The following is a 57,671-nucleotide window of genomic DNA, read 5'->3' as shown; positions in this document are numbered from 1 at the left end:
TCGTTATTCCCTGTTAGTGTCCATTCAGTTTGCGTTTCTGTTTCATATTCATAGCTATTGACGGCGGTTACCTGAAATTGTTGTTGTCGCAAAGATTCAGGAAGTGCAAAACTATCAGTTATTACAATAATATCATCGGTATTAAGATCACGTGCAGACGCTAATTTTCTTTGTTTTTCTTCTTTACCAAACATCTTTTTTAAAAAGCTCATTAGCGGTATATCCTTACATAAAATTAGTGTTGTGGTAAAACAAATAAACTTCAGCCTAAGGATAGGCTGAAGTTTGCAATTGCATTAGTTGGGAAAACTTTATGCGTTATTTTGTTTTGCTTTTAAACGATCGAGTACTGAGTTTGCACTAGTGCTTTGTGCGCCAATACCTGCGGCTTTAAGTTGTGCTTCAAGTGCACCGTCACCGCTTTCTGATTCTAATACTTCAGCTGCTTTCATTTTGTCATCAAATTTTTGCTGTTTCGCTTTAATACGCTCTAGTGAATCTTTTGCACTTAATAACTTAGAGTTACTTGATGAAAAATTGTCAGTAATAGCAGATGTTGCTTTTTGTACACTTTCTGTAGTTTTTACCATAGAAAGTTGACGCTTGTGCTCAGCTACTTGGCGTTCACTCTTTTTCACTAGTTCTTTTAAACGGTTAGCGCTTGCCTGGAAGCTTTCAAAAGCTTGTTGTTGTGCAGCTAATTCACTTTCTAAAGTAGCAATTTTTTCAGCAACCGCTAGCGCCAAAGTTTCATCACCTTTTTCAAGTGCTTGTGCTACATAACCTTCATGCTCTGTAATTTCACGTTGAATACGGTCAACTTCGCGACTTGCTGCCATTTGCTCAGCCATTACACCAGTTAGATCGCGTTTTGCTTTCGTTAAGTGGTTTTCAACATCGCGAATTTCTTGTTCGAAAATACGGGTAGCATTAGCGTCTACTATTGATTCGCCAACTTCTGAAGCGCCGCCACGAATTGCTGTCATTATTTTTTTAAATATACTCATTATATTACTCCTAATGGGGTAGATAAAATTCTACTGTTAACTCAGCACTTTGTGTAAAGCCTGTAGTTAAGGTGTTCGTTAAATTAAGTATTCACTCATATCATCAATAACTTCTAAGGCATTGTTATTAAGTACGGTAAGTTCGTGTTCAATGTCATCAAAAGTAGAGCTTATTGATAACGCACCAAACACTACATATTTGTCGCCAATCTTTGAAAAAGAAGAGAGTGGCATCGGGATATTCATTTCTAGCATACTGACATGCATATCATTAATGCATTCACTTTTAACTTCTTGCTCGTCCCATAAATAAGTAATGCACAATATTTGATCGTCTGTTACTGAAACGAAAATAGGCAGTTCTTCACGTCCTTCAATGGTTATTTGCAAAACATCAACTTCACCTGAAATTGGTTGGCAATCGAAAGTCATCCCTGTTTCTGAATCATCAGCCAAAGCGTTTAAGTGGTTGGCTATTTTATGAATATTCATATTAATCCTCATGTTTAATAAGTCGCTAGAATAAATTTGGTTATTTACCTTGGAACTATTTATTCTTTACTTTTGACATAATATGTCAACGGTTATAAATTTAGCACTTTGACATAATATGTCAAGTGGGTTTTTGTATTAATTTCAATTTAATTGCAAATTCATTTAAATGCCATAACTACTTAATTGTTTATTGGACCTTGTTGATCAAGCCAAGCCTGCTGATGCAGTTGGTAAAGTGTATGGCTACCTAAATAGTTTATGCCTATTTTATCTTCGTCTTGATAAAAATTATTAGAAAATATAAATGCGCTTTTAATCATCTCAAGGTTAAGCCATGAATGCGGAATAGGTAATTCATTTAGTTTATTTAAGCGCACTAATGGGCTTGCTCCTATTTTAGTGGCAATTGTCCACCCCCATTCGCCAAAACTAGGTACATTGTCATGATATTGTTGCACATGATTAAATTTGGCTGCTTTTACGGTTTTACCAATAGAAATAAACGAAGCTTTTGCGTGATAAGGGCTGGTTGATTGAATGCCTATTTGTCCATCTCCGGATAATAGCTGATTAAGCCGAGCGTAGAAGTTAACGGAATACAGTTTATTTAAGTCAGGATGACTAGGATCTGGAAGATCAACGATGATAGCATCGAATATCTGTGCTTCGCTAAGTAACTCATCAATGGCAATAAAGGCATCGCCTCGAATAATATTGACCCTTGAGTCTTGTAAACTCAGCTCATTAAGGTGGGCAATTTTATTGGCAAGATTATCTGGTAAATGTTGTTCAGGCTTTTGAAATATATCCAGTAACTGCGAGTCTAAGTCTACTAAAGTCACATTTTTAGGTGACCATTTTAGTACATCTCTTAAAGCAAGCCCGTCTCCGCCGCCAATAATTAAAATATTATCGTGTCGTGCCGAGCCGGCTAACACAGGTGAAACTAAGTAGCTGTGATAAATGTGCTCATCCATCGACGAAAATTGTAATCGGCCATTAAGGTAAAAGTTGATAATACTTTCTTTACCAGAGCCTAATTGTCGTTCGGTAAACGTGACTTGCTGATAACGAGTTTTTTCACTATAAAGCACTTTATCTAAATAGAGCAGGTTACTCATTTGGTTAAGCCAATGGTTGCCGTGATTAAAAATAACGAGAATTAATACCGCTAATACAAGATGTAGGCTAACAAAAGTTTTTCGCCATTTTAATTTTGACCAGTAACGCCAAATAAACACGCTACCGGCTAATAGGTTTAGTGCAGCAGTTAATGCTCCTGCTTTGCTGATATCGATAGACAGTAAAAATATCACCCATATAGCAGCACCAATACCGGCGCCAATATAATCAGCACCGTAAATAGTGCCTAAATTATTGGCCAAATGCTGTTGATGGATTTCTTCTCGGATACGGGCAATTAACGGTATTTCTATACCGATAAAAAAGCCTAATAGCAAACCGAAAAAATAGGGGCTATTAAAGGCAAGAAAGCTTAGTTGCTTAAAAATTCCTCCTTGAGGAAGTGAGTCCGGCGGCAGAGAAAAAGTGTCGCTAATTAAATGAGGTAATATTTGCGTAACGGCAATTAAACCACCGATGATTAAAATGGCACTACTGCCTAACAATGCAATAATAAGCTCTAAATAGACAAACCCATTGAATGCGCATTTTACTTTTCTAGCCGCAAATGCGCCTAATCCCATTGCAACAATCATTAAACCAATCATTGCATAAATTGTACTTTCCATAACGCCCAGTACACGACCAGCATAATGAGAAAGTAAGTATTCGTAAATTAAACCACACCCAGCAAGTACAGACATTGCGAGAATGAGCAATACATCGTCAAGTAGGTGTTTTTGTTTTTGTATCATAAATAGGAACTAATGCGGTGGAGGAGGGAAACGGCCAATGCCTAGATAAAAGGGATTGGCCGTTAAATATACTAACTAGTTTATGCCATAAGAGCTGTAAGAATTAGGGCAATTGAAATACTGATTGCCATTTCGATACTTGCTACACCAACGTTGTGTTGTTGATCTACTTCTTCAACTAAATTAATACCCATTAACACAATTCGCTTAGCGATAGAGGTTAAAATAGAAACTAATAGGGTCATGATAATGCCAAAGACTAACCAGCCCAATAAATTCATCACTAAAGTTTCAGGGCTATACGTTAAAAAGTGGCTTGCAGCAGTTACTGCTAATGCTGTACTAATAACTTGTCCTGAGTAACGGATAGCTAATGCTAATTGACCGTTTTTTAATGCTTCTTGTAAACTGTCTTCTTGGTTGTTACTTGCATATTGTTTCTCTTTAAGGCGAGTGACTAAAACTAACATAGTTTGAGCAACAATAAAGCCACTAGTGATGGCAATAAATGTGTTTAAGTCTAAACCGTCAACCCAAAGCAAAACTGCGCGGATAATAATAGCTGTAGCAATAGCTCCGGCCGCATCTACTAAACCTATGGTTAAGTTTTGTTCTTTAATTAGAGCGGTTTTATCTATTTTTTGTAAAGCTATTTTATCATGAATAATACGGCCGACTTTAATTAAAATTAGGCCGTATAAGCCATAAGCAAACATCCCTATAATTTCCATAAGGTAACTACTAGCAGTTTCTCCGGTAATTGCACCGGTTAAAACAATACCTAGCGCAGCGATACTTCCCGCTAAACTTATGCCAAAAGCAAAGTTATCTTTTTGTGCTAACTCTTCCTTGGTGTTTACTCCTGCTGATAAACCTGAGACAAATCGCATAGCACCAAGCAGTAAAATAGCGATAGTTAAATCAATTGCTAAATAAATAAGCAAATCTTGAGTTAACCCTGTAATTTCAATTAAATTTTGCATGTTGTTTCCTAATAAAATTCTTTTTTTGAACGTTAATTAACTAAACGCTTATCCATGTTTTTATTGTTAAGTTTGAAATTAGCAAACTTATTTGCCTCGCCTAACACCCCGAGAAGTGTTACTGCTGCTATTTCTAAAACTAGCATTCTTAGACTTAGAAGAACTAGATTTACTACTATAAGAACTTCTGGACGACTTCGCTTTAAAGCGATTAGCACTGGTTTGCGCTGTTTTACTTTGAGAAGATAAGCTTGAAGAACCTGTTCTATTTTTACTGTAAGCACTGGTATACTTTTTACCCTTGTTGTCGAAAGATTTACTTGCACGAGTATCCAGTTTATTTTGTGCTTTCAGTTGAGAAGGAGAGCTATAACGGGTACGTCCATAATCATTATAGTAACTGTAATTACGTGAACGTCCCCAGTCGTTATAATAAGTGCGACGACCAAAGACATCGCCCATCATTGAGTACATGCCATACCATGCCCAAAAAGACATACCATTGCTGCCTGTTTGCCAATGACCATAACTAGGATTACCAATTAATTGCTCACCCGTGCCAAAATCTTGCGCATTATTTGCCTTTTGGCTTTGCGATTTAGAAAGAGAGTTAACGCGAGGTAATTCTCCTTCAGACATATCCGCCAACACATTTAAAGGATCGCTTAGTGCATCTGAAAAAAGTAAAGGATCGGCTGCTTGATATATATTCAGTAGTTCATCGTAAATCGCTTGATTATTAGCAAACATGTTAGGTTGTGTTTTAACTGTATTTAATCTGTCTTCCAATGCTTTAAACATAGGGCCATTAGAGGTTGCATCTTTTTTAAATTCATCTATTAATGCTGTTAATGACGGTTTTTTAATGGCGACTTTTTCAGCATATTGCTTAATTAAGTTAGCATTACGAACTTGATTATTATCAAGCGCATTAGCGAGTTGTTGAACACGTTGTTCACTAATTGGCAGTTGTTGATTGATTTGCTCTTTGAGAGGGTCGCTACAAGCGCTAAGCAACAGTAAACTTATTGCTGCTAACGAATATTTTAGCGTTTTTTTAAATATAAAGTTCAAACTAAAACTCGATCTAAAGTAAGGTTGATGTATTTCTTCCATGTATACTAGTGCAAACTTAGCAGTATTGGTATAAATGGCAAGACGCTAGGGTTATTATTTATTAATAACATTGTCGACATAATATGTCTAACGAAAGTTTATCGCTTCACTTATTAATTCGTAAAAAACTTATGACAAAACACAATAGTACAATACTACACGAACAGCTTAATTCATATTGGCAAAAGTTTACTGAGCAGCATCCAACTTATGCCGAAAAACTAGATGATAAGTTGTTGGTTGATTTTCAACAGTCACTCGCGTTAAGCGATTTTATTTTCAATAGTGCAATGCAAGCGCCAGAGTTAGTTGTTGAGTTGTTCTTAAATGGTGATGTCTATCAAAAGGATTGTCCAAATTATACTCAAATTTTAGCTGATAGGTTGTTGCTGTGTGATGACGAGGCACAATTACACCGAGAACTGCGTCGTTGTCGATTACAAGAGATGGTAAAAATTGCAGTCGCTGATCTAGTGCTTGATATGCCATTAACATTGTCACTAAAACGATTATCGTTATTAGCCGATGCTTTGATAATCGCGGCTTTAAATTGGTTAACTCACTTTTGTCAACAGCAGTGGGGTGTTCCTCAAGAGAGTGGCTATGACTTAGATAAGGCGAGTGAAAATGATACAGGTTTACCATTGCTTATTTATGGCATGGGAAAGCTTGGGGGGGAAGAACTCAATTTTTCTTCTGACATTGACTTGATTTTTAGCTACCCACGACGAGGTGAAACAGTGGGCGCGCGTCGCAGTTTGGATAATCAACAATTTTTTACTCGTTTAGGACAAAAGCTAATTACAGCGTTGAATCAAAAAACAGTTGATGGATTTGTCTACCGAGTCGATATGCGCCTGAGACCATTTGGAGAAAGCGGTCCTATTGTTATGAGTTTTAATGCAATGGAAGATTATTACCAAGAGCAAGGACGTGATTGGGAGCGCTACGCGATGCTAAAAGCAAGGTTAATAGGTGACAGTCCTTATCATCAAGAGTTAACTGCAACCCTTAAACCTTTTGTTTATCGAAGGTATATAGACTTTAGTGTGATTGATTCGTTACGTCGCATGAAAATGATGATAGCCCAAGAAGTTCGTCGTAAAAACCTAGTGAATAATATTAAACTTGGCGCAGGCGGCATTAGGGAAATAGAATTTATTATTCAAGTATTTCAACTTATTCGAGGTGGGCGTTCAGAAGCGTTACAGCAGCGTCATGTATTATCAGTTTTACCCATCTTAGTCGATGAAGGTGAATTAACAGAAAATAGTGCAAAGGTATTAAAAAGTGCTTACTGTTTTCTTCGTCGTGTTGAAAATATTATCCAAGCTTTGGCTGATCAACAAACTCAAACTTTGCCCGATAGTTTATTAGATCAAGTTAGAATATTAACCGTGTTAAAAATTGATTCATGGCAAGAGTTTCTTGAAAGTTTAGATAAACACATGGCTGGCGTGCATAAATCGTTTATCTCACTTATTGGAGAAGAAAGCCCTAATCATCAAGCTGAAGATGAATATTGGCAAACTCTTTGGCACAGCCAATGGCAAGAAGAAGAATGCATTGAGTGGATAGAAAAAGGCGCTGATTTTTGGCAAGGTAGCGTTATTTGGTTTGAATTAAATGATTTTCGAGAAATCATTATTAAACGCAGTATTGGTAATAGAGGTAGGCAGGTTTTAGATAAGCTGATGCCATTATTGCTTTGGCATTTAGAGCAAACTCGCGCTAAAGAAGTAACTTTAAAGCGGATATTGATTGTTTTCAATAAAATTACAACGCGAACCGCGTATTTAGAGCTGCTATTTGAAAATGAAGGAGCACTAAAACATTTAATTAGATTGTGTCAGGCGAGTCAATGGGTTGCAGAGCATATCGCCAGTTTCCCAATATTGCTTGATGAACTTATTGATCCTAAATTACTCAATAACCCTCCAGCGTTGTCAGATTATAGTCTGGAATTAAGAGAATTAATGCTTCGCGTACCAGAAGAGGATATCGAAGCTCAAATGGACACATTACGACAATTTAAACAGGCTCAACATCTACGTATTGCGGCCGCAGATATTGTTGGGGTGTTACCATTAACTCAGGTGAGTAATCACCTTACTGCGCTAGCAGAAGCAATTATTACCGAGGTGATTAATTTAGCATGGTTACAAGTATCTCAGCGTTTTGGTGTCCCTAAATCTGCAGCTTTGCATGATGATAAAGGTTTTGCAGTCATTGGTTATGGAAAATTGGGCGGCAGGGAGCTTAGTTACAGCTCAGATTTAGATTTAGTTTTTGTTCATTGTTCTGATTCTGATGATGTAACCAATGGTAATAAGCAAGTATTAGCGAGTGTCTTTTACATGAAACTTGCACAACGCATTATGCATATATTTAACACGCGTATGGCAAACGGTGTGTTATATGAATTGGATATGCGTTTAAGGCCTTCAGGAAATTCAGGCTTATTGGTTGTTCATATTAATACTTTTGCTAAATATCAAAAAGAAGAAGCGTGGACGTGGGAACACCAGGCGTTAGTGCGAACACGCGCTGTATATGGACATGATGATATTGAACGTAAATTTAATTTATTACGCCAAGGTATTTTAGCTCAACCAAGAGATGCACAAGTATTAGCTGAAGATGTGAAAGCAATGCGAACAAAAATGCGCAATCACCTAGACAAGTCTAGTAAGCAGCACATTGATATAAAGCAAGGTATTGGTGGACTGGTTGATATTGAGTTTTTAGCACAATATTTAGTGCTTAAAAACAGTCATCAATTTTTAGCGGTGGCCAAATATTCAGATAATATCAGAATTTTTGCTGAATTAACTCGCGCAGGTGTTTTAAATGAAGAGCAAAAGGCAGCATTAACACAAGCCTATTGTCAGCTTAGAGATCAAGGTCATAGAGCTGCGCTACAAAATGAACGTTTATTACTAGACGAAACTATTTTTGAACAATGCACCAAAGATGTAGTGATTATTTGGCAGCAGTTTTTAGCGTGAGAGTTGATATAACCTAATAGCCATTTTTTGATTGTAGCATTTGGCACTCTTCTGTTAAGTAGTCTATTGGTTCATCAATAAACACTAAAGTTCTGTGTCTATAGCAAAAAAACACGTTGAGACCGTTTTCGAAATGTCCTGCAACTGTTCGGCCGAGTTGGAAAGAGGTTTCTAAAATGTTTTTTTCAACTCTAAAAGGGTCTTTAATTACAAAGTCTCGATTCAACCACCAGATAATATCGAGACCTTCTTTATCAGCATATTCGGTTAACTTTTGCAGTAATGTTTGACCTTTTCTAAATGGTCTAGATTCAATATTACCTTTCCAACTTCGTCGGTACGGGCGGGTGACCATTTTTTTGGCTTCTAATATTTTAACTAAATCACCGCTTGGCTCAGGAAGAAATACAATATTATTTCTAATTTTAGGGCCTTTGGTATTCATATCAGGATTAATACTAGCGTAAAAACGTGATAAACCATCAGCGGCGGCGTTATTCGATTTAGGTTGTGTAGTAATCCCCTTAGTGGCAGGCTCATCGCTGCTCAACAAGGCTGTGCCTTCTTCTGCACTTTGCTCTGCCAAAGAAAAAAGCACATCTCGATTATCAAATAACAAATAGCCTAAAACTATCAATATAGCGGCGAGTATTATATTGCGTAACCAAAAATTCATAAGCTAATTCTTAGGTATTGTAATCAGGGTAATTATTACTGTACTTAAAGATCTTTATTTATACAATGACGGGTCTTCTTTATTTGGTCGGGTTTTAAACCTGCGATGTAACCACATATATTGTTCAGGCTTGTATAATATTGCTTTTTCTAACTCTTGATTTACTCGGATCAGATCATTTTCATCGTTATCAGTGGGGAAATTTTCTAAAGGAGGTTTTATCTCAATAGTATAGCCGCTTCCGTCATCGTTTCGTGTTGGAATAAGCATCATAGTTTTGGTGTTTTTTTGTCGGGCAAAGATGAGTGTGCCAGTGGTTGTTGCTGCATCTTTTACACCAAAAAATGGCACGAATAAGCTTTTATTTCTGCCATAGTCTTGGTCAGGCAGATAAATACACGCTTCACGATCCCGAAGTGCCTTCATCAAACCTCTGACATCACGCTTACCGAGCATATACTTGTTGGCTCGTCCTCGTCCCCTAAATTGAAAAAATTCCATTAATGGGTTGTTGTGTGGGCGATAAAAAACAACCATAGGATTGCCGTGCCCAACACCGCGACAGTTTATTTCAACACTCAGATAATGCATGGCGAGTAATAAAACGCCATTTCCTTCAGATTGAGCTTTTTGAATGTGTTCCAGGCCAACTACTTTTACTTTTCGGTCGACACGCCAATTAGGCCACCACCAACCCATGCCAGTTTCTAGTAAAGCAATACCGGTGTTTTCAAAGTTAGTCTTTAAAATTCGTTGATGCTCGCTCGCTGGCATATCAGGAAAACATAATTGTAAATTGGTTAAAGCAACTTTCTTTCGACTCGAGCCAATTCTAAATAATAATCGTCCAATACTTCTCCCGAGCGATAATTGCATTTTATACGGTAGCCAAGAAATAGAATATAAAATACATACAGCGAGCCAAGTTAGCCAATATTTGGGTAGTAAAAAGGAAAGTTTAAAGTCGGGCTGTAAAATTGAATTTCTACTCACTATTAATATTCGCTTATGGCTGTTTATCTTTGACGTTATCGCTTATTATATCTAGATTACAACGAATGATGAAAGTAGAAGCGACTATATTCAGGATAATTTTTTATCTAGCTAGTTTTTCTCGCCCACAATTGAAAAAACAGAGACGTATTTAATGGATAAACCTGTTAGCTCGGAGCTACACGAAAGCGAGATTGAATTAATTATTGGAAATTCAAATTCGAATTTTTCAGGCGTCACTTCAACCATGCTGCAAGTCTTACCTTACCAAGAAAAATTAATGCAGTTAAAAGTGATGGGAAATAAGCATCATTTATCAGATCCTTCCCAGTATATTAGCTTTTGGCAAGCAATCTTCATTGCTCGCAAACCTTTATCAAACGGAAAAATACGCATCTTTCATGCTCGAAGAGTAGATGAAATGATTCAAGCTTTGCTTTTAAAGTATCTTTTTGGTGGTAAGTTTAAAATCGTTTTTAGCTCGGCTGCTCAGCGTAAACGTTCAAAGTTTACTTTGTGGTTAACACGAAGAATGGATGCGGTTGTGGCTATGTGTAAAGCGTCAGCAAGTTATTTAGAAAAGCCACCCACCACGATTATTTATCATGGCATAAATATTGATGTTTTTACGCCTGCAAAAGACAAAGCTACAACTTGGCAAAACATTGAATTTTCGGGCAAGCCGAAAAACGTTGAGAAATACGGAATTGCAATTTTAGGCCGAGTTAGAAAACAAAAGGGCGTACACTTATTTGTTGATGCTTGTATTGAAGCACTACAGGCGAATCCTCACTACACGGCGATTATTGTTGGTTTAATCGCCCCTAGTCATAAAAAATTTGCTGCACAGTTAACTAAAAAAATTGAACAAGCAGGTTTATCTGAACGTATTGTCTTTACCGGAGAGCAAGATTTTAAAGATATTCCTAATATTTTTAGTTCTTTGTCATTGGTTGCTGCATTAAGTGACAATGAAGGCTTTGGTTTAACTGCATTAGAAGCAATGAGTAGTGGTGCTGCGGTATTAACCTCTGAAGCGGGCGCATGGCCTGAAGTGATACGAAATGGTATTGATGGCTACGTAGTTCCCATTAACGATGGGCAAGCGATAACCGATAAATTAAATAACTTGTTAGCTGAGCCGCAAAGGCTTATGCAAATGGGTGTGGATGGCCGAAAACATGTAATGGAACACTTTAGTGTTGAAAGAGAAGCGAACGAGCTTTGTGCTTTTTTTAAAGACTTACAATAATAAAGCCACTACAACAGTCTCTAAATTCAGCTTTTAGAAAAATATAAAAAGCCACTTAATAGATAAAGTGGCTTTTTAATTTTTAAGATGTAGCTGTAGAGCAAGCGAACTATTTAGCGACCATTAAGCCTTTATTGATATCAATTAGGTCTTGCTCAGTGATTGTGCCAGCAGCACGTTTTAGCGTTAATACATTTTGAATGTAAGTGTAACGTGTTTTAGACAAGTTACGTTTAGCGTTATACAAGTTTCTTGTACTATCAAGTACATCAACTATGGTACGTGTTCCTACTTCAAAACCGGCTTCTGTTGCCTCTAATGCTTTTGTGGCACTGACAACCGATTGCTCAAATGCTCGGGTTGCAGCAACGGCAGCAATAACTGTGTTGTAAGCATTACGTGTATCTCGAACTACGCTTCTATGAGTTAACGATAAGTCTTGACTAGCTAATACATAGCTTTGCTGAGCTTTATTAACAGAACTTGTCACGGCACCACCAGAATAAATTGGTACATTGACGGTAACGCCAACAGAGTAGCTGTCTAAATAAAGGTCATTATTAACAGGAATTAACGGATTTTCATTATCCGTGTTAGTACTACCATAGTTACCTTTTAAATCTAATGTTGGGTAGTGACCAGCACGAGAAATATTGATGTTTTCTTTAGCTATATCAACCGCCACTTTTTGAGAAATTAAATCTAAATTTTTCGCTTCTGCAATACCTTGCCATTCGTTAGCACTGTCTGGAGAAGGGCGAGAAGTACTGAACAAGCTAGTATCTAATACATTTAGGTTACGTGGATAAACATTGGTAATAACTCTAACTGCTTCTTCGGCAGTGTAAATGCTATTCTCAGCGATAATTTCAGAAGATACAGCACTATCGTATTGTGCCTGTGCTTCATGAACATCAGTAATTGCCGTTAATCCTACAGAATAGCGTTGTTTGGTTTGTTCTAATTGACGCTCGATGGCGACTTTTTCTGCTGTAGCAAACTCTAAATCATCTTGAGCACTTAATAAATTAAAGTAGGCTTGAGAAACACGGGTAATCAAATCTTGTTTTGCTGATTGTAACGAAATATCGCTACGGTGAGCTGCTTTTTCAGAGGTACCTAAACGTAACCAAGCGTCGTGGTGATATAGCTGCATATCTAGTTGCACGCCATAATTAGTGGTATCGGCACTGTAACCAACAGGAACACCCGTAATCGCTTGTTCTGCTTCACCAGTAGTGTAGCCACCGTAAGCATTAATTTGTGGTAATAAAACAGAACGAACCGTTTTTATATCTTCTTGAGCAATATTAAATTGTGCGATAGCTTTTAATACCACCGGATCATTTGTAATTGCTTGTTGATAAACCGTCATTAGGTCTTCAGCATGTAGATTCGTGCTGTTAGTAGCACTTGCTAATCCAATGATGAGGGCTATTATTGTTTTTTTCATGTGCGGGTAATCCCTTTCGTTTACATTTTATTTTATTACCCAGCCACTTTTTAACATGCTTTGGGTACGTTTGAGTTCTATCCTACAGTGCTTTTTAGTTTAACCAAATAAAATAAGTGTTTTGCAGTGTATACTAGTGTAACAAAATATTTTTTTTAAATCTTTCCCCAAATTAAAATACAATGATCAATAAAAGTAAATTATTAACTGGCGCAGAAAGCCTGAGCGGATTCTCGCAAGACAATATCAAAGTTCATGATATTAAGCTTGAGTTTCAAGGTTTTTTTAAATTGGAATCGTATCAAGTAAGTCACCAACTATTTAAAGGTGGCATGAGTGAGGTATTGTGCCGTGAAATTTTTGAACGCGGTGATGCCGTGGTGTTGATGCCTTATGATCCTGTGTTGGATCAAGTGATTTTATTAGAGCAATTTAGACCGGGTGTCATTCGTTCTGGGGAATCACCTTGGCTGTTGGAATTTGTAGCGGGGATGTTTAACCTCAATGAACTTCCTGAAGAAGTCGCTATTAGAGAAGCTGAAGAGGAAGCAAATTTGGTGATTAAACCAGAGAGTTTAATTAAAGTTATGAGCTATTTTTCAAGTCCTGGCGGCATGAGCGAACAAATTCATCTTTACGCGGCCTGTATTGATAGCGCTAACCTTGATGACCAACAATCGGTTTATGGTTTACCAGAGGAAGGGGAAGATATTTTAGTGCATGTCATGTCTAGAGAGGCCGCTTTGAAGTTATTGGCAGAAGAGAAAATTAACAACGCAGCAACCATTATTGGGTTACAATGGTTAGCATTAAACTACCAAACGTTACAAAGTAATCGCTAAAAGGAGCACATAAATGAGCAGTATTGCTCGAAAATATCAACCAAGTTTGTCAATGCTGATGAATTTGTGTGATACCAATTATATGTTAATGCTAAAAATTTTAGCGAACAGAGAGTGTATAGGTGAGCAACGTTGTTTTTTTATTTCTGATTTTCTATCGTATACGGTAACCGTGAAAGAAGTGACACGCTACACTTCTCTGGTCAGTATTTCCCAAGATGCCAATTTATTATTCAATATTAATCAAACATCAACTTTGACAAAGCATGCTTCAGTAATCGCAAAGCTATTTAGACCTTCAATGGTTATTCGTTTATATCATGATGCCCGAATGGCAGAAGTAGTAAGTAGCCAAGATATCAGGCAAATTAAACCGCGGTATGATTACCCGAATACAGATATGCACCACCCAGACGAGAAACAGCAAATTAATCTGTTTTTAAATGAATGGCTCCATTTATGTTTGAGGTTAGGGCAAGTAGATATTACTTTGCCATTAACAAAGTTAACTTAATCATTTTTATTGTAGTCGTGTTAAGCCGTTTAATTTTGCGTTTGCAGATTATTGTAAACTTTAATACTTAGAGGTTTTTTTGGAACATTCACTTGTTATTGCGCAAATTAGTGACAGCCATTTATTTGACCAACCGTCTGCTCTGCATTGCGGAGCTAATGTTTACCAACATTTACTGACCGTGTTGCAGGAATTAAAGCATAATTTGGACATTGATTATATTATCTTTACTGGGGATCTAAGCCAAGACCATAGTGAAGCATCATATCAACTATTTAGCCAAGCGGTTGAGCAATGTCGAATCGAAACGCCAATAATGTTTCTTAGCGGCAATCATGATGAACCGAAATTGTTAACTCAATATTTAAAGGAAGATCCTTTTACAAGCTCTAAAAATATCGAAAATCAACACTGGCAAGTTATTCTTGTGGAAAGTAAAAGTCAGGTAATACAAGGACCCGCTGGGCAAGTAGATGACACAGAATTGACTTTGTTGAAACAAAGAATTAACCCGAGTAAAAATCAGCTGATATTTATGCATCACCACCCCGTTAATGTTGGCTATTTTATCGATAGGCATGGTTTAAATAATAGTGAAAAATTTTGGTCTGTTATTGATGACTATCCCTCAATTGCCGGGGTAGCTTGTGGGCATGTTCATCGAGGTTCGACTTTAAGTAAAGCTGAAACTAAGCGAAGTGTAGATGTGTATACTTGTCCTGCTACTTCTATTCAATTTGATCCTCTTGCAGATACCGTTAAGGCACTAGAACAGGGCCCTGGCTATCGTTTATTTAATTTACAATCCAATGGACAATTGAAAACCAGCTTACATTATAGCCAAAGCAACTTCCCTCTTTTAAAAAACTCACACAAAAAAGTGATCAAATAATGTCAAAACACATTCTTTATTTACACGGATTTAATTCATCACCTTCGTCTGTTAAAGCTCAATTTACGCAACAATATTTTGCCAAAAATTATCCAGAAGTAAATTTTCATTGTCCACAAATTGCCAATAGCCCAGAAGCGGCAGTTAGTCAGCTAAATGAAATTATTAACGATATCTTGTGTACAGATGAAAATGCTCAATGGTATTTTATTGGTTCATCGTTAGGTGGTTTCTTTTCAACTTACTTAGCAGAAAAATATCAACGACCTGCAATATTGATTAACCCAGCGGTAAAACCTTATCAGTTATTGACCGAGTATCTTGGTGATCAGGTTAACCCTTATACTAATGAAGCATACAAAGTCACCGTTAACTTTATAGAGACATTAAAAAGGCTTGAACAAGACGAAATAATGAAAAATAATTACTTGCTGATGGTACAAACGGGCGATGAAGTGTTAGATTATCGTCAAGCGATAAATTTTTATCAAGATGCGAAAATTATAACGCAACAAGGTGGCGATCATAGCTTTGTTGGTTATGAACAAATGCTACCAGAGATGGCGAGCTTTTTTCATTTTACTGAACCTAACCAAGTTGAGCTTATACATAGTGTTTAATAATAAGCACGATATAAACTAACTTTACAATTAATAATAACAATTATCAGAAGTTTCTCATGACCGAAGAATATAATGCTGGATCAATAGAAGTTTTAAGTGGTTTAGACCCTGTACGCCATCGCCCTGGCATGTATACCGATACCGCTAGACCGAATCATTTAGGCCAAGAAGTTATCGATAACTCAGTCGATGAAGCACTAGCCGGTCATGCGCAAAATATCACCGTTATTCTAGATAAAGACCAGTCTTTAGAGATTATTGATGATGGCCGTGGTATGCCAATTGACATTCATCCTGAGGAGGGTGTTTCGGGTGTTGAACTTATTTTTTGTAAGCTACATGCAGGTGGTAAATTTTCAAACAAAAACTACCAGTTTTCTGGTGGTTTGCATGGTGTAGGTATTTCAGTTGTTAACGCTTTATCAACGCGGGTCGATGTTACGATTCGACGCGACAGTAAAGTTTATGAAATAGCGTTCGAAAATGGCGAAAAAGTTGAAGAACTTCGTGAAACAGGAACGGTTGGTAGAAGAAATAGTGGTACGCGAGTAAAATTTTGGCCAGACGCTTCTTATTTTGATTCCCCGAAGTTTTCTACTTTAAAATTAACTCATTTATTAAAAGCAAAAGCGGTACTTTGCCCAGGGTTAACCATTAAATTTCATGATAAAAATGAAGATAAAAAATATCACTGGTGCTACGAAGCCGGATTAACTGATTATTTAAAAGAATCGGTTAAAGATTACATGAACTTGCCACAAGAGCCATTTGTTGGCAGTTTTACTTCGCAGCACGAAGCTGCAGAATGGGCTGTAACATGGTTACCTGAAGGGGGGGAAGGAATAGGTGAAAGTTACGTAAACCTTATACCAACTATTCAAGGTGGCACACATGTCAATGGTTTTAGACAAGGCTTACTAGAATCAATGCGCGAGTTTTGTGAGTTTAGAAATCTGATCCCCAGAGGCGTAAAATTAACACCTGATGATATTTGGGATAAATGTAGTTATATTTTATCGGTAAAAATGCAAGATCCTCAGTTTGCTGGGCAAACCAAAGAAAGGTTGTCATCAAGACAATGTGCAGCATTTGTAACCGGTGTGGTGAAAGATGCTTTTAGCTTATGGTTAAATGAACATACAGAGATAGCGGAGTCTTTAGCCGATTTTTGTATTTCTAATGCACAAAGACGATTACGAGCTAGCAAAAAGATTATTCGTAAAAAAATTACTCAAGGGCCTGCATTACCGGGAAAATTAACCGATTGTGGTAGCCAAGACATCCTGCGAACTGAATTATTTTTAGTTGAGGGTGACTCGGCTGGTGGTAGCGCGAAACAAGCAAGAGATCGTGAGTTTCAAGCAATTATGCCGCTTAGAGGGAAAATTTTAAATACTTGGGAAGTTGATTCTGGGCAAATATTAGCGTCTCAAGAAGTACACGATATCTCTGTTGCTTTAGGTATTGATCCTGACAGTGAAGACTTATCTGAGCTGCGTTACGGTAAAATCTGTATTCTAGCTGATGCTGACTCCGATGGTTTGCACATTGCTACTTTGTTGTGTGCTTTATTTACCCAACATTTTTTGCCTTTAGTTCAACAAGGACATGTTTATGTTGCCATGCCGCCTTTGTATCGAATTGATGTTGCTAAAGAAGTCTATTACGCCCTTGATGAAGCAGAGAAAGAAGCGATTTTAGATCGTATTGAAGCAGAGAAAAAACGCGGAAAAGTCAATGTACAACGCTTTAAAGGTTTGGGTGAAATGAATCCTCTTCAATTGCGAGAAACAACCATGGACCCCAATACCAGGCGCTTAGTTCAACTGACGGTTGAAGATCATTCTGAAATGATGGAACTCATGGATATGTTGCTCTCTAAAAAAAGAGCGGGAGATAGGAAAACTTGGCTGCAAAGTAATGGTGATCTGGCAATTGTTGACTAATTGGACAATAAAGAGTCAACTTTTAGATACAGTTGTGCCATTACAGTTATTCATCGTTTGTTTTTTAGCCTTTAATTTGCCAATAAAACGTTTATACTCGATTAATAAATTATAATAAAAATTGTTCAGAAGGTTAGGTAGTTGCTAGAACGCGTTAAATATTTAGCTATATTTTCAAGAACATTTTTAATCTGCTTAATGATGTTAATTCCTTGTAAGGCATTTGCTTTTCAAGGATTAACCCTGTCTTTTGAACAAGTAGTCTTAACTGTCGAAGCGACTAAAAATGAAAACCCCTCAGCTGCGCTTGAATTATTAATTGGTTATCAACTCGATTTAACTCAGCTAAAAATAGAACAACGTATTCAGTATTATAAATTGCTGTCTGAAATTCATGCCGAAGAAAATCTCTATTTAAAAACTAAAATTTTTGCAGATAAAGGCTTAGCTTTAGCCAAAGATTTATCGAGTCCGAGTATAGTGATTGCACAATTACTTTATGCTAAAGGATATGCATTAGAAAATTTAGGTGAAATCGCAGAGGCAGAGTCTAATTATGAAAATGGTTTAGAGCTTGCAAAATCACTTAATCAACCTAAATATATTGGTGAAGGCTTAATTAATTTGGGAGCTGTTTATTATTTAAGCGAACGCTTTGAAGCTTCAATAAAAGTTTTGAACGAAGCTTATACATTAGCTAGCCAAACAGATGATGATGAGCTAAAAGGATCGGTTAACAGTGAACTGAGCATTTTGTATTGGTATTTAGGGCAAAGAGAAAAATCATTAGCTTATCAACGTCAAGCTTACCAACACTTTTTAAATGCAGGTCAAACCTTTTATGCTTTCAATACACTCAGCGGTATTGCACAAAACTTGTCTCAACAAGAAGAATATGAAGAGGCGATTAATTTATTTAAAGAAGTGATTGATGGTGCCAAAGACATTAACAGTAAATCGTTAATGTATAGTGTTTATTCAGGAATGTCGTGGGCGCTGTTAAAGCAAAAAGAAAGCGATCCTGAGGCCTCGTATCAATATATTTTACTGGCAGGTCAGTATATTGAAGATACTGAACATCATGATGCGATGCTTTATTATTTGTTTAATAAAACGGAAATATTAAAAGAGCTTGAACGTTACGATGAAGCCCTTGATGTGTTTTTTCAAGCTAATGAACTACTAAAACATCCGACGCTACCACAATATAAATGGTTTTCCATTTACACGTTGATATTAAAATCAGAAATTTTGCACGCGTTAAGTCGCCACGAAGAAGCGTATCGTTTGATTTCTGATGTTATTGAAAAAGTAAAAGTAATTCGCAGAGAAGAAAACTTACTTGCCATTGATGACTTGCGATTACGTTATGAAAGTGAACAAGCTGATTTGCTAAATGAAATTCTTGTACAAGAGAAAACATTACGCACACTCGAATTAGCTGAGGCTGACAGAGCCATGAGTGAGCAACGAGGTTATTTACTTATTATCGCTTTACTTGCATTAATATTAGCTTGGGTCGTCATTAAGCTCGTTTATGGACAAGAGTTTTTATTAAAAGCGAGTCGAACTGATAGCCTAACAGGCGTGTTCAATCGTCGCCATACAATGCAACTTGCAAGTCAAATGTTTAAACGGGTCAAGCAAAGTAGCTCTTCTATGTGTGTGTTTATGATTGATGTTGATCACTTTAAAGTGATCAATGATAAGTGCGGTCATAGTGTAGGCGATAAAGTGCTAAAAGAAATAGCGGATCAAATTAATAGTAGCATGCGAACATCAGACATTTTTGGTCGATTTGGTGGTGAAGAGTTTGTTGCTTTTCTTCCTAATACCTCGTTAGAGAAAGGACTTAAAATTGCTGAAAGGTTACGGTTGTATATTTATCAGCACCAGTGGCCATTTGAAGAAGTAGGTACCGTATCAGTCAGTATTGGCGTGAGTGTTTTTGATGAAAGTGTTTCGTTAAATAAAGGCGATAGTTTGGATGGCCTACTTAGAACTGCAGATGTCAAATTATATTTAGCCAAGCAAGAAGGAAGAAATAAGGTGTGCAGTTAATGAACGCTAAATCTCTTTTATTTATTATGCTTTTTTTCGTGGGCAGTATTGTTGTATTTGCTCAAGAAGCTCCTCAGTCTATTGAGTTGTCTCAGGCTTATGCAATAGATAAGCGATTGACGGTGTTGCTTGCGTTAAAAGAAAGTAATCCTGAAAGAATTGCCAAGCAATTACCACCAATATCGCAAGAAAGTGGCAATTTTAATGCAGCTGAAAAATACTTACTTTTGTTGTTAGAAGCTATTGTCAGTGCGCATAACAATAATTTTGAACAAGCGATTAATTTGATTAATCGTGCACACGAATTTGACAAAGATATTTCAAAAAAACAATTAAACACCCCTTTATTTTCGCAATCTTATTTAGAACTTGCCAAGAATTATGTTGCGCTAAAGAATTATAAACAAGCTTATATTGCTAAGAAAACGTATTTTTCTAGTATGCAAAACTTTACTTGGGATGAGCATGATAAAAAAGTTGAGTTGTTAAATAAAAAATATAAAACTGAAAATAAAATTCAACAAAATGAAGTACTCGTTAATCAAAGTAAATTGAAAAAACTCGAGCTTAAAGAGTCTGTACAAAATCAAAACTTACAGCAAATTAATACCTTTTTAATTATTGTGACTATCGGTATTTTTTTGTTTATTTGTTTTCGACAACTAAAACTTAGAAAAAAGTTAATTAAACAAGCTAAAACAGATGGTTTAACACAGTTACCCAATCGTCGGTTTTTATTTGAAGAAGGTAAAGAGCTCGCCACCATTTTTATTGAGGAAAATCTGAATTTCAGCCTTATTGTTGTCGACGTTGACGACTTTAAACAGATTAATGATAACTATGGCCACGAAGTAGGTGATAAAACTCTTCAACAAATCGCTATATTGGGTAATGAAGTGATGCGCAGTCGCGATGTATTTGTTCGCTTAGGAGGGGAAGAATTTGTTGCTATGCTGCCTGATACAACACTTGATGAAATTAAAGCTGTATCTGAGCGTTTAAGAGAAAAGGTAGCTGAGTATGATTTTTCGCAAGTGGGAATTAAAGAGTCTTTATCTGTCAGTATTGGTGTCGCGATAAACAAGCAAGAGGTAACTCACTTTGAAGAGTTATTACACAATGCTGATTTAGCAATGTATCAAGCAAAATCTCATGGTAAAAATCAGGTAGTGATTTTTGATGAATCTATGAGCAGAATATCAAACCATATTCAGCGTTCTACTCAGTAAAGTCGTAATTTTACTTTTATTTTGTTGATTAGACAACAGAGCTATTTTTTCCCCGCGAATAATCGTATAAGCTAAGCGTTAGTCATCATTACTACGCTACAATTTGGCGATAATAATAAAATAATATCAACTTAGTTACTTCATTAGGAAAATCATTTCATGTCTGATGTGCTCGAATATAGTCTTGACGGTATCGAACAGAAACCTTTACGACAGTTCACCGAAGAAGCTTATTTAAACTACTCTATGTATGTCATCATGGATAGAGCATTGCCACATATTGGTGATGGTTTAAAACCAGTGCAGCGACGAATAGTTTATGCAATGTCTGAGTTAGGTTTATCAGCCAATGCTAAATATAAAAAATCAGCGCGTACTGTTGGTGATGTATTAGGTAAGTTTCATCCCCATGGTGATTCAGCTTGTTATGAAGCTATGGTTTTAATGGCGCAACCTTTTTCCTACCGATATCCGTTGGTTGATGGACAAGGTAACTGGGGGGCACCAGATGATCCTAAATCGTTTGCAGCAATGCGGTATACCGAATCAAGGTTGTCTCGCTTTAGTGAGGTTTTATTATCTGAGTTAGGGCAAGGTACTGTTGATTGGAGTCCCAATTTTGACGGTACAATGAAAGAGCCCCGCATGTTACCTGCGCGTTTACCTCATATTTTACTTAATGGGATCACTGGCATTGCTGTAGGCATGGCAACGGATATTCCGCCTCATAATGTAAGAGAAATAGCCAAAGCTTGTGTGCACTTAATTGAGCAACCTAAATCAGAACTTATTGATTTATTAGAGTTTGTCAAGGGGCCTGACTACCCAACTGACGCTGAAATAATTACGCCAAAAACTGAAATTGAAAAAATATATCAAACAGGGCGTGGCAGCATTAAGATGCGCGCAGTGTATGATATCGAACAAGGCGAAGTTGTTATTAGTTCTTTGCCTCACCAAGCTGCTGGTGGCAAGATTCTTGAGCAAATAGCTAATCAAATGCAGGCTAAAAAACTGCCGATGGTTGTTGATTTACGTGATGAATCTGATCATGAAAACCCTACTCGCCTAGTAATAGTACCTCGTTCAAACCGCGTTGATATTGAACAGTTAATGCAACACTTATTTGCAACAACAGATCTTGAGAAAAGCTATCGTGTTAATTTGAACATGATAGGTTTAGATAATCGTCCAGCGGTAAAAGATTTAAAAGGTATTTTAACTGAATGGTTAGAATACCGTCGTGAAACTGTTCGTCGACGTTTACAGTATCGTTTAGATAAAGTATTAGCACGTATACATATTTTAGATGGATTACTAATTGCCTACTTAAACATTGATGAAGTTATCGAAATTATTCGTAATTACGATAAACCCAAAGATGAATTAATGTCGAGATTTGATCTATCTAGCATTCAAGCAGAGTCTATTTTAGAAATAAAGTTGCGCCAACTTGCTAAATTAGAAGAAATTAAAATCCGGGCTGAACAAGATGAATTGAATGCAGAAAGAGAGCACCTAGAGAAACTATTAGGCTCTAAAGCCCGCATGAACACGTTAATGAAAAAAGAAATTTTAGAAGCTGCTGAACTGTATGGTGATGAGCGCCGTTCGCAAATTGTCGAGCGAGGAGAAGCTAAAGCACTATCAGAAAAAGACTTGGTGCCTAGTGAGCCTGTTACTGTTGTTGTATCTGACAAAGGTTGGGCCCGTTGTGCTAAAGGACATGATATTGAACCGGTTAGTTTAAGTTATAAAGCTGGCGATGAATATTTATGTTCAGCCAAAGGGCGTAGTAATCGCCCTGTGGTGTTTATTGACACTTCTGGGCGTGCCTATGCTACAGATGCGCATACCTTACCTACAGCAAGGAGTCAGGGAGAACCATTAAGTGGACGCTTTAACTTATCACAAGGAGAAATTTTTACCAAAGTCTTAATGGCTGATGATGAGTGTAGGTATTTATTAACAAGTGATGCTGGTTACGGTTTTATTGGTAGTTTTGCCGATATGGTGAGTAGAAATAAAAACGGTAAAGCGCTATTAAGCTTGCCTGCATCTGCAAAAGTGATGACGCCTCAAATTGTGAGTGATTTAGAATCTCAACTATGCTTAGCTATTACCACAGAAGGGCGTATGCTAGTGTTTCCAATTAAGGATTTACCAGTATTAAGTAAAGGTAAAGGGAATAAGATCATTAACATTCCATCTGCTCGAGCAAAAGCCAGAGAAGAATATGTTACTTTAATTCACGTGATATCACCTACTGATGGAATAACATTGCACGCTGGTAAACGCAAGCTTACGTTGAAAGCGAGTGATATTGAACATTATCGTGGCGAACGAGGCCGCAGAGGCAATAAATTACCTAGAGGTTTACAGCGAGTAGATCGTATTGCTATTGAATCTGTCGCAACTGAACCTTCAACCGATATACCTGAAACAGAGTAATACCATAATTAACAAAAGTTGAGCAGTTAAGCGTTCAACTTTTGTTATCCTCTCATTTCATTGACCTTTACCTACAATTCAATTGAACGCTTTTTATACTTCGTGTGAATTTTTATTCATAGATTATGCATCAAAACGACATTGTAATATATTGTATCCCATTCCTTTTTAATACTCTCTAATCCCCGATATTCACGAATTCAATTATGTATACAATATTAAAAAAGACTAAAATAGCCTGAATTTTTATATAAAAAGACTGAATAAGGTGTTTTTTGATGTTGACTTAAAATTATTTATCTGAAACAGCTAAAATATATTTGCTTTTTAGTTATTGGAGTGATTATTCTAATTATATAAATTTTTTAAAGAGATAATTTGATGGGACACTTAAACCAATTATTTTTAGAAGCTGGTGCATTATTATTAACCGGTATGGTATTTGTTTTTGTGTTTTTAGGTTTAATGGTTGTTTTTATAAATACCGTTTTAGCTAAACTAGCAATAACATTCCCAGACGCTGTTGTCCAAACAAGACCACAGCGTGTGACAAAGAAAAAAAACAATGTCACTGACGGTGTTTCACCTCAGGTTGTCGCTGCAATAAGTTCAGCTGTAGCACAGTATCGACAGCAAAACCCTCAACAAAAGAGCAATAAATAGGAATAATCATGACAAAACCATTAGGTATTACTGAAGTTGTTTTAAGAGATGCACATCAGTCACTTTTAGCAACACGCCTTCGTTTAGAAGATATGTTACCTATCGCTCCTGCGTTAGATGATATTGGGTTCTGGTCTATTGAGTCATGGGGTGGTGCTACTTTTGATTCTTGTATTCGTTATCTTGGCGAAGATCCATGGGAACGTTTACGTGCATTGAAAAAAGCAATGCCAAAAACAAAGCAACAAATGTTATTCCGTGGACAAAACATTTTGGGCTATCGTCACTACGCTGATGATGTTGTTGAAAAATTTGTTGAGCGTGCTCACGTAAATGGTATTGATGTTTTCCGTATTTTTGATGCAATGAATGATGTTCGCAATTTAGAAACCTCAATTAAAGCGGCAGTTAAAGTTGGCGCTCATGCGCAAGGCACCTTAAGTTATACTGAAAGTCCTGTTCATACGCTAGAAGGTTGGTTGACTATGGCCAAACAACTAGAAGATATGGGTGCACATTCATTATGTATTAAAGACATGTCAGGTTTGTTAAAACCTTATGATGCAGCTGAACTAATTGGCCGATTAAAAGAGAGCGTATCATTGCCTATTGCACTGCATTGTCATGCTACAACAGGTTTAAGTATTGCCACGCATATGAAAGCAGTTGATGCCGATGTTGATGTTATTGATACCGCTATTTCATCTATGAGTATGACGTATGGTCATTCACCAACAGAAACAGTAGTTTCAATGGTTGAAGGCTCTGCTCGAGATACGGGTTTAGATATGGCAAAACTTGCTGAAGTTGCCACTTATTTTCGTGATGTACGTAAAAAATATGCCAAGTTTGAAGGCAGCTTAAAGGGTATTGATGCTCGAATTTTACTCGCTCAAGTACCTGGTGGCATGTTAACTAACATGGAAATGCAACTTAAAGAACAAGGCGCCGCTGATAAGTTAGATGAAGTACTTACTGAAATACCTAAAGTGCGAAAAGATTTAGGCTATATTCCTTTAGTGACACCTACATCGCAAATTGTTGGTACACAAGCGGTATTGAACGTTTTAACTGGTGAACGTTATAAGTCGATCACTAAAGAAACAGCCGGTGTGTTAAAAGGTGAGTATGGCGCTACTGCAGATAAAGTTAATGCAGATTTGCAGTCTCGGGTATTAGATGGCGCAGAAGCAATCACTTGTCGACCTGCTGATTTAATTGATCCTGAAATGGATAAACTTACACAAGAACTAAGCTCACTAAGCGCTGAGAAAAGCATTTCACTTGCCGATGAGTCGATTGATGATGTATTAACTTATGCATTATTCCCGCAAATTGGTTTGAAATTTTTAGAGAATCGCAATAACCCTGCTGCTTTCGAGCCTGCACCAACGGGTGAAGAAACAGTTTCAGCTCCAAAATCGGCTCCATCGTCAACTGAACCTTGTAATTATGCGGTAAGTGTTGATGGTAAGGTGTTTGATGTTGTTGTGGCTCCTGGTGGTGAAATTAGTCAAATTAGTCAACCAACAACTGGCAATACAGCTAAGCCATCTTCTTCCGCATCAGCATCCGAAGCATTGAACGCTCCTTTAGCAGGTAATATTTTTAAAGTTCTAGTAAATGAGGGTGATCATGTTGAAGCAGGTGAAGTGGTTATCATTATGGAAGCTATGAAAATGGAAACTGAAATTCGTGCTGCTAGTGCTGGAGAAGTAACAGCCTTGCATGTTAAAGAAGGTGACTCAGTTGCCGTTGGTCAAGCTTTATTAAGCTTAGGATAAGAGTTCACGATGGAAGCATTACAAAAATTATGGTTATCAACCGGCTTAGCTAATTTTGAGTCTGGTCAAGTTATTATGATGGCAGTGGGTTGCGGGCTTCTCTATCTTGCCATAGCACGTAACTTTGAACCGCTATTATTATTACCTATGGGGTTTGGCGCAATTTTAACCAATATCCCAGAAGCTGGGTTTTCTGAAGCTGGCGGATTTTTATATTATATTTATCATGTTGGTATTGAAACGGGCATTTTCCCTTTAATAATATTTATGGGCGTGGGTGCAATGACTGATTTCAGTGCACTAATTGCTAACCCTAAAACATTGTTTTTAGGGGCGGCAGCGCAAGCCGGTATATTTGCCACTTTATTTGGCGCAATTGCGCTCAATGTAGTGCCAGGTATTGAGTTTACCTTAAAAGATGCATCGGCTATTGCCATTATAGGTGGAGCAGATGGACCAACGGCTATATTTCTAGCAACTAAATTGGCACCAGAGTTACTTGGGGCAATTGCTGTGGCAGCATACTCTTATATGGCGTTAGTGCCAATTATTCAACCACCAATAATGCGTGCATTAACATCAGAAAATGAACGTAAGATTGAGATGGCACAATTAAGACCTGTAACTAAAGTTGAGAAAGTTGTTTTTCCTCTAGCAGTTTTACTGATGGCGATTTTCTTTTTACCTGCGGCAACACCGCTTGTAGGTATGTTTTGTTTAGGTAATTTAATGCGTGAATGTGGCGTGGTTGACCGTTTAAGTAACACAGCTCAAAACGAATTAATTAATATCACGACGATTTTCTTAGGTCTAGGTGTTGGTTCAAAACTAAGTGCCGAAGCTTTTTTAAACGTTGAGACATTAGGTATTCTTGGTCTTGGTGCTGTGGCGTTTTCAATTGGCACTGCATCAGGGGTATTAATGGCTAAAACTATGAATAAATTCTCTAAGGTGCCCGTTAATCCACTTATTGGCGCGGCAGGGGTTTCTGCTGTACCCATGGCGGCTCGTGTGGCGAATAAAGTTGGCTTAGAGTCTAACCCACATAACTTCTTATTGATGCATGCGATGGGACCTAACGTAGCAGGTGTTCTTGGTTCTGCCGTAGCAGCAGGTATTTTATTAGCGCTTGTTGGTTAAATACGCCAATTAACGTTAAATGCTAGATAATAATGAAACGGGAAGCTATTTGCTTCCCGTTTTTTTTCGCTACTAAACAGTAAAATATAAGTGTGGATAGTAGTTAAAAGGTATGAGACCAAACACCTTGATTAACAAAACAGTCTATTGAATCTAATGCCATATGAATAATTAACCCTAACCCTAGGTATCTAAGTTTAGGGATAAAACAGCAAATAGTATAAAACGCGATTGCTAAGTTTTGATGAAGAGGGTGGAAACCAATGCTGCAACGAAGTGGATCATAAATCGGGGTTGCCAGTAAATGATCGACATCAATAAGCATTGTTAATATCATTAAAAAATATGCTTTTCGCCATGCTTTTTTAAAAAATAAAGCGGCGACTATCGCAGGGACAAAAAAATGAAGAAAAAGATGAAAAATGGTGAAATCCTTTTAGATTAACCCTATTAAATTATGGATTTAATTTAAACTGTGACCATGAGTTATCTGCTTGTTTTTCAAAACAAATTCTATCATGTAATCGACTAGATCTGCCTTGCCAAAATTCCATGTAGTTCGGTTTTACTTGCCAGCCTCCCCAAAATTCAGGATGAGGAACTTCGCCTTTGGGGTATTTCGCATTATAAAAATCAACTCTTTGTTGAAGTTCATTTTCTTGTGTTATTTTATTACTTTGCTTTGAAGCCCACGCGCCAATTTGGCTACCACGATCACGGCTATGAAAATACGCTTTAGATTGAGCTAGAGGTACTTTTTCAACAGTTCCTTCAATTCGTATTTGTCTTTGTAAAACATTCCAATGAAACAGTAACGCTACTTTATTATTTTCAGTTAAGTTTTGGCTTTTTCGACTAGCGTAGTTTGTATAAAAGATAAAGCCATCATTATTGTATTCTTTGAGCAAGACCATCCGAGAGCTTGGTTGTCCATTGGTACCACAACTACTTACGGACATAGACTCAGGCAACAATATGCCTGACTTATTGGCTTCTTCAAACCATTGTTCAAAAAGAGGTAAAGGTTGAGCATTTTCTGGAATTTTAGGTAGAGGTAAAGCGACCCCTTGTCCAAAGGTTAATAAACAGCGGAGCTTTTCGAGTAAAGTCATAATTTTGAGTTAAAAATATTTCTAATATAACTATATTACCAGTTCTTATTGAAAAAGTAGTTGGCTTTTAACGCCTTTATTTCGTGATCGTTAACGGGTAATCAAATAAAAACTTTATAACGTCCAATCATCTGTTTCATCTAACAGTTTTTTTAACCTTTTTTGCTCGAGTAATTCATCTATACGTCTATGTATTTTTGAATTTTTCTTTGCTTGGTTTCCTGTAGCAAGATCTTTGTCATAATCGGGGGGATCAATAATCAATTTAGGATCGCTTGTAAAGTTGTTGCTCATACCTACCTCCTTCACTCTTTTATAAATTGAAGATAGGCAAAGATAGGTTTTTTTACAAATTATTTAAGATGAAATTTATGAAGAAATGGCATTCGTTAAAATAAAAAAAAGCACTCGATAAATTGAGTGCTTTTATGTTTTTTAATTGATTAAACAGTAATTACCAGCCTTCTATTCCTTTCATATCCGGCAGATGATGAGCAATACCTTTATGGCAATCAATACAAGTTTTTTCGCCGTTAGCTAGTGCGCCTGAATGCTGATTGGCCGCACGTTCACTTTGTTCAGTAAAGTCCATGTAATCAAAGTTATGACAGTTTCTACACTCTAATGAATCATTGGCTTTTAATCGCGTCCATTCATTTTGAGCTAAACGAAGACGATGGGCTAAGAATTTTTCACGTGTATTGATGGTGCCAAAAATTTTCCCCCAAACTTCTTTCGAAGCTTGCATTTTACGAGCAATTTTATCTGTCCATTTATGTGGAACATGACAATCTGGACAAGTAGCACGAACACCCGAGCGATTGGTAAAATGAATCGTCGATTTTAACTCTTCATAGACGTTATTTTCCATTTCATGACATGAAATACAAAACTCTTCGGTATTAGTTACTTCTAAAGCTGTATTAAAACCACCCCAAAAAATAATTCCGGCAATAAAACCGCCAATCACTAAAAAGCCTAAACTGTAATAACCACTGGGTTTAGTAAGTGTTTGCCAAGTTAATAATAAAAGTCTTTTCATAATCGTTCGACCTTAATGTTGTGGTTTATTTTCAGGTTTTTGCTTCATTAGACTGTGCATATCAATGAAAGTATTTTCAACTAAAGGCTTAGCATCAAGTTGAGTGACATGACATTGATTACAAAAATAACGACGCGGTGATATTTCTGCTAAGAAATTTCCATCACGATTCATGTAATGAGTCACACTTACCATAGGCGCTTGTGATTCTTCTGTGCGATGACGAGAGTGACAAGACATACACTTATTGTTGTTTTTGTTCACTTCATAACTACGAGTAGTATGAGGAATAACAGGGGGTTGCATAGGATAATTTCGACCTTGTTTAATATCCTTATTTACCACTTTAGGAATTAAATTAGGTTCTTGTTGTTCTAGCAACTTTGTATGATCTCTAAGTGTTGCCACTTCATTATCACTTGATACCGCTGTTAATGAAAACATTAATGACATTACAGAAACAGCACCAATGATCATTGTTTTTAAGGTGAATAATTTTTTCATGATGCTCTCCTATACCTTCACTATTTTAATCGCGCACTTTTTAAAGTCAGTTTGTTTAGATAGGGGATCTGTCGCATCTAAAGTAACCTTATTAATTAGGCGGCTTGCATCAAACCAAGGCATAAACACTAGACCTTTTGGTGGCTTATTTCGGCCTCGAGTTTCTACACGGCTTTGAACTTCACCACGACGAGAAATAAGTTTTACTAGATCGCCTCTGCGCATATTGCGCGCTTTAGCATCATCTGGGTGCATGTAAACAAGGGCATCAGGTACGGCTTTGTATAGCTCTGGTACTCGTTGTGTCATTGAACCTGAATGCCAATGTTCTAATACTCGCCCCGTTGATAACCATAAGTCGTATTCTTCATCAGGTGATTCAGCTGCTGGCTCGTAAGGCAGAGCAAAGATAATTGCCTTGCCATCTTTATGACCATAAAAATCCCAATCACTACCTGCTTTTGCATATGGATCCGAGCCTTCTTTAAAGCGGCGTTTAGTTTCTTTTCCATCGACTACCGGCCAACGTAATCCGCGCTCTTGGTGGTATCTGTCATAAGGTGCCAAATCGTGGGCATGTCCTCGACCAAACGAAGCATACTCTTCAAATAATCCTTTTTGAATGTAGAAACCAAAGTCTCGTGACTCATGGTTTAAACGTTCAGCTGGTATTTCATCGGTAGAGAATTTTCCGACACTACTGTCTTTATAAAGTACATCAAATAATGATTTACCGCGTACTTCAGGCTTTTTAGCGATTAACTCTTCTGTCCACACATCTTCAACTTTAAAGCGCTTTGAGAATTCAACTAATTGCCATAAATCTGATTTAGCGCCCTCTGGAGATTCAACCATTTGATACCAAGATTGAGTACGGCGTTCAGCATTACCATATACGCCTTCTTTCTCTACCCACATTGCGGTAGGAAGAATTAAATCAGCCGCTTGAGCCGTTACCGTAGGGTAAGGGTCTGAAACGACAATAAAGTTTTTAGGGTTACGATAACCAGGGTAACCTTCTTCCATCATGTTAGCCGCAGCTTGCATGTTATTATTACATTGCACCCAGTAAAAGTTTAGTTTGCCATCTTTAAGCATGCGGTTTTGCAAAACTGCATGATAACCAGGTGTTGAAGGTACTGTTCCTTCGGGAAGTTGCCAAATTTTCTCAGCAGTTGCTCTGTGTTTAGGGTTAGCAACAACCATATCTGCAGGTAAGCGATGCGAGAATGTACCAACTTCACGTGCAGTACCACAAGCGGATGGCTGACCCGTTAAAGAGAATGGACTATTGCCTGGTGTCGATATTTTACCTGTTAATAAATGAATATTATAAACGAGGTTGTTCGCCCACACACCGCGTGTATGCTGGTTGAATCCCATAGTCCAAAATGAAGTCACTTTAACTTTTGGATCGGCGTACATTTCAGCCAACGCTTTTAACTTATGCTCAGGAACCCCAGATAATTTTGAGGTGTACTCAGCGGTATAGGTGCTGACAAATTTTGCATATTCCTTAAAATTAATTTCGGTTGACGAGCCTTTTGTTTTACCATTATTTTTGGCTTTTTGCTCTAATGGATGTTCAGGACGTAAACCATAACCAATATCGTTTTCACCTAACCTGAAGTTAGTATGTTTGTTAACAAATTCTCTATTTACACGGTCAGTTTGAATAATGTAATTGGCAATATAATTTAAGATTGCTAAGTCAGTTTGTGGCGTGAAAATCATGCCATTATCTGCGAGATCAAAACTGCGATGCTCAAAAGTTGAAAGTACTGCAACTCTTACATGTGGGTTACTTAACCGACGATCTGTTAAACGCGTCCATAAAATAGGGTGCATTTCTGCCATGTTTGAGCCCCATAGTACAAAGGCATCAGCAGCTTCTAAGTCATCATAACAGCCCATTGGCTCATCGATACCGAAAGTACGCATAAAGCCACCTACCGCTGAAGCCATACAGTGACGTGCGTTTGGATCAATGTTGTTTGTTCTAAAGCCTGCTTTCATTAACTTTAATGCAGCGTAGCCTTCTTGAACTGTCCATTGGCCAGAGCCAAACATGCCAACAGCAGTAGGGCCTTTATCCTTTAAGGTTGCTTTGGCTTTTTCTTCCATAACATCGAAAGCTTGGTCCCAAGAAATAGGAGTGAAATCCCCATTCTTGTCATATTTTCCGTTTGTCATACGCAATAAAGGGGTTGTTAATCGATCTTTTCCGTACATGATTTTTGATAGGAAATAACCTTTTACGCAATTCAGGCCTTTATTAACTGGAGATTTTATATCTCCATGGGTAGCAACAATTTTGCCATCCATCACACCGACATTAACACTACAGCCAGTACCACAAAAGCGGCATGGTGCTTTATCCCATTTTAATTTTGTCATGTCACTACTAGTGATAAGGTTTGATGCAGAAGCAGGTACACTTACTCCTGCAACAGCGGCGGCTGCAGCAATTGCATTTGCTTTAATAAATTCGCGGCGATTAATCGTCATATGCTCACCTTTTTCTCTGTGAAGAGGTCTTTGTTAGTTGTTATTTAAATTATGAATTTGTTAGTTGGCTTTCATCAACGTATTGATGATATACCGGCGATAAGTTAAGCAAGCCAGTATGGCTTTTAATTTCATCTATTCTTTTGCCAATGGATTTTTGGCTTTGTCCTTCTAAGGTAAAAACGATTTTGCCTTCTGGAGAAGTGGCATGTATCTCAGCGCCCATGGTATCTGTGATAGATTCTTTTACTTCGTTTAATCGGGTTATCTTAGCGTGGGCAACAAAACTAGCAACGTGATACTCTTCTTGCTGATTAAATTGATCACTTGATAGATTAGTTAATGCATTGTTTATTGACATACTTTTATTTTCCCTAAACATTAAAATGTGTCGTTATTACTGATGGTGGACAGCTTGATACACATGCGCCACACTGAGTACACTTATCTAAATCAATCGTCGGTTGCGGAATAACGGAAGGTTCTCCATTAACCAAGTACGAGAAATTAATAGCATTGGCTTCGCATTCATCTCGACAACTTTGACAAAAAATATTGTTCTTAGCTAAGCAGTTGTCACTAATCTCTATTGAGATTGGCCAAGGTTTTTGATTTTCAATGTGTTCGATAAAAAGCGGTTGTTCGCAACTTTGGTGGCATTTTTGACAAAAAGTACATTCTCCCAACGAAAAATCTACTCTTGGATACCCTTGTTCATCCTTAACAATAATGTCGGTTTCACAAATATCGACACAATGATTACATTGAGTACATTGGTCGATGAAAACTTGCTCACTGATTACCCAAGGTAGCCTTAACACATTGGCTTGATGTATTTTGCCTTTGAATAGTCGACGCCTTGAAGGATTAGCAATATTTTCCACTTAAAACCTCAAGGCTAAACTGATGGAGGACCAAAAATAAACATTTGGCTAAACCAAATGCTAAAGCCCAATGCACCAACAATAGCGACAGATAAAATGGGAGCTAAGAAAACCGTTAAAAAAATGAAGGAATTACGCTCATATTTCTTTTTTTGTTCGGGGGACAATTCGTCAATACTGATTTTTTTTGTCATAACGTTCTCGTATTTTGTCGGTAACTACTTTCTTTATTGGTTATTTTATTCCCTCACACTTTTTACGTTATTGATATAGATCAACTCTTATAAGAAAGATTTCAATTAACCATCTAAAGTTTAAGGGAATTTTCTATGTTTTTGAAAGTGTAGTTTAAATTTAATAAATTGCTTGATAAACTTGCTTTTTTATAGCTATTTTATTTATATGCGAACGACTTCATTCTTACCGTGGTTTAAGCAAGCTCAGCAACAGGCCAATATTAAGCAACACCGCCATCTAGTAGTGCTTGCTGGAGAATATTCATGGTCACATTCCTTATTACAACAAGTGCAACTGCTTTGCTCTGCACTTTGTTCTAATGCTCAAACTAATGTTGTCGATGAGAAATTTTATGAAGAAAATAACTGGTTAGTTTACAGCGACGTTCCGATATTTAATGCCAATGTAAATAAACAAAATTACCGGCATAAATTAGGCTCGGAAAGCCGAACAGTTGTCTTTGCTGATAGCGAATTTAATATTGATGCTTTAGCGGCATTGTCAGGGACGTTAATCGCTGGTGGTACTCTGTTTATTATCTTTCCTGAAAACCTTTTAGCAATAAAAAATAACAGTGGGGCATTTTTGCAACGCTTTATTCGTGCCATTGAACAGTCATTTACCTTATCTATTTGTGAACAAAATCAACCTTTACTTATTGATAATATTGAAAAAATATCAAAGGGCGATGCAGCGCCTTTACAGGGTGATTTTCCTTTGAGCTGTGCCTCACATGAGCAATTATTGGCTGTTCAAGCAATTGAAAAAGTCGCTACTGGACATAGAAATCGACCATTAGTATTAACGGCTGATCGTGGCAGAGGCAAGTCGTGTGCACTTGCTATCGCCTGTGCAGAAATTTTAAAAAAAGCAGTTTTACCTCAACATATACTCATTACCGCACCGCATTTACGTTCGCTAAGCCAATTTTTTAGTCAACTTAAAAAATCGTTACCAAATGCTCAACATAACTCAGGGCATGTGTTTAACGAACATGGTGTTATAGAATTTTTACCAATAGATCAAATTATAAAGCAACCGCTTAAAGCGACATTATTATTAGTAGATGAAGCTGCGGGGATCCCTATCTATTTACTCACTAAGTTACTGGATAAATTTCATCGCATAGTATTTTCAAGTACGGTACATGGATATGAAGGTGCAGGGAGAGGGTTTAGTATAAAGTTTACGGACATTTTAAACACTCGATTTAAAACATGGCGTCAAATAACGATCAATCAACCTATTCGTTGGCAAAAAAATGATCCAGTTGAAAAACTCATATTCGATACTTGTTTATTAAATGCCCAGTTACCTATGCTTTCATCTGAAAATACAAAGCAGCTAATAACAAGTGAACAACTTGATTGCCAAGTTATCACGAGTAAGATGTTACTTAAGGATGAAACACTATTAAATCAACTGTTTTCGGTGTTGGTAACCGCACACTACCAAACCACGCCAAGTGATTTAAAGTTATTATTAGATAATGCCAATATTGTCGTTTTATGTCTTTTTTATCAACGCAGTATCGTTGCCGTTACTTTATTAATGAAAGAGGGAGGCTGTACTGACAAAGAAGTGCAAGCGGTTAAAAGCTCAAGCAAACGTTTACGCAACCAATTTATTCCACAGTCGTTATTAACCCACTGTGGTATTGAACAAGCATTTTCGTATCAATACTTACGGATTATGAGAATTGCCGTCCATCCTCAATGTCAAAACTTAGGAATAGGTAGTCAATTTTTAACTCATATAACTGATTATGCCATCTCGACGTCAATGGACTTTTTAGGCTCTAGCTTTGGTTGTAATCAGCAATTACTCAATTTTTGGCTAAAGGATAATTTTCAATTAGCACGACTCGGGTTTAACCAAGATGCGGCCAGTGGTGAGTTTTCAGCGTTGATTTTAAAGCCACTTAATGATCGAGCAGAAAATCAGCAACAGATTATTTGCCAAAAGTTTTATCAATCATTTATCTATCTGTTAAGTGATGAATATCGACAAGTTGATAACAGACTTATAGGGTTAATTTTGGCTAAATGTCCGTTTGCATATTTACCTTTACTGACCCAAGAAGATGTTCAATCGGTTAAAGACTTTGCAGCCAAAGAGCGTTTATACAGCAGTTGTGCTTACAGTCTTCATTTGTGGCTACAACATCAGTTTAGAGTGGCGTTTAATAACGACTCGTTACCTATAATTGATCGTTTATTAAAAAGAATCCCAGAAAGAGAGGTTTGCGAATTACATCAATTAACAGGTAAAAAAGCACTTAACCAATTGTTAATTCAATATGTTAATAATCAACTTAACTGCTAAGCGTAAAGGTTCGTTTTAATTTATGACTTTGGTGAATTGTTTGGGTTAACTGTTTTAATTAACCACCTTTTATCACCCATTGCCAATACCTTAGCATTGAGAAATAGTCACACTTTCTGTTTGGCAGTAACATGATGTCTTCATGACTTATCAAGCGTTGAACGTAGTAATTAATCGTTTTAGCTAGTGCTAAGCTAGGGTATTGTTCATACGTTGTGATTAATACCGTTAGCCAACGTTCAATTTGGCTAAACTCTTCTGATGTTGCTATTGGCATAATTGTCCCTCGTTATGCAGACTACTGTCTAATAGCGATTGCCACAGTACCTTTTTTGCATTGTTATTTAAGCACTTACATTCACTACCATGTAACATACCTGATTGAATTAACTGGGCTAGTATCGTACCCGATAGCTCTATTTGAACACTATCAACGGATTGGGAAAGTTTTCGCTTCATCAGAAACTCCTTTATAAGATAATTTAAAAATAAATGAATTTCCCCTTAAATGCAAATGATAATTGTTATCGTTTGTGCGAAAGGGTGAAGCTGACATGGATATAAAGAGAACAAAATACTGGTAAGATCTGTGCATCGACACTCAGAGCTAGATAAAATATACTGTAGTAATTAATCAATGTTTTTTGTGTAGGGTTGTTTTTATGTCGGTAGTTATTAGTGGTACTGGGTTATACACTCCACCATATAGTATTTCAAATGATGAATTAGTTGATTGTTATAATCAGTATGTGGAGCGTTTTAATGCGGACAATAGTGATGAAATCGCCAAAGGGACTATAGGTGCGCTTGCTTTTTCAAGTAGTGAGTTTATTGAAAAAGCGTCAGGGATAAAAAGTCGTTATGTGATGTCCAAAGACGACATTCTTAATATTGATTTAATGCGTCCAACAATTAAGCAGCGTGAAAATGATGCTTTATCTTTGCAAGCTGAAATTGGTGTGTCGGCTGCTAAGCAAGCGATGTTAGCCGCTAATAAAAAGCCTGAAGATATAGATTTAGTGATTGTTGCTTGTGCATATACCCAGCGCTCATACCCTGCAATGGCTATTGAAATTCAACAAGCATTGGGCTGTGCTGGTTGGGGATTTGATATGCTTGTTGCTTGTTCTGCTGCAACATTTGGTATTATTAATGCTGCTAACGCCATTCGAAGTGGTACAGCTAAAACCGTGTTAGTTATAAATCCTGAAATTTTAACTCCGCAAATTAACTTTAGGGATCGCGATAGTCATTTTATTTTTGGTGATGTAGCAACAGCCTCTATTATTGAAGACGAGGCTACAGCAACCAGTGATCATTGTTTTAAAATTATTGCTGAACAACCTATTACTCAATTTTCAAATAATATACGAAGTAACATGGGGTATATGAATGTTTGCGACCATGAAACCGTGCATGCAGATGACAAATATTTTATTCAGCAAGGACGTAAAGTATTCAAAGAAGTGTTGCCAATGGTATCCAACTTAATTAGTTCGCAAATGGATAAAGTCGGCCTTAAATCTGAAGATATAAAGCGACTTTACTTACACCAAGCTAATATTAATATGAATGGTTTTATTGCAAAGAAAGTACTAGGTAGAGAGCCAAGCCTAACAGAAGCGCCTATTATATTAGATGAATACGCTAATACTAGTTCAGCTGGATGTATTATAGCTCTTCACAAGCACCACCAAGATCTGATATCTGGCGATAAAATGGTGCTTTGTTCATTCGGCGCAGGTTATTCTGCCTGTTGTCTTATTTTAGAACACCTTTAATAGGTAGCCGCCATTAGATTGAGAAAAACATTGTTGGCTATAAACCCCACTGGTTAATTACTTGATTAATCAGTGTGGCGGTTTCTTCTGGGTGTTCAAGTGGGAACATGTGCCCGCCAGGAATGCTATGAAGTTTTATTTTATCATTTTGTCTGGCAAAGCGTTTAAAAAAGTATCTTGGATATAAATCACTGCTTTCACCGTAGATTAACGCGGCAGGTACTTGCAGTTTGTTTTTTAATCGAGATAAATAAGTGGGTATATTTCTAAAGATTTCAGTTTCTGCTTGTGCATCAAAGGTCAGTTCTAATCTATTATTTCTCTGTGTTATGCCACTTTGGGTATAATCTTGCAAACAGCGGGGATCAAAGTTTTTAAATAATTGTCGCTGTTTAAACATTCTAGCTAAATCTGTATCTACAGGCCAATGGCTGCGCCTAACTTTTGCTTTACCTGCAGGAGTAATTTTATCTATATAGGCAGTATTTCTAACTAACTTCAAGACAAAACTCATTATCCCTGTCATTGCAGGAGGGTCGAGCATAATCAGCCCTTTAAATAATTCAGGTTGCTTGCAAGCGGCTAAAAAAGAAATGACACCACCAAAGGAATGGCCAACACAAATTACTGGTTCATTTTGCTCTTTAATATAATTAATGAGTTCATCGACTAAATACCGCCATTCATGATGAATAGGAAAGTTGGGGTTATGACCAAATTGCGGGTGCGCGACTGTTCTGTAATCATTAGAAAAGTAATGAAGAAATGTTTTATATGAGCCAGCTGGAAAACCATTAGCGTGGACGAAATTAATAAGCGGCTTATCTATAGTTGCAAGGTTATTTGGTATTTCATTCATGGTATTTAGTTTTGATGCTATAAGCATAGTGATTCAAACGACTGTTTGAAATACCATAACTAAAAACGGCTTAAATTGAAAGTAAAGAATTAACGCTAAGTGAGTGATTAATAATAACCAATGAATTTCCATTAAGGCCATGCAAGGAATGACAAAACGTTATTAAATAAAAACCCGATAGTCTTTTCAGATTATCGGGTTTTGTTTGAACATTAGTGAGAATGAAATTTATAAATCATCCAACATATATTCTAATGAGTTCTCATACACTCGTAATTCTTTCTCGAGTTCGAACTTGTCTCTCAGTTGTTCTATTTCACGCCATTTTCTTTTTTTATTATTACTTGTTTTAGACTTAGGTTGAGTAGCCATAACTTCTTGAAGTTTATTCATGAAACGCCCCTTTTATTATCTACAACTGCCCCTTTTTAATATCATAGGTTAGTAGAAAATAACATCATTTTATGATTATATTTTTCACAAAGTGATGGCCTTTCATTCAATTTTATAAGAAATTAAAGTAATAATTGCTGTTAAAGTAAGGCCGTTAACTGCTTTTCAAGCTTCTCTTGGTCGATAGCGAAATTTCTAATGCCTTCAGAAAGCTTTTCTGTTGCCATCGCATCTTGGTTCATCAACCAACGAAATTGTGACTCGCACAATGGCGCTTCATTTGCTTTGCTTGATGGCGTGGCCGATAACTTTTGGTTAACTGGGTTATTATTATTAGCGAGTTCTTCCATTAATTGTGGGCTAATGGTTAAGCGATCACAGCCAGCTAAAGCTAATATTTCTCCAGTGTTTCTAAAGCTTGCTCCCATAACAACAGTATTAAAACCTTGTTTTTTATAATAGTTATAAATTTCAGTTACCGAAATAACTCCCGGATCTTCTTCTGCACTATAATCGTCTCGGCCCGTGGATTTTTTATACCAATCGAGGATTCGACCAACAAAAGGTGAAATTAAATAAGTACCAGCTTCTGCGCAAGCTCTAGCTTGTGCAAAACTAAATAATAGGGTTAGGTTACAATTAATACCTTGCTTCTCTAATGCTTCTGCAGCTTTTATACCTTCCCAAGTTGAAGCAAGCTTGATCAAAATACGATCATTTTCAATTCCTGCTTCACTATACATTGCCATTAGCTTTTGTGCTTTTTCAATAGAGGCATTGGTATCGAATGATAGTCTTGCATCGACTTCTGTTGAAATTCTACCAGGGACAATTTTTAAAATCTCTAAACCGATAAGAACCGAAAGCTTGTCTGCTGCATCGATAACTTGTTGCTCTGCATCGCTTGATTGCGTTTTTGCCCACTCAACTGCATTAGTTAGTAGCTCTGCGTATTGTGGCATTTCAGCTGCTTTTAATAATAAAGAAGGGTTAGTGGTTGCATCTTGAGGCTGAAATTTAGCAATGGCTTCAATGTCGCCTGTGTCAGCAACTACAGTGGTCATGGTTTTTAATTGATCTAATTGGCTAGTCATAATATCGCCTTAATATTGATTATTGAATGGTGAAAAGTTGAAGAGATACAATGATGAATTATTACAACATTTTTAGTTAAAAATTGTCATAAACTAACAATATCTGCGCTACTTACTCTTTTATCTAAGCTATTTGTATCAAATTTTCATGATTAAGCAAGCATGAATAACGCTTTAGTGTAGAGTTTATTTGCATGTAGTTAGTGCTATTGGTTCTATGTTTCAACTTGTTAGCTATGCACGATTGATTTTTTGAAAGAAAAAATTTTTTACTACGCATAGTTAACTTGCATTTTCTGGCTGTTTTTACTCCACTTTAGTGTTAAAGAATTAATCAGAGAAAGAGTGCTACATAAGTTTGAAGAAATAATCGTGAAGTGATTTTATTGGTTTTGGCTTATGTTATAGTGACGACCTACATTATTTATATAAGAAAAGCTCATGTTACTTGTTGTGTCACCCGCTAAAAACTTAGACTTTGAGTCAGCGCTTAAAACTGATTTGCATTCTCAACCTAGCCTTCTTGAGCATAGTCAGTTATTGATTAAAGAGTGCGTTAAATTATCACCCGCTCAGTTGTCTTCATTAATGAGTATCAGTGATAAATTAGCTGGTTTAAATGCTGCAAGGTTTGGTGAATGGTCGCAGCCTTTTACTACAGATAATGCTAGACCTGCTGTTTTTGCTTTTAATGGTGATGTTTATTCCGGCCTAGATGCTCAAAGCTTATCTGACAAAGACTTTGCCTTTGCTCAGCAGCACATGAGAATTTTGTCCGGTTTATATGGTTTATTAAAGCCTTTAGATTTAATACAAGCTTATCGACTTGAAATGGGCACAAAATTAGAAAACCCACGAGGGACGAATTTGTATCAATTTTGGGGGGACATTATTACCAATGAAGTTAACCAAGCATTAAAAGAACAAGGTGATGACGTATTGATTAATTTAGCGTCTAATGAATATTTTAAATCCGTTAAGAAAAAGTCACTAAACGGCACGATAATCACGCCTGCTTTTAAAGATTGGAAAAATGGTCAGTATAAGATGATTAGCTTTTTTGCTAAAAAGGCGCGAGGTTTGATGGCTCGGTATATTATTGAGAATCAACTGACTGATATTGAACAGTTAAAGTCGTTCGATTTAGCTGGTTATCATTACAGCGAAGAATTTAGTAAGGGCAATGATTGGGTGTTCACTCGTAAAGAGTTGTAATTTAAACGTGGGTATTTCCTGCGCAATGCTACTTTACCAATATTTAGTATTGCGTAGTTGATTTTAGTTTTTTGAACTTAGAATTGATATTCTATGCCTGCATAATAGTAGGCACCGTTAAAACCAAACGGGGCAGAGCGTCGAGAATAAGTAAAAATTCCTGAGCTGTCGACAATCACATTACCTTGGCTATCGACAATTTTACCTGCGCGAGAATTACCAATGTTATTTTTGTCTGGGTAAACATCAAAAATATTATTCCCTCCTAGATTAAATGATAAATGGGGCGTTAAAAAATAATTTAATCTAAAATCTGTTAATGTTTTAGCGCCATAAGTTTGTTGCTCTCCATCTATAATTGTATATTCACCATAGCGATTAAAAGCAATTTGCACGGTAAAGTTATCCGAGCGATAAAAACTGGTAAAGCCAATGCGATCTTCAGGCTGCCAATCTTCAATGATGGATATTTCTTGTTTTGAAAATACTTTTTTTGCGGGAATATTAGTTAAATCACTACCTGAAGGGCTAAAAAGTCGACTAACTTTCGTGTTAGTAAAATTTGCTGATAATGTGAAATCTACAGTGCCTTGTAATAATGACGTACTCCAAGTACCAATTAAATCGACACCAGTTGTTTGCGTATCAGCGCCATTTAAAAAGAATTGCGCGGCACCTGCGCCAGAATCGTTGAGAATATTATCCAAGCTGTTTGATAAGCCATGCGTTAATTTATCGCTGATGACGATGCGATCCTCGATATTAATTTTATATAAATCAATAGTTAAGTTGATTTCATTACTGAAGGTGAACACAGTGCCCAAACTGATATTTACCGCTTTTTCTTCGGTTAACTCTGGAATACCAATATTTTTCGCTAACTGACTGTCGTTTCTAAAGGTGCCTACTTGAATGGGGATTTGATCGCCAGAGGGGTTGTTAGGATTACTGACAAATTGGGTACTGATATTATTAAAATAAAGTTGTTGCATTGATGGCGCTCTAAAACCCGTACTGATAGCACCACGAAAACTCACATTATCTTGTACCTGCCATTGAGAAGCTAACTTGAGATTGGTGCTTTGACCAAACCCGTCGTAGTTAACATACCTAAGCGCGCCATTAATATTGAAGTCATCTGTAAGGTAATATTCAACATCGGTATAAAATGAGATAACGTTACGAGATTCTTTTAAAGCTGAAAGCGGAGCAATACCACTAAAGCCTTGAATTCCTGGGCTATAATCTTGAGAAAATAACCCTCTACCATGTTGACTATCGTAATCGAAATAGGAATATAACTCGCCTGATTTAACTTGATAGCCGTCTTTGCGAAGTTCTGCTCCTGTGGCAAAAGAGAATAGGTCAAAGTCATGAGTGAAATCTATGTTTAGTGTGTGTAAGGTGAGTGCTAAACCATAGGCGTCAGCATTGCGCGGTGTAATATTTCTAATATCATCACTGGTTAATTTGTTGTCTTTAGCGTGCAGCGAATTAACAAAAGAGGCATTGATACTATCGCTGGTTCGGTAGTTAATCGTATTTTTGCCATAGGTATAAGAGATATCGAGACTCGTATCTAAAGTTAAGTCTATTTTGTAGCCCAAATTATATGAGCTATCTTTAATATCAGCATTTATTTTGGGTAAGTAGCCCCCTGGAATAACAACATCGGAGTCTGCTAATCTTGGATTGTCTAAAGCGTTGTTGTGTCGAAAAAAAGTGGCTGACTCATTTTCTCTATTTGAGTAGGTAAAAAAGCCATAAAGCTTGCCTTTAAAAAGTTGATAACCCGCATTAAGAGTTAAAGCTATTTGATGTGCGTTAGCATCACCAACTCTAAAGGTATTTCTCGAAGCATTTAATTCACTCGGGTTGTCTGTGACAAAAACTCCATCATTGTTAGCAGTGCAGCCATCGTATTGACAAGTGCCGTGTAATCCAGCTCGATTAGTGTATCCAGTTTCACGAAAGTTAACGCTAGTATTGATAAAACCGCTCTCTCCTAATGAGAAGCCATTAGATAGGCTAACGTTTTGGGTAGTGCCATCACCTTGTGTGTATTGTCCATAAGAAGCGGCAATAGCTCCGCCATGATTATTGTCATTAAGGACGATGTTGATAACACCTGCAATCGCATCTGAGCCATATTGCGCAGCAGCACCGTCTCTTAATACTTCAATACGTTTAATGGCGGCTATAGGTATTGCGTTTAGATCTGTGCCTGTAGCTCCTCTGCCAACAGAGCTATTAATGTGAATTAAACTTGCTTGGTGTCGACGTTTGCCGTTTATTAATACCAAGGTTTGATCTGGACCTAAACCTCTTAAAGTGGCGGGTTTAAATGCATCTGTTCCATCACTAATTGCTGAGCTTGAGAAGTTGAAAGAGGGGGCGATGGTTTGAAGCATTTTACCAACTTCTGTTTGACCTGTATTGATTAAAGCCTCTGCGCTAAATATATCGACAGGGACAGGTAAATCCCCTATAGATCGTCCTGATATTCTACTGCCTAATATAGTGATCTTTTCAACGTGGTTTGCTGGTGAAGCCTTTTTAGTGTGACTCTTCGATGTTTGTGGGGAGGTTAATGAAGTTAACGATTGAGATTCTGGTTTATTTAGCTCGATAGTAAATTGACCATTTTTATTCATTGTGGCAATTAAGGGAGTATTTTTTAACAGTTTTTTAAGACCGTATTTAGTTGTATAAACACCTTTTAAACGATTAGCTTGGTATTGTTGAGTGAGTTCAAAAGGAAAAACGATAGTTTGATTGATAGTTTTAGCAAAAGCAATGAGTGCTTTGTCGGCGCTTTGTTGCTTGATATCAAACTGAATTAGCTCATCTGCAAAGACCGTATTACTTATAATAAACAGTAATACTGTTAAAAACCTCTGCATGTTAGATGAAAAATTGAACATGAAATATTAATACGCCCTAATTACAAACAGCGACGAAAAAATTAATAAGTAGCCGAAGTTAGCACAATTGTATTGTTGCTTACGCGGGTGTAATTAATATCAAAGTTACTATTTAAAGAGGCTAATAAGCCATTGATATCACCTGCTTTAAAATAGCCAGCAACTTTTAAGCTTGATAATTCATCATTTGAAAGGGTAAATCGAGTACGGGTATACCGGCTCACTTCATTGAGTACTTGATCTAAAGGCTCACCTTCAAATATTAAAATGCCTTGTTGCCAAGCAAGATCGCGTTGTGCATTATCAGACGATATTTTTGATGCAGGCGTGACTTGGTTATTAGCAATAACAGATTTTTCACCTGAAATAACGACAGAGCCTGGAAGATGAGCTGATGTCGGATTTTTAAATGCTTGAGTAATATTTTCAAGAGGTTCTACAGCGCGGGTAATTAATACTTTACCTTCAGTAACGAGCAATTCCATGGCTTGTTCATTGTCTTTTTGAACATTAAAAATAGTGCCTAATGCGGTAAATGATTGCTGGCCTGCTTTTACGGTAAATGGGCGCTCTTTATCTTTGGCAACTTCAAAGTTGGCTTCACCTCGGATAAGAGTTAATTGCCTTTGATAAGGTGTATAGGCAACGGTAACAATACTGTTAGTGTTTAATTGAATAATACTACCATCTGATAAAGTAAAGCTCGTTTGCTCGCCTATTCGGGTCTTAAATGTTTGAGTTTTTACTAAAGGCGCTTGCTCTGAAAACATTATGAAGGAATGAGATTTCAGTAAATTAACACCTACAAGTGACACCAATAGTAAACTTGCTGCAATAACGCTGGCAAACACTTTACTTCTTGGTTTACTTGGTGCCTTCTCTATTGGAAATAAACCATTGAGCTCTTTAAGAACACTAATATCATCCCAAGAGGATGCCATTGCTAACAGCATTTTATGATGAGACTTGTCTTGGTTAATCCAAATAGTCAGCTCTTGTTTTTCTGTTGAAGATAATCCATGATCCATACGGCTAATCCAAAGGCATGCCTGCTCTTGAATCCGGTTTTTATGATGAATTTGGTTGTTATCGCTCATTAGTAGATTAACTCTTTATTTTTTAACTTACTTTGCTTATTGGTAATAGCGAACGACTATCATTGAGACTATCATTGATTAGTCGGTTAAAATTTACACTATTAAGTATATTGTACACTCTTTAGTATGCAGTTTGCTACTCGCTTTTTAATTATCGATCTCTTTACTTATATGCTATTAAGGTATTTAGAAAAAATTTCTAACAGTTCGTTATAGTCACTTATTATCAAATTATTCAAATGTATTATTTCATTGTCACTTTTAGACTTTACTGATAACTCTAATAAATGTGAATGGTTAGACAATTTCAAAGCACTTAAATTTCCTGCCATCCCTTTAATAGTATGAGCGTAATAATGAATTTGCGAATAGTCCTTTTTGATTATTACTTTATTGAGTGCGTCCAAATGTTCAGGCATATCTTTGATAAAGGTTTCTATTAGCATTTTTAATAATTGTTCATTATTACGAACCCTATGTAAGCATGCTTTTAAGTTCCAATGAGGTATATCTTCTTGATTAACTTCATCCGTAACAACAGGAATGTCATCTTGTGGAGGAGTCGTTTTATTTTTAGTGGTTAATTCTGGTGAGTGTAACCAATTATTCATTTTTTCAGTCAGTAATTCAGGCTCAATAGGTTTACTTAAATAGTCGCTCATACCATGCGCCAGGCATTTTTCTCTATCGCCTCTCATTGCATTAGCGGTCATCGCAATAATGGGGATACTTTTATAGTGTAATCCTGCATCCCCTTGGCGTATTTTCTGACTCGCCTGGTAACCATCCATCTCAGGCATCTGGCAATCCATTAAAATTAATGTGTAAAGATTGTTTTTGTTTGTAGATAGTAAGGCTTCTATTGCTTCTATTCCATTGTTGCTAACATCGGCTGCAAGTCCAATTTTGTCTAATATACCAAGAGCAACAAGTTGGTTAATACGATTATCTTCAACAATGAGAATATGAGTGTCTGCGGGCCATTCGTTAGTATTTTTTGCATTTATGTTAATAGGTGATGGTTCGTTACTTTTAGTAAAGCTTTGCAAATAATTATGGGTAACTAAAGGCGAAGAGCTCTTCTTCCTCGAATCATATTCTTCTTTTGAATCAACGACAATAGCTAATGCATCCATTAAATCTGATGTTGTAGCGGGTTTTGGAAAAAATGCATCAAAACCAATATTTGTAAAAAATTCAGAATCATTGCCTTGAGATATAGATGTCATCATCACCATTTTCATCTTATTAAATTGAGGGTTTGCTCTAAAATATTTACCTAATTGGGCACCGTCCATTTCAGGCATTTGCATATCTAAAAATGCGACATCAAATAATGCTAACTTAGAAGAGGGCATTAATCTCTGTTCACAAATGGCTATTGCTTCTTTTGCATTGGTTGCCTCAGTCACCTTTGCACCCCAATGTTCGAGTTGCCCTCTTAATACTTCTCTGTTAGTTAGGTTGTCGTCGACAATAAGTAAATCCAACAAGCCTATATCTATGCTCGGAATCACTTTTTCAGATTGTTGACTGGTTTTTATGACTATAGTGAATTCGAAAACACTTCCTTTACCTTCAATACTTTTAGCACTAATTGTACCGTCCATTAATTGACAAAGTTTTTTACTAATAGATAAGCCTAAACCAGTACCGCCATATTTTCTTGTGGTTGAAGCATCTATCTGAGAGAATTTTTCAAATAACCCTTCTATTTTATCTGAGGCAATGCCAATACCGGTATCTTCAATAAGGCAATGCAAGGTAAGTGTTTCTTGGTCAATGGCATGTGTAGCAACCCGGATGATGATTTCGCCTTGTTGGGTAAACTTAATCGCATTTCCGACAAGGTTGGTTAATATTTGCCTGATTCTCCCTTGATCCCCTTTAACGAATGATTGTTCAACTTGGGTTATATCAAGAATAACTTCTAGGCCTTTGCTTTGTGCTTTTAGTGCCATCGCTTCTGTAAATTCACCTAACATGCCGCGCAAATTAAAATCGCAATACTCTAATTCCAATTTTCCAGCTTCAACTTTGGAAAAATCTAGAATATCGTTAATCAATGTTAATAAAGATTCCGCACTAGATTTAGCGAGGTTAGCTTTATGAAGCTGATCAGTAGTTAATTCACTATTTAAAAGGAGACCTAGCATGCCTAATACTCCGTTCATAGGCGTGCGTATTTCATGACTCATACTGGCAAGAAATTCACTCTTTAATTGACTATTGTGTTCGGCAGACTTTGATGCTTCTTTTAACATAGTTCGAGCATTTTCTTGAATGATACAAGTGCTAAACATTTCCCCGACTTGCTTTAATAGCGTTATCCTTTCTGTGCTTTTATCTGGTACTTTCTCAGTATAAAGAAATAATACACCAATTACTGTGTCGCTACTTTGGGTGTGGTTAATCAAAGGAACAATATATTGACTGTAATCTTTTGCTTTAGCACCATGGCTTTCTTGATTGATAGTCTTGATTACTATTTCACCCGACTCAGCTGATTTAAGGTAATGCTCATTATGACAAATTGCCCCCTCCTGATTATACTGCTCTGAAATATCACCAACACTTGAGTACAAACTTAACTGTTGAGAACTTCCGTCGATTAACAGTACGCCACCGCTTTTTTGTTGTTGAAGATCATCAAGTTCGAATAATTGTTCAATGGCACTACTTAGTTTTGTGCTTAACGATCTTGCTTGTGTTAGCGCATTAGATACTAACAGTTTTATTTCGGTGATCTGGTGAAGCTTTTGCAGTTGCTTTTCGTGTTTTTTACGCAAGGAGATATCGCGAGACATTGCCGTAAAGTACTGCTCGTCACCGATATTAACTTGAGATACAGTGAGCTCAAGTTCAAAGGTAGTTCCATCCCTTCTAAAGCCTTCAACTTCTAGCGGGCGATTAAGAATGTTAGGTCTTTTTGTCTCAAGGTAATAATTAAAACCTTCTATATATTGCTGACGAAGAGCTGGTGGGATAATTTCAGAAATATGCTTACCATGTAACTCTTCTTGGCTAAAACCGTACATCCTTTCTGCCGCTGGGTTAAAAGCTTGTATCGCTCCACGGGTATCTATACTTATAATGCCATCAGCAGCTGAGTTAAACATTCCTCTTGCAAAAGCTTCACTTTTGGCGAGTTTTAATTCAGATTCTTTTCTTTCACCGATGTCGATAATTGTGCCGATAATTCTTTTTGGGGCGTCATCAACAGTGCGCTCTACTAACTTACCGCTATCGTGTAGCCACACCCAATGACCTAACTTATGCTTTATTCTTAATTCGCAGGCATAATTATCTTTTTTCCCCGACAAGTGTTCATCCATTATCATCATGACTTGAGCTATTTCATCTGGATGTAATAATGAAGCCCATTTATCAACAGTAAAGGGATCTAATTCCCCCTTATCGTAACCTAGAATATCGTACCAATGTTGACTGCATACAACATTACCTGAAAGGATATCCCAATCCCAAATGCCTACACCTGTATTATCGATAATTAAAGAAAGTTGATTCGCATTCTCTGTCAACTCACTTTGTTGTTGTTGTTGAGTTTTAACCATAAAGTTAAATGCGTGGGTGAGCTGTCCAATTTCATCATTAGCAACTTGATCTATTTGGTGAATAGCTTCTCCAGAAGCAACTTTTAGGCTTGCCTTAGCCAAATTTTCAATTGGGGTTGTAATTTTTCTTGCTAGAAAGATCGCTATGCAAATAGTGATCAAAGCAGTAGCGATAAATATAAAGATGATTAACTGGGCCAACCAGTGAACTTCAGCTAATGCGTCGTCGTAATGAACTTCACTAATGAGTTGCCAATTAATATTACCAACATTGATGTTTTGTTTGATGCCCAGTACTTCAATATCTTCTATACCTATATAGGGCTTAACTTTTGTTGGAAATGCTATATTCGTTGATACATCTTGTTTATTTGACTGTGCGTTGAATATAGTATTTTTATCAGTTTTCTTATTAAAATCGACTAACCAGTTACCATGAATTGGAGTCTGTAATCTCGATTGCTCATCAATAATATAATGAATGATGGAATTAGAGTAATCAGAGTCCATTAATTGATAAATACGATCTAGCTTTATTTGAATGGCAAGTAAACCCAAAGTGTTTCCGTCAGAGTTGGTCATTGGGGAAATAATGAAACCCGATAATAAATTATTCGACGGTTCGTATGACTCGAGACCTGAAAATAATGTTTTACCTGTGGTCAGTGTGTTTTTCACTGTATTTGAAAAAAGAGTATTACTATATTTTCCCGTTAGAATATTGGTTCCAAGGTCTGGTTCATTAGATAAGTTCAGCAGAATATTACCTACCGGATCAATTAAAAATAAATCATAAATATAATCATACTGTTCTCTTATGGTTAGCAAGTTGTTATTAGTGCTATTTTTAATTTTTTGCCAATCAGGGCTGTTTATATATTCACTTAGCGATAGGTTACTTTTTTGCCAATCTTGGCTAATTTCAAGCAACTTATTTTGATTACTTTGAATTTTTGCAAATGCGGTTACATCTGTAAAACGATATTCAAACCAGTTAGTTATAAAATTTTTATTAGTGAGTGAAGATTGCTTTAATGAAATCGTAGCTGCTTTAACTAAGCTCTTTTTACTTTGTTGATAACTACTCCAAGAAACAATCACCAGAGGAACTAGCGTAATAATCAATAACCAGGATAATAATCGATTTTGCAAAGAAGAGGTTTTATTCGGTTGCGAGGCTACAGACATAAAAGTTTCTCAATAAGTGTTAAATAAACAGGCGAGAAGTAGATGTAATTAGTTGAGTAAATTTCAAGCCTCTTCATTTTTACCACTTTTTGTATTAAAAGTTCTAGGTAAATCAGCTTTTAAGGTGATTAATTTTACTTAGCGATATCATCACTATAGTTCGTTATTTCTTTTTAATGGATGAAATAGTTGTTATTTAGTTATTTAGTTAGTTATAAGTTAATGTTAAGGGAAGAGGAGAAAGCTTGGGTAAGCAAAATCAAGACGTAAGAACGAGGGGGTATTCTTACGTCTAAAGAATGTTAGTCGTTATTTTTTAACACGTTTAGCTATTTTTTTAGATTGTTTTTTCGCTTTTGCTTTCTTTTGTGCGCTACTTCGTTTTATTTTCGGTTTCTTTACCGCAACACGCGACTCTTTATTTTTAGGGCGTAGTTCATCAATTACTCTTCGTTGCAAACGTTCATCTTGAAAACGTTCTATTTTTGCTATGACAGCCATGTCGTGTGCTTCAACCAACGAAATTGCCGTACCTTTATTGCCTGCTCTAGCTGTACGTCCAATGCGGTGAATATATATATCAACTTTGCGCGGCATATCAAAATTAATGACATGAGAAATATCGTCGATATCTAAGCCACGTGCCGCAACATCAGTTGCGACTAATATATTGACCTTGCCGCTTTTTAACCGCTCAATCGCCGTGTTACGTTTATCTTGAAGCATTTTTCCTTCTAGCCAAACACAGGGTAATTCTTGGGCGTATAATTTACCTGATAACGTTTGAACCGTTTCACGTTTGTTAGCAAAAACTACCGCTCTGGTAACATCTTCTTGTTTGAGGATGTTATATAAAAGTTCTAACTTATGATCGAAGCTATCAGCAAGGTGTATCCACTGATGTACTTTCGCTTTTTCTTTTCGAGAAGGGTTAGCTTCTAAAAATACGGGATCTGTTAATACTTCTCTAGCAAAACGACTGACCCCACCACTTTGTAATGTTGCAGAAAACAGCATGGTTTGTTTACGCCATCTTGCTTCGGCAGCAATTCTGTTAATGCTTTCGCTAAAGCCCATGTCTAACATTCGATCGGCTTCATCAAGAACTAAAATTTCAATTTCTCTCGCGTCAAATTGTTCATTTTCAATATACTCTAATAAACGACCTGGGGTGGCGACTAAAATATCAGTATTCGTGGTAAGAATATCATTATGGCTGCCATAGTTAACACCACCAGTAATGACACCTGTTTTAATATTAGTTAATTCAGTGAGGTTTTTACTGTCTTCACCAATTTGCAATGCGAGCTCGCGAGTTGGCGTTAAAATAAGTACACGCGGAAAACCCGGACTAGATCTAGGATAATCCAATAAATGCTGGGCAATGGGTAAAAGGAATGAAGCCGTTTTTCCTGTACCGGTAGGTGCTGATGCTAACACATCTAAGCCTCTCATCGCTTCAGGTATCACTAACTCTTGAATTGACGTTGGTTTTTTATAACCGCTTTTTTTTACTGCCGCCAATAATTCTGAGTCGAGGTCGAACTGCTCAAACATACTTTTTTATCCATTAAATGAGTGAGGTACTGATAAGTACCTAGATAGGTAAATTATACCGTAATGTTAGTTAATCACCACAACAAATTATGAAGCGAGTATTTCACTTATTTCATTATTTATTTGTGAAACCCACTGGCTAATGCGTTCATCAGTTAATTCATATTGAGTTTCATCGTCTAATGATAGTCCTACAAACTGTTGTTGATCTGCTGTTAATGCTTTAGATGCGGCAAACTCATATCCTTCGTTAGGCCAGTAGCCAATAATATAGGCTTGAGTCGGGGCAAGTTGTTGGTGCAACATACCCAATGCATCTTGAAACCATTCGCTATACCCTATTTGATCACCCATGCCATATAAAGCAACCACTTTGCCTGCTAAATCAAGCTGGCTTACCTCCTCCCAACTCGATTCCCAATCCTCTTGGAGCTCACCATAATCCCAAGTTGAAATACCAAAAATAAGAAAATCATATGTTTGGCAAAGCGCTAAGCTTTCATCTTTAATATTATGAAGGGTAAGGGTAAAATCTGTTTGACTTTCAAAGCTAGTTTGCATTTTTTCAGCAACCATTTCGGTATAACAGGTTGTTGAACCATAAAATAAACCAATTTTCATAAAACGGTCTCATTCAAGAGATGAAAAATTTGCCATAGTTTATCAGAAGCAATAGGTCAGGGGCTACTTTACTCATACCTTTAATTAGTGGCTGGTAGATTTTGAGCTTATTTATTGTTAGCTTGCTAGGCCAGATACAAATTGTATGGATAAAGCATGTTGCTTGAACAAAAACCAACTTTGCAAGATCAACAAGGCCTAAAAGAACGTGAAATAATTTTGCGAGATTTTTCATGATTAATCATGCTAAGCTGTAATTTTAGTGTCTATGATACGGTCAACTTAATTTGAACGGTTGATTAACAACACTATTGACCTTTTTTAAAAGTAATTTTTTGGATGTTTTATTAATGTTTAAACTTATATCGAAGAAAAAATTTGCCGTATTAGTAGCTGGCTTAGTTAGTTGCTTTTCCATGGTTTTTGTATTTGCGGGCGACACAGGAACAACAACTACTTCCCCGAAAGAGATTAGCTTAGACGCTGAATCACTTAAAGCAAATTTAAAGAAGTCATTAGGACTAACAGTTTCAGATGTCATGAAAACGCCTTTACCGGGTATTGCATTGGTGGTGACTGACCAAGGTGTTTTTTATTCAAGCTATGATGGTGAATTCTTTATTCAAGGAAAAGTTTATCATGTGAACGATGGTGTTACCGACTTGGCTGATGCAAGTTTAGCTGAAACTCGTTTAAAGGGTATCGCAAAATTCGAAGATGATATGATTGTCTACCCTGCAAAAAATGAAAAGCATGTCGTGACTGTTTATACTGATATTACGTGTGGTTACTGTCGTAAATTGCACGAACAAATGGATGATTATAATGCCAAAGGCATTACCGTGAGATATTTACCTTATCCGCGTTCGGGCATTTATGACAGACAAGGAGGGTTATCTCAGGGGTTTAAAGATTTACGCTCAATATGGTGTAACGAAAACCCTAACGAAGCATTAACTAAAGCGAAAGCCGGATCAGGTGTAGTGCAACGTATTTGTGATAAACCGTTAGAGGAGGAGTTTAATTTCGCTCGTCGAGTAGGGATTAATGCAACTCCAGCAATTATTTTTTCAAATGGTAAGATGGTTCCTGGTTATCAAGATCCTAATAAACTGTCTCAAATGTTGGAGAATTTATAAGTTGTAATTTTTATAATTAACATGCAATAAATTATAACAAGGGTTGATATGATAATTATTTTATATCAACCTTTTTTCTTGGCTATTTAACTCCTCTAAGGAAAATTTGTGCAAAAGAAGATTGTTCGCCGAAGTATTGTTAAAGACTCTCACCTACCTGCTGAATTACATCCCATAATTAAACAAATATATGCTTGTCGAGGGGTTAACTCTGCACAAGAATTACATTTAAAACTTGCTCAATTACATTCTGTGGAGTCTCTAATAGGCCTTGATGATGCATGTAAAGTGTTACATCAAGCGTTTATCGATAATGCCAAAATTGTAATTGTTGGTGACTTCGATGCTGACGGTGCAACCAGTACAGCACTTATGATGGAGGCATTAAGCGCTTTGGGTAGCAGCAACCATCAATTTTTAGTGCCTAACCGATTTGAGTATGGTTATGGACTAACGCCTGAAATTGTAGATATTGCTGCAGAGCAAGGAGCTAATTTATTAATTACCGTTGATAATGGGATCAGTTGTTTAGCAGGGGTAAAACGAGCAAAAGAGTTGGGATTAAAAGTGATTATTACAGATCATCACTTACCAGGAAAGCAGTTGCCAATGGCTGATGCGATCGTCAATCCTAACCAAAATGGCTGTTTGTTTGCTAGTAAAGCATTAGCTGGTGTAGGAGTGGCATTTTATTTTATGCTCGCAATGCGAAAATTTTTACGGGAAGCAAATTGGTTTAATATTAACAGTATTCAAGAGCCCAACTTAGCTCAATTATTAGATTTAGTCGCTTTAGGTACCGTTGCAGATGTTGTTACCCTTGATGCGAATAATCGTATTTTAGTGGACCAAGGATTAAAACGCATACGTGCAGGGCAAACAAGGCCTGGTATTCAAGCGCTTATTGAAATAGCTGGACGAAATCAACAGCGCCTTGTTGCAAGTGACTTTGGCTTTGCACTCGGTCCGAGAATCAATGCGGCAGGTCGGTTAGATGACATGTCTTTTGGTATTAATTGTTTATTAGCGAAAGACTTAATGTCTGCACGCTTAATGGCCGCCGAGCTCGATGATTTAAATAAATCCCGTCGTGAAATAGAGCAAGGCATGCAAGTTGAGGCTGAAAATGTCTTAAAACAATTAAGCTTTGATGGACAACACTTACCCAATGCTATCGCTCTTTTTCAAAAAGATTGGCACCAAGGAGTGATTGGGATTGTTGCTGGCCGACTTAAAGAAAAATTTCACCGCCCAAGTATTGTTTTTGCCGCCGCCAAAGACGACATTAATGAAGAAAATCTCCTTGAAAGTGAAATAAAAGGTTCAGCCAGATCCATTCCTGGTTTGCATATTCGCGATTTACTTGAACATATTTCGGCGCTACATCCAGAGTTAATTGTTAAATTTGGTGGGCACGCTATGGCGGCAGGCTTGTCAATAAAGTTAAAAGATTTCGAGCGCTTTCAGTCTATATTTAATGATTTAGCTCATGAGTGGCTTAAAGAGGAGGATCTCACTGGGGTTATATTGTCTGATGGGCAATTACCACTGAGTGACATGACCTTGTCATTTGCTGAGCACGTTAGAGATTCTGGACCTTGGGGGCAGAATTTTGCAGAGCCTTTATTTGATGATGAATTTGAATTGTTACAACAGCGTATTGTTGGTGAGAAACACTTAAAGATTGTAGTACAGAAAGAAGGTGAAGTGTTTGACGGTATTGCATTTAATATTAACGTTAAACAGTGGCCTAATACTCAAGCTAAACAAGTGCATTTATCATATCGTTTAGATGTTAACGAATTTAGAGGTAAGCGAACGGTTCAGTTAATGGTTGAAAGCATAAATACTGTGTAAAATTAATTCAAAATGAGTAAAGTTGATAAAGTATTGCTTTTTAGGAAAAGTTAATATGGAACATAATGTTAGTATTATCACGCTGCCAAGCCTTGCTATCGCATTTATCCCAGTTGCTATCGTTTTTATTATTCTTATAAAGTGGTCAATAAGTGTTAGACGAGCCAGTCACGCTGTTATTCGAATGTTAGTGCAACTTTTATTAGTTGGGTACTGTTTAGGTTTTATTTTTGCGTCAAACAAAATATGGCTTATTGGAAGTGTATTAGTTGTCATGGTGTTATTTTCTAGTTGGATTGCTTTAAATAACATTCAAGTCCCCAAAAAGCAGCTAATTGGCCGTGCTATTCTTTCTGTGAGTTTTAGCGGTTTTCTTACATTGTTAGTCATAAGCCAAGGAGTGTTAACATTAACCCCTTGGTATCACGCGCAAACGCTTCTTCCTTTGGCTGGGATGATATTCGCTAGCTGCATGAATTCAATCAGTTTGTCTGGAGAGCGTTACTTTGCAGAACTTGCGAGAGAAGAGTCTTATCACTATGCAAGGAACACAGCGTTTTCTGCTGCGATGATCCCTAATATTAATGCCTTATTTGCTGTGGGCATAGTATCGTTGCCAGGCATGATGACAGGGCAAATTATAGCGGGAGTCGAACCGGTCATTGCCGCGAGATATCAAATAATGGTGATGTGCATGTTATTTGCTTCAGGGGGAATATCAGCTGCTTTGTTTTTGATGTTAATTAAGGATAAAAAAACGAGATAATATAGAAACGTTCGTTAAATAAATAAAGCATAAGGCAATCAAGTATAGGCGTTTATTTACCCTGTTTTTTACGCTACAATGCGCGACTGTTTTTATTGTTCTTAGCAACTGTTTATAAAGCTATATTTGAGATCCTGTTAGAAAGCTTATGTTTGAAATAAACCCGGTAATAAATAAAGTCAAAGAAATTCGCGAACGCAGTTTATTGCTTCGGGGGTACCTTTGACTATGATGTTAAAGCTGAACGATTAGTTGAAGTTTCTCGAGAATTAGAATTACCTGATGTTTGGAATGAGCCAGAACGGGCGCAAGCATTAGGGAAAGAGCGCAGTAGTTTAGAAGAAGTGGTTAATACCATTGTTGAGCTAGAAACGGGCTGTGAAGACATTGAGGAATTAGTTGCTCTAGCAGTTGAAGAAGAAGATCAAGAAACCTTTAATGATGCAGAAACTGAAGCGGCAAGTTTAGATGCGGTATTAGAAAAACTTGAATTTCGTCGCATGTTTTGTGGCGAACAAGACGCGAACAATTGTTACTTAGATATACAATCTGGCTCTGGTGGTACAGAGGCACAGGATTGGGCTGAAATGCTAATGCGCATGTATTTGAGATGGGGCGAAGCCCACGGCTTTAAAACTGAAGCGATTGAAGTAACCGATGGTGATGTTGCTGGAATAAAGGGATGTACCATTAAGTATACTGGAGAGTACGCATTTGGTTGGTTACGCACAGAAACAGGCGTACACCGCTTAGTACGAAAATCTCCATTCGATTCTTCAGGACGCCGTCATACGTCATTTGCTTCAGCGTTTATTTACCCTGAAATTGATGACAATATTGAAATAGATATTAATCCTGCTGATTTGCGTACGGATACTTTCCGCGCCTCTGGTGCGGGTGGTCAACATGTAAATAAAACTGATTCAGCTATTCGTATAACTCACGTCCCTACAGGTGCGGTAGTTGCATGTCAGGCCGATCGCTCTCAACATAAGAATCGTGCAACGGCGATGAAACTATTGAAAGCAAAATTATATGAAATGGAAATACAAAAGCAAAACGAAGGGAAGCAAGAATTAGAAGACGGTAAATCGGATATCGGCTGGGGGAGTCAAATTCGCTCTTACGTATTAGATGATAGCCGAATAAAAGATTTAAGAACGGGTGTTGAAAATAGAAATACCCAAGCAGTATTAGACGGTGATTTAGATAAATTTTTAGAAGCTAGTTTAAAGTCAGGTTTATAAAAATAAACAATTACTGTTACAGCGATTGAAATGATTATTTAACTAATATTCAACCTATTGAAAAATTTAAGATAACTTTGGAAGTAAAATGACAGATAAAGCCAATAAAGCAAGTGATGCACCTGTAGCACAAGATGAAAATAAATTGATTGCTGAGCGCCGCGTAAAGCTTGAAAAAATTCGCTCAAATTCTAACGCAAACGGTTTTCCTAACGATTTTAATCGTGAACATTTAGCAGCAGATATTCAAGCTGAGCATGGCGAAAAAACCAAAGAAGAACTTGAAGCTCTACAAGTAACTTATGCAATTGCTGGTCGTGTTATGGCTAAGCGTGGTCCGTTTTTAGTTATTCAAGACTCATCAGGTCGTATTCAAGGTTATGCTGAAAAAGCTGTACAAAAAGAAATCCGTGAAAAATGGGGCTCGTTAGATATAGGTGATATCGTTGGTATTAAAGGTATTTTACATAAATCAGGTAAAGGCGATCTTTACGTGAATATGGACGAGTATTCACTTTTAACGAAATCTCTACGTCCGTTACCTGAAAAATTTCATGGTTTATCTGATCAAGAAATGAAGTATCGTCAACGTTATGTTGATTTAATTATCAACGAAGACACACGTAATACCTTTAAAATTCGTTCAAAAATTGTTGCTGGTATCCGTAACTTTTTAACCCAACGTGATTTTATGGAAGTTGAAACGCCAATGTTGCAAATTATACCTGGCGGCGCAACAGC

49 protein-coding genes (2 of these 49 only partly in view) are annotated in these 57,671 nt (G+C 37.0%); 21 read left to right on the top strand and 28 right to left on the bottom strand.

Going from position 1 to position 57,671, the window contains the following annotated elements:
• The 6 genes from AC27G3_RS04960 to AC27G3_RS04935 form a co-directional block, all read right to left on the bottom strand.
• Positions 1-212: the 5' portion of a hypothetical protein gene (locus AC27G3_RS04960; RefSeq protein ID WP_487119361.1), read on the bottom strand. 427 nt of this gene lie to the left of the window's left edge; 212 of the gene's 639 nt are visible here — the first part of the coding sequence; the start codon lies at positions 210-212; its stop codon lies beyond the left edge, outside the window.
• A gap of 99 nt (positions 213-311) precedes the next feature.
• Positions 312-1,007, bottom strand: coding sequence for a PspA/IM30 family protein (locus AC27G3_RS04955; RefSeq protein ID WP_487119359.1), 696 nt, complete (start codon positions 1,005-1,007; stop codon positions 312-314).
• Positions 1,008-1,085: 78 nt separating this feature from the next.
• Positions 1,086-1,499: a YjfI family protein gene (locus AC27G3_RS04950; protein WP_487119358.1), complete on the bottom strand. Its 414-nt coding sequence runs from the start codon at positions 1,497-1,499 to the stop codon at positions 1,086-1,088.
• 182 nt (positions 1,500-1,681) lie between these two features.
• Positions 1,682-3,379, bottom strand: a complete 1,698-nt coding sequence (locus AC27G3_RS04945; RefSeq protein WP_487119356.1) for a polyamine aminopropyltransferase — start codon at positions 3,377-3,379, stop codon at positions 1,682-1,684.
• Positions 3,380-3,459: 80 nt separating this feature from the next.
• The gene (locus AC27G3_RS04940; RefSeq protein WP_487119354.1) at positions 3,460-4,362 is read right to left on the bottom strand and encodes a DUF350 domain-containing protein; all 903 of its coding nucleotides are present in this window, start codon (positions 4,360-4,362) and stop codon (positions 3,460-3,462) included.
• 87 nt (positions 4,363-4,449) lie between these two features.
• A complete protein-coding gene (locus AC27G3_RS04935; protein ID WP_487119352.1) occupies positions 4,450-5,478 on the bottom strand; it encodes a hypothetical protein in 1,029 nt (342 codons plus the stop codon).
• Positions 5,479-5,561: 83 nt separating this feature from the next.
• Between AC27G3_RS04935 and glnE the strand changes: the two genes are divergently transcribed.
• Positions 5,562-8,486, top strand: coding sequence for a bifunctional [glutamate--ammonia ligase]-adenylyl-L-tyrosine phosphorylase/[glutamate--ammonia-ligase] adenylyltransferase (glnE, locus tag AC27G3_RS04930; protein ID WP_487119350.1), 2,925 nt, complete (start codon positions 5,562-5,564; stop codon positions 8,484-8,486).
• Between the two features lie 13 nt (positions 8,487-8,499).
• On the opposite strand, the gene AC27G3_RS04925 is transcribed toward glnE, so the two are convergent.
• Both AC27G3_RS04925 and lpxL read right to left on the bottom strand, forming a co-directional pair.
• Positions 8,500-9,162 (bottom strand): TcpQ domain-containing protein, encoded by a 663-nt coding sequence (locus AC27G3_RS04925; RefSeq protein WP_487119348.1) that lies wholly within the window; start codon positions 9,160-9,162, stop codon positions 8,500-8,502.
• 54 nt (positions 9,163-9,216) lie between these two features.
• A complete protein-coding gene (lpxL, locus tag AC27G3_RS04920; RefSeq protein ID WP_487119346.1) occupies positions 9,217-10,155 on the bottom strand; it encodes an LpxL/LpxP family Kdo(2)-lipid IV(A) lauroyl/palmitoleoyl acyltransferase in 939 nt (312 codons plus the stop codon).
• Between the two features lie 154 nt (positions 10,156-10,309).
• On the opposite strand from lpxL, the gene AC27G3_RS04915 reads away from it, so the two are divergent.
• On the top strand, positions 10,310-11,407 hold the full coding sequence (locus AC27G3_RS04915) for a glycosyltransferase family 4 protein (RefSeq protein WP_487119344.1): 1,098 nt from the start codon (positions 10,310-10,312) through the stop codon (positions 11,405-11,407).
• A 109-nt stretch (positions 11,408-11,516) separates the two neighbouring features.
• Here AC27G3_RS04915 and tolC read toward each other — a convergent pair whose 3' ends face one another.
• On the bottom strand, positions 11,517-12,860 hold the full coding sequence (gene tolC / locus AC27G3_RS04910) for an outer membrane channel protein TolC (protein WP_487119342.1): 1,344 nt from the start codon (positions 12,858-12,860) through the stop codon (positions 11,517-11,519).
• A gap of 182 nt (positions 12,861-13,042) precedes the next feature.
• Here tolC and AC27G3_RS04905 point away from each other — a divergent pair, with 182 nt between their 5' ends.
• The 11 genes from AC27G3_RS04905 to AC27G3_RS04855 all read left to right on the top strand — a co-directional run bounded on the left by AC27G3_RS04905 (position 13,043) and on the right by AC27G3_RS04855 (position 27,005).
• Complete coding sequence (locus AC27G3_RS04905) at positions 13,043-13,702, top strand: NUDIX domain-containing protein (protein WP_487119341.1); 660 nt, start codon at positions 13,043-13,045, stop codon at positions 13,700-13,702.
• Between the two features lie 13 nt (positions 13,703-13,715).
• A complete protein-coding gene (locus AC27G3_RS04900) occupies positions 13,716-14,216 on the top strand; it encodes a DUF1249 domain-containing protein (protein ID WP_487119339.1) in 501 nt (166 codons plus the stop codon).
• Positions 14,217-14,295: 79 nt separating this feature from the next.
• Positions 14,296-15,108, top strand: a complete 813-nt coding sequence (locus tag AC27G3_RS04895; RefSeq protein ID WP_487119337.1) for a metallophosphoesterase — start codon at positions 14,296-14,298, stop codon at positions 15,106-15,108.
• Complete coding sequence (locus tag AC27G3_RS04890) at positions 15,108-15,728, top strand: YqiA/YcfP family alpha/beta fold hydrolase (protein ID WP_487119335.1); 621 nt, start codon at positions 15,108-15,110, stop codon at positions 15,726-15,728. Before AC27G3_RS04895 ends, AC27G3_RS04890 begins: the two co-directional genes overlap by 1 nt.
• Before the next feature lie 59 nt (positions 15,729-15,787).
• Positions 15,788-17,677: a DNA topoisomerase IV subunit B gene (parE, locus tag AC27G3_RS04885; protein ID WP_487119333.1), complete on the top strand. Its 1,890-nt coding sequence runs from the start codon at positions 15,788-15,790 to the stop codon at positions 17,675-17,677.
• A 141-nt stretch (positions 17,678-17,818) separates the two neighbouring features.
• Complete coding sequence (locus AC27G3_RS04880; protein WP_487119331.1) at positions 17,819-19,738, top strand: diguanylate cyclase; 1,920 nt, start codon at positions 17,819-17,821, stop codon at positions 19,736-19,738.
• A complete protein-coding gene (locus AC27G3_RS04875; protein WP_487119329.1) occupies positions 19,738-20,967 on the top strand; it encodes a GGDEF domain-containing protein in 1,230 nt (409 codons plus the stop codon). Before AC27G3_RS04880 ends, AC27G3_RS04875 begins: the two co-directional genes overlap by 1 nt.
• 159 nt (positions 20,968-21,126) lie before the next feature.
• Positions 21,127-23,418: a DNA topoisomerase IV subunit A gene (gene parC, locus AC27G3_RS04870; protein ID WP_487119327.1), complete on the top strand. Its 2,292-nt coding sequence runs from the start codon at positions 21,127-21,129 to the stop codon at positions 23,416-23,418.
• A 381-nt stretch (positions 23,419-23,799) separates the two neighbouring features.
• A complete protein-coding gene (locus tag AC27G3_RS04865) occupies positions 23,800-24,081 on the top strand; it encodes an OadG family transporter subunit (RefSeq protein ID WP_487119325.1) in 282 nt (93 codons plus the stop codon).
• Between the two features lie 8 nt (positions 24,082-24,089).
• Entirely contained in the window at positions 24,090-25,865 is a 1,776-nt protein-coding gene (oadA, locus tag AC27G3_RS04860) for a sodium-extruding oxaloacetate decarboxylase subunit alpha (RefSeq protein WP_487119323.1), read from the top strand.
• A 9-nt stretch (positions 25,866-25,874) separates the two neighbouring features.
• Positions 25,875-27,005, top strand: coding sequence for a sodium ion-translocating decarboxylase subunit beta (locus AC27G3_RS04855; protein ID WP_487119321.1), 1,131 nt, complete (start codon positions 25,875-25,877; stop codon positions 27,003-27,005).
• A 103-nt stretch (positions 27,006-27,108) separates the two neighbouring features.
• On the opposite strand, the gene AC27G3_RS04850 is transcribed toward AC27G3_RS04855, so the two are convergent.
• The 9 genes from AC27G3_RS04850 to AC27G3_RS04810 all read right to left on the bottom strand — a co-directional run bounded on the left by AC27G3_RS04850 (position 27,109) and on the right by AC27G3_RS04810 (position 33,249).
• Positions 27,109-27,429, bottom strand: a complete 321-nt coding sequence (locus AC27G3_RS04850; RefSeq protein WP_487119384.1) for a DUF6122 family protein — start codon at positions 27,427-27,429, stop codon at positions 27,109-27,111.
• A 31-nt stretch (positions 27,430-27,460) separates the two neighbouring features.
• Positions 27,461-28,117 (bottom strand): pyridoxamine 5'-phosphate oxidase, encoded by a 657-nt coding sequence (gene pdxH, locus AC27G3_RS04845; RefSeq protein WP_487119319.1) that lies wholly within the window; start codon positions 28,115-28,117, stop codon positions 27,461-27,463.
• Positions 28,118-28,231: 114 nt separating this feature from the next.
• The gene (locus AC27G3_RS04840) at positions 28,232-28,411 is read right to left on the bottom strand and encodes a PA3496 family putative envelope integrity protein (RefSeq protein ID WP_487119317.1); all 180 of its coding nucleotides are present in this window, start codon (positions 28,409-28,411) and stop codon (positions 28,232-28,234) included.
• 160 nt (positions 28,412-28,571) lie between these two features.
• The gene (locus tag AC27G3_RS04835) at positions 28,572-29,159 is read right to left on the bottom strand and encodes a cytochrome c3 family protein (RefSeq protein WP_487119315.1); all 588 of its coding nucleotides are present in this window, start codon (positions 29,157-29,159) and stop codon (positions 28,572-28,574) included.
• Between the two features lie 12 nt (positions 29,160-29,171).
• Positions 29,172-29,663, bottom strand: a complete 492-nt coding sequence (locus tag AC27G3_RS04830; RefSeq protein WP_487119313.1) for a nitrate reductase cytochrome c-type subunit — start codon at positions 29,661-29,663, stop codon at positions 29,172-29,174.
• Positions 29,664-29,672: 9 nt separating this feature from the next.
• Positions 29,673-32,171 (bottom strand): nitrate reductase catalytic subunit NapA, encoded by a 2,499-nt coding sequence (gene napA / locus AC27G3_RS04825; protein WP_487119311.1) that lies wholly within the window; start codon positions 32,169-32,171, stop codon positions 29,673-29,675.
• 49 nt (positions 32,172-32,220) lie between these two features.
• Complete coding sequence (locus tag AC27G3_RS04820) at positions 32,221-32,532, bottom strand: chaperone NapD (RefSeq protein ID WP_487119309.1); 312 nt, start codon at positions 32,530-32,532, stop codon at positions 32,221-32,223.
• Between the two features lie 13 nt (positions 32,533-32,545).
• Complete coding sequence (napF, locus tag AC27G3_RS04815) at positions 32,546-33,055, bottom strand: ferredoxin-type protein NapF (RefSeq protein ID WP_487119307.1); 510 nt, start codon at positions 33,053-33,055, stop codon at positions 32,546-32,548.
• 14 nt (positions 33,056-33,069) lie between these two features.
• On the bottom strand, positions 33,070-33,249 hold the full coding sequence (locus tag AC27G3_RS04810) for a periplasmic nitrate reductase, NapE protein (protein WP_487119305.1): 180 nt from the start codon (positions 33,247-33,249) through the stop codon (positions 33,070-33,072).
• Positions 33,250-33,457: 208 nt separating this feature from the next.
• Here AC27G3_RS04810 and AC27G3_RS04805 point away from each other — a divergent pair, with 208 nt between their 5' ends.
• Positions 33,458-35,617: a tRNA(Met) cytidine acetyltransferase TmcA gene (locus AC27G3_RS04805; RefSeq protein ID WP_487119303.1), complete on the top strand. Its 2,160-nt coding sequence runs from the start codon at positions 33,458-33,460 to the stop codon at positions 35,615-35,617.
• A 58-nt stretch (positions 35,618-35,675) separates the two neighbouring features.
• On the opposite strand, the gene AC27G3_RS04800 is transcribed toward AC27G3_RS04805, so the two are convergent.
• Entirely contained in the window at positions 35,676-35,894 is a 219-nt protein-coding gene (locus AC27G3_RS04800; RefSeq protein ID WP_487119301.1) for a hypothetical protein, read from the bottom strand.
• Positions 35,885-36,076, bottom strand: a complete 192-nt coding sequence (locus AC27G3_RS04795) for a hypothetical protein (protein ID WP_487119299.1) — start codon at positions 36,074-36,076, stop codon at positions 35,885-35,887. Before AC27G3_RS04795 ends, AC27G3_RS04800 begins: the two co-directional genes overlap by 10 nt.
• A 203-nt stretch (positions 36,077-36,279) precedes the next feature.
• On the opposite strand from AC27G3_RS04795, the gene AC27G3_RS04790 reads away from it, so the two are divergent.
• Positions 36,280-37,398, top strand: coding sequence for a beta-ketoacyl-ACP synthase III (locus AC27G3_RS04790; protein ID WP_487119297.1), 1,119 nt, complete (start codon positions 36,280-36,282; stop codon positions 37,396-37,398).
• Between the two features lie 37 nt (positions 37,399-37,435).
• Here AC27G3_RS04790 and AC27G3_RS04785 read toward each other — a convergent pair whose 3' ends face one another.
• From AC27G3_RS04785 to tal, 3 genes are all read right to left on the bottom strand, one after another.
• The gene (locus AC27G3_RS04785; RefSeq protein WP_487119295.1) at positions 37,436-38,284 is read right to left on the bottom strand and encodes an alpha/beta fold hydrolase; all 849 of its coding nucleotides are present in this window, start codon (positions 38,282-38,284) and stop codon (positions 37,436-37,438) included.
• Between the two features lie 201 nt (positions 38,285-38,485).
• Entirely contained in the window at positions 38,486-38,650 is a 165-nt protein-coding gene (locus AC27G3_RS04780; protein WP_487119293.1) for a DUF3545 family protein, read from the bottom strand.
• A 140-nt stretch (positions 38,651-38,790) separates the two neighbouring features.
• Positions 38,791-39,744, bottom strand: a complete 954-nt coding sequence (gene tal / locus AC27G3_RS04775; RefSeq protein WP_487119291.1) for a transaldolase — start codon at positions 39,742-39,744, stop codon at positions 38,791-38,793.
• 441 nt (positions 39,745-40,185) lie between these two features.
• Here tal and yaaA point away from each other — a divergent pair, with 441 nt between their 5' ends.
• Positions 40,186-40,959: a peroxide stress protein YaaA gene (gene yaaA, locus AC27G3_RS04770; protein WP_487119289.1), complete on the top strand. Its 774-nt coding sequence runs from the start codon at positions 40,186-40,188 to the stop codon at positions 40,957-40,959.
• Positions 40,960-41,036: 77 nt separating this feature from the next.
• On the opposite strand, the gene AC27G3_RS04765 is transcribed toward yaaA, so the two are convergent.
• From AC27G3_RS04765 to fldB, 5 genes are all read right to left on the bottom strand, one after another.
• Positions 41,037-43,883 (bottom strand): TonB-dependent receptor plug domain-containing protein, encoded by a 2,847-nt coding sequence (locus AC27G3_RS04765; protein ID WP_487119287.1) that lies wholly within the window; start codon positions 43,881-43,883, stop codon positions 41,037-41,039.
• A gap of 41 nt (positions 43,884-43,924) precedes the next feature.
• Positions 43,925-44,980 carry a FecR family protein gene (locus tag AC27G3_RS04760; RefSeq protein WP_487119285.1) on the bottom strand — a complete coding sequence of 352 codons (1,056 nt, stop codon included), beginning with the start codon at positions 44,978-44,980 and terminating at the stop codon, positions 43,925-43,927.
• 167 nt (positions 44,981-45,147) lie between these two features.
• Positions 45,148-49,743: a response regulator gene (locus tag AC27G3_RS04755; RefSeq protein WP_487119284.1), complete on the bottom strand. Its 4,596-nt coding sequence runs from the start codon at positions 49,741-49,743 to the stop codon at positions 45,148-45,150.
• A gap of 309 nt (positions 49,744-50,052) precedes the next feature.
• Positions 50,053-51,300: an ATP-dependent RNA helicase SrmB gene (gene srmB / locus AC27G3_RS04750; protein ID WP_487119283.1), complete on the bottom strand. Its 1,248-nt coding sequence runs from the start codon at positions 51,298-51,300 to the stop codon at positions 50,053-50,055.
• An 87-nt stretch (positions 51,301-51,387) separates the two neighbouring features.
• On the bottom strand, positions 51,388-51,921 hold the full coding sequence (fldB, locus tag AC27G3_RS04745; protein WP_487119281.1) for a flavodoxin FldB: 534 nt from the start codon (positions 51,919-51,921) through the stop codon (positions 51,388-51,390).
• A gap of 350 nt (positions 51,922-52,271) precedes the next feature.
• Here fldB and AC27G3_RS04740 point away from each other — a divergent pair, with 350 nt between their 5' ends.
• The 5 genes from AC27G3_RS04740 to lysS form a co-directional block, all read left to right on the top strand.
• Entirely contained in the window at positions 52,272-53,060 is a 789-nt protein-coding gene (locus tag AC27G3_RS04740; RefSeq protein WP_487119279.1) for a thioredoxin fold domain-containing protein, read from the top strand.
• Positions 53,061-53,168: 108 nt separating this feature from the next.
• Positions 53,169-54,917, top strand: coding sequence for a single-stranded-DNA-specific exonuclease RecJ (gene recJ / locus AC27G3_RS04735; RefSeq protein ID WP_487119277.1), 1,749 nt, complete (start codon positions 53,169-53,171; stop codon positions 54,915-54,917).
• A 55-nt stretch (positions 54,918-54,972) separates the two neighbouring features.
• Complete coding sequence (locus AC27G3_RS04730; RefSeq protein ID WP_487119275.1) at positions 54,973-55,683, top strand: ABC transporter permease; 711 nt, start codon at positions 54,973-54,975, stop codon at positions 55,681-55,683.
• 148 nt (positions 55,684-55,831) lie between these two features.
• A protein-coding gene (gene prfB, locus AC27G3_RS04725; protein WP_487119273.1) for a peptide chain release factor 2 occupies positions 55,832-56,930 on the top strand; the annotation gives its coding sequence in 2 pieces (ribosomal slippage) (positions 55,832-55,906 and positions 55,908-56,930; 1,098 coding nt in all).
• Between the two features lie 88 nt (positions 56,931-57,018).
• Positions 57,019-57,671, top strand: partial view of a lysine--tRNA ligase gene (lysS, locus tag AC27G3_RS04720; RefSeq protein ID WP_487119271.1) — the 5' portion only. Its footprint extends 931 nt past the window's final position; the window shows 653 of its 1,584 coding nt (coding positions 1-653); the start codon lies at positions 57,019-57,021; its stop codon lies beyond the right edge, outside the window.

This window comes from Colwellia sp. SU-HH01217, from assembly GCF_057543495.1.
This window is presented reverse-complemented; position numbering and strand designations above follow the sequence as displayed.

Excerpts from the sequence above, each read along its gene's own strand:
- AC27G3_RS04955 (WP_487119359.1), bottom strand. The coding sequence starts at position 1,007 with ATGAGTATATTTAAAAAAATAATGACAGCAATTCGTGGCGGCGCTTCA.
- AC27G3_RS04950 (WP_487119358.1), bottom strand. The coding sequence starts at position 1,499 with ATGAATATTCATAAAATAGCCAACCACTTAAACGCTTTGGCTGATGAT.
- AC27G3_RS04945 (WP_487119356.1), bottom strand. The coding sequence starts at position 3,379 with ATGATACAAAAACAAAAACACCTACTTGACGATGTATTGCTCATTCTC.
- AC27G3_RS04940 (WP_487119354.1), bottom strand. The coding sequence starts at position 4,362 with ATGCAAAATTTAATTGAAATTACAGGGTTAACTCAAGATTTGCTTATT.
- AC27G3_RS04935 (WP_487119352.1), bottom strand. The coding sequence starts at position 5,478 with ATGGAAGAAATACATCAACCTTACTTTAGATCGAGTTTTAGTTTGAAC.
- glnE (WP_487119350.1), top strand. The coding sequence starts at position 5,562 with ATGTCTAACGAAAGTTTATCGCTTCACTTATTAATTCGTAAAAAACTT.
- AC27G3_RS04925 (WP_487119348.1), bottom strand. The coding sequence starts at position 9,162 with ATGAATTTTTGGTTACGCAATATAATACTCGCCGCTATATTGATAGTT.
- AC27G3_RS04915 (WP_487119344.1), top strand. The coding sequence starts at position 10,310 with ATGGATAAACCTGTTAGCTCGGAGCTACACGAAAGCGAGATTGAATTA.
- tolC (WP_487119342.1), bottom strand. The coding sequence starts at position 12,860 with ATGAAAAAAACAATAATAGCCCTCATCATTGGATTAGCAAGTGCTACT.
- AC27G3_RS04905 (WP_487119341.1), top strand. The coding sequence starts at position 13,043 with ATGATCAATAAAAGTAAATTATTAACTGGCGCAGAAAGCCTGAGCGGA.
- AC27G3_RS04900 (WP_487119339.1), top strand. The coding sequence starts at position 13,716 with ATGAGCAGTATTGCTCGAAAATATCAACCAAGTTTGTCAATGCTGATG.
- AC27G3_RS04890 (WP_487119335.1), top strand. The coding sequence starts at position 15,108 with ATGTCAAAACACATTCTTTATTTACACGGATTTAATTCATCACCTTCG.
- parE (WP_487119333.1), top strand. The coding sequence starts at position 15,788 with ATGACCGAAGAATATAATGCTGGATCAATAGAAGTTTTAAGTGGTTTA.
- AC27G3_RS04875 (WP_487119329.1), top strand. The coding sequence starts at position 19,738 with ATGAACGCTAAATCTCTTTTATTTATTATGCTTTTTTTCGTGGGCAGT.
- parC (WP_487119327.1), top strand. The coding sequence starts at position 21,127 with ATGTCTGATGTGCTCGAATATAGTCTTGACGGTATCGAACAGAAACCT.
- AC27G3_RS04865 (WP_487119325.1), top strand. The coding sequence starts at position 23,800 with ATGGGACACTTAAACCAATTATTTTTAGAAGCTGGTGCATTATTATTA.
- oadA (WP_487119323.1), top strand. The coding sequence starts at position 24,090 with ATGACAAAACCATTAGGTATTACTGAAGTTGTTTTAAGAGATGCACAT.
- AC27G3_RS04855 (WP_487119321.1), top strand. The coding sequence starts at position 25,875 with ATGGAAGCATTACAAAAATTATGGTTATCAACCGGCTTAGCTAATTTT.
- pdxH (WP_487119319.1), bottom strand. The coding sequence starts at position 28,117 with ATGACTTTACTCGAAAAGCTCCGCTGTTTATTAACCTTTGGACAAGGG.
- AC27G3_RS04840 (WP_487119317.1), bottom strand. The coding sequence starts at position 28,411 with ATGAGCAACAACTTTACAAGCGATCCTAAATTGATTATTGATCCCCCC.
- AC27G3_RS04835 (WP_487119315.1), bottom strand. The coding sequence starts at position 29,159 with ATGAAAAGACTTTTATTATTAACTTGGCAAACACTTACTAAACCCAGT.
- AC27G3_RS04830 (WP_487119313.1), bottom strand. The coding sequence starts at position 29,663 with ATGAAAAAATTATTCACCTTAAAAACAATGATCATTGGTGCTGTTTCT.
- napA (WP_487119311.1), bottom strand. The coding sequence starts at position 32,171 with ATGACGATTAATCGCCGCGAATTTATTAAAGCAAATGCAATTGCTGCA.
- AC27G3_RS04820 (WP_487119309.1), bottom strand. The coding sequence starts at position 32,532 with ATGTCAATAAACAATGCATTAACTAATCTATCAAGTGATCAATTTAAT.
- AC27G3_RS04810 (WP_487119305.1), bottom strand. The coding sequence starts at position 33,249 with ATGACAAAAAAAATCAGTATTGACGAATTGTCCCCCGAACAAAAAAAG.
- AC27G3_RS04805 (WP_487119303.1), top strand. The coding sequence starts at position 33,458 with ATGCGAACGACTTCATTCTTACCGTGGTTTAAGCAAGCTCAGCAACAG.
- AC27G3_RS04800 (WP_487119301.1), bottom strand. The coding sequence starts at position 35,894 with ATGCCAATAGCAACATCAGAAGAGTTTAGCCAAATTGAACGTTGGCTA.
- AC27G3_RS04795 (WP_487119299.1), bottom strand. The coding sequence starts at position 36,076 with ATGAAGCGAAAACTTTCCCAATCCGTTGATAGTGTTCAAATAGAGCTA.
- AC27G3_RS04790 (WP_487119297.1), top strand. The coding sequence starts at position 36,280 with ATGTCGGTAGTTATTAGTGGTACTGGGTTATACACTCCACCATATAGT.
- AC27G3_RS04785 (WP_487119295.1), bottom strand. The coding sequence starts at position 38,284 with ATGCTTATAGCATCAAAACTAAATACCATGAATGAAATACCAAATAAC.
- AC27G3_RS04780 (WP_487119293.1), bottom strand. The coding sequence starts at position 38,650 with ATGAATAAACTTCAAGAAGTTATGGCTACTCAACCTAAGTCTAAAACA.
- tal (WP_487119291.1), bottom strand. The coding sequence starts at position 39,744 with ATGACTAGCCAATTAGATCAATTAAAAACCATGACCACTGTAGTTGCT.
- yaaA (WP_487119289.1), top strand. The coding sequence starts at position 40,186 with ATGTTACTTGTTGTGTCACCCGCTAAAAACTTAGACTTTGAGTCAGCG.
- AC27G3_RS04765 (WP_487119287.1), bottom strand. The coding sequence starts at position 43,883 with ATGTTCAATTTTTCATCTAACATGCAGAGGTTTTTAACAGTATTACTG.
- AC27G3_RS04760 (WP_487119285.1), bottom strand. The coding sequence starts at position 44,980 with ATGAGCGATAACAACCAAATTCATCATAAAAACCGGATTCAAGAGCAG.
- AC27G3_RS04755 (WP_487119284.1), bottom strand. The coding sequence starts at position 49,743 with ATGTCTGTAGCCTCGCAACCGAATAAAACCTCTTCTTTGCAAAATCGA.
- srmB (WP_487119283.1), bottom strand. The coding sequence starts at position 51,300 with ATGTTTGAGCAGTTCGACCTCGACTCAGAATTATTGGCGGCAGTAAAA.
- fldB (WP_487119281.1), bottom strand. The coding sequence starts at position 51,921 with ATGAAAATTGGTTTATTTTATGGTTCAACAACCTGTTATACCGAAATG.
- AC27G3_RS04740 (WP_487119279.1), top strand. The coding sequence starts at position 52,272 with ATGTTTAAACTTATATCGAAGAAAAAATTTGCCGTATTAGTAGCTGGC.
- AC27G3_RS04730 (WP_487119275.1), top strand. The coding sequence starts at position 54,973 with ATGGAACATAATGTTAGTATTATCACGCTGCCAAGCCTTGCTATCGCA.